We start from the raw sequence: 45010 nt of genomic DNA on the forward strand, positions 1-45010 counted from the left end.
CGGCCACTTCGGGCGATGATTTCGTTGCCCTGTCCGGAAGTGTGGACATTGCGAACAATGCGAGCAGTGCCACGATACCCTTGACTCCGGTGAACGACCCCGATGTGGAGTTGGACGAGATTGTGACGGTGACCTTGGATCCCGGCGCGGGCTACACGGTTGGCACACCGTCGAGCGCCGATGTGACGATAAGCAGCGAGGATGTCCCACCGGACCCTGTTGCGACGATAACCGCGACTGACGGAGCGGCATCGGAAAGCCCGTTGGACACGGGTGAGTTCACGGTCAGCCTTGATGTTCCCAATACTTCAGGCTCCCCTTTGACGATTGTTTACTCTGTATCGGGCACGGCCACTTCGGGCGATGATTTCGTTGCCCTGTCCGGAAGTGTGGACATTGCGAACAATGCGAGCAGTGCCACGATACCCTTGACTCCGGTGAACGACCCCGATGTGGAGTTGGACGAGATTGTGACGGTGACCTTGGATCCCGGCGCGGGCTACACGGTTGGCACACCGTCGAGCGCCGATGTGACGATAAGCAGTGAGGATGCTGCTGTTGCCACCATTACAGCCAATGATGCTACGGCAGCTGAGAGTCCTGTTAATACAGGGCAGTTTACGGTCAACTTGGGCGCAGTCAATGGCACGGGCTCCCCGATTACGGTGAACTATACGGTTGGCGGCACCGCCACTCCGGGCGATGATTATACTACACTTTCAGGCAGTGTTAGCGTACCTAATGGGCAACAGGCAGCCCCAATTACAGTGACCCCTATTGACGATGGATTGACCGAATTGGATGAGACCGTAATCGTAACCCTTGATTCAGGTGCGGGTTACACGTTAGGAACTCCAGACAACGCGACTGTGACCATAGCCAGTGATGATGATGTGCAACCATCCGGATATACGGTCCTTATCAATCAAGATCCTATAAGTGCTGCAAACCAAAACAATATAAGTTTTACTTTTTCTGGAGCGCCAACTTTTTTAACAACATTTGACTATACATTTTCCAGTGATAGCGATGGCGGTGCCACAACGGTTACGGGTACAGGCTTTGTGCTTACCGCAAATAGAACTGTAAACAATATAGATTTGAGTAGTTTGCCTGATGGACTTATTACCCTACGGGTAACGGTCTCCAATGTTTTGGGCACCGAAGGACCGGAAACCACCGATACGGCTGCAAAGCTTACGACCCTTCCTTCAGGCTATTCTGTAACTATTGACCAAGACCCCATAGATCAAACCAATGAAAATAGTGTAAGCTTCACCTTTGCAAATGCGGAGGTCGGAGCAGGCTTCGATTATACTTTCAGCAGCGACGGTGGTGGAACCCCTGTAACAGGAAGTGGAACCATTGCAACTGCGACAGATCAGATAACGGGAATTGATTTGAGTGGACTTTCCAATGGTACTATTACATTAAGTGTTACCTTATCCAATGTCAATGGCGATGGCCCCGATGTTACGGATGAAGTGGAAAAGGAAACCTGCTTTGCAGGCACTACTGCACCTGTGGCCAATAGTACACCCACCGCCTTTTGCGATGTCATCAACCAAGATTTGGATGCCTATACCTCTAGTGTGGTGCCTTCAGGAGCTACATTACGCTGGAGTACCAATGAAGATACTTCAGAAACAGGTGATTTCTTAAGTGGAAATACCGCTACCGCTCCGGGAACTTACTACGCATTTTTCTACGACTCAGTGAATGAATGTGCAAGTCCAACTTTGGAAGTGACTTTAACATTGAATACCACTCCAAATCCAGGAACGGCTATGAATGTGTCCAGATGTAGCAATTCCGGTGATGGGGTTAGCATATTGCTTTTGGATAATACGTTAACAGGAGCTGATCCCGGAACATGGGCGTTGACATCATCACCCGGAGGTGCGCCCGTTACCATTAATGGGGATAATAGTGTCGATTTTGATGGTCTACCCGAAGGCGCTTATGTTTTTACCTATACCACTACGGGAGCCACCGCACCGTGTACCAACCAAAGTGTGGATCTAACGGTCACGGTACAAGATTGTTCCCTTCCCTGCGATGCTGGGGACAGCGCACCAGCCTTGGATACCAGTCAACCTACGGTTTTCTGTGATGAAGTATCGGCAAATCTAGATTTTTATGTGACCAATACCGCACCTCCCGGAAGTGTTTTAACCTGGAGTACCGACCCCGATCCCTTACAAACCGACCAACACCGTAGCAGTATGGTGAATAATCCTGCATCCTATTTTGGGTTCTTTTATGATGCTGTAAATGATTGTGCCAGTCCAGTACTTACGGTTACCTTGGAGCTTTTCCCAACACCCACCATAACCAACACGGTTGGGGACGAGCGTTGTGGGGAAGGCACATTGACCTTGTCGGCAACAGCTAGTAATGGAGTCTTAAATTGGTATGCCACACCCACGGGTGGAACCTCCTTGGCAACAGGAAATACGTTTATCACCCCTTCCATTGCAACGACCACCTCATATTATGTTGAGGCTTCGGCCAGTGGCTGTGCATCTGAACGGGTGGAAGTGGTTGCGGCTATAAAGGACACTCCTTCGGCAGGTACTTCAACCGATACAGAAGCCTGTAATTTAGTCGGCAACGGAGGTCCCAATATCATAGACCTGGATGGTACCTTGACCGGTGCTGATGCAGGAAGCTGGGCCATTATTACGGATCCTTCTGGAGGCACCTTGACCATTGATGGCGAAAACAATGTGGATTTTGATGGCTTGCCTGTCGGGGATTATGTATTTGAATACACGACAACCGGAGCTGTAGCACCCTGTACCAACGATACCGAACAAGTGACCATAACCGTCAATGCCTGCAATGTGGATACGGACGGCGATGGGCTTACCGATGCCGAGGAAAATACCTTGGGCACAAACATCAACAATCCAGATACCGATGGCGATGGGCTGACGGATGGCGAAGAAGTGCTGGTGGTTGATGATCCAAGTACCACTGCGATTCCAGAAAATGCGACAGATCCTCTGGATGCTTGTGATCCTTTCTTGACGCCGGACTGTAACCCAATGGATATTGATTTGGCCATCACTAAGGATGTGGATGAGGATGAACCACTATTGGGAGATCGAATCACTTTTACCATCACTTTGGAAAATGTGGACATGGCCAGGGTCTTGGATATTGTGGTAACGGACCTATTGGATGATGCATTCGAATATGTTTCGCACCAAACTTCCATGGGAACCTATGATCAGGTTTCAGGGGAATGGTTAATTGACGAGTTGACCGCCGTGGACCAAACGGCAACATTGGAAATTACAGTAAATACCACTACGGCCGGATCTGTTCAGAATACAGCAACTATAACCTCTTCTTTTCCAGCGGATGGAGTTGCCTCAAACAATACAGCAACAGTTCCTATCCAAGTGAATCGAAGTGCATGTGAAGACCCAGGCACCATCTGCAACATATTTTCACCAAACGGCGACGGTAAGAATGATAGGTTGATATTGGTGGGTCATGAGCAGTATTCAAATAATAGTTTTGAGGTTTTTGACCGTTATGGAAACAGTGTCTTCCAGATGGGTGGGTATGATAGTTCGTGGGACGGAACAGGAAAAAATGGCGATCTGCCCAAAGGAACCTATTTCTATATTCTGGACCTCAATGGAGACGGTACGGAAGTGGTAAAAGGGTGGATTCAAATTGTAAGGAACAACTAAAATGCCAGAAACAACAGGTTTGTCAAAATACAGAATTGTTCTAGTGGTGCTTCTTGCGGCCATGGGTGTTGCCCATGCGCAAAAAGAACCCCAATACACCCAATACATGTACAACATCGGAAGTTTTAACGCCGCCTATTCCGGCACGGTGGAGAGTCCCGAGATCATCGGTCTATACCGGGCGCAGTGGGTGGATATTGAGGGTGCACCCACAACCATTAGGGGCGGGGCCAACATTCCCTTCAACAATGAAAAAATGGGATTGGGCATCAATATTGTCAGCGATCAACTCGGGCCTTCCACCCAAACCTATTTTGATGTGGCCTATTCCTATCAAATACAACTATCCGAAGAAACTAAATTGTCATTCGGATTGAATGCTGGAGGGTCATCTTTAAATATCGATTATTCTAAAGGTACAGTGAATAACCCCTCCGACCCATCCATTTTGGGTGGGGAATACACCAACTTCTATCCCACCGTAGGTGCGGGACTTTTTATGTACCACGAAGAAGATTGGTATTTGGGTGTTTCAGTGCCCAATTTTTTGACCAACGCCCTGTATAATGATGAAGTGGCCACCATTGTGGAGGACAACATGCAGTTCAATGCCATTGGAGGCTATGTGTTCCAGATTTCGGACCAAACCAAGTTTAAACCGGCCTTTCTGGTGAATTACCTACAGGGTTCCCCGGTAAATGTGAACCTTTCGGCCAATTTCCAGTTTATTGATGCTTTAACCGTTGGAGCTTCATACCGATTTGACAATGCGGTAAGTGGCTTGGCAGGTTTTCAGATTTCCGATGCTATGTTCATTGGCTATTCATACGATTACAATACCAATTTATTGGGAGAATACAGCGGAGGCTCGCACGAGGCTATCTTAAAATTTTATATTGGTCGCGGTGGTTTTGGTTCCGGCGGCTCCAAAACAAGGAACAAGAACAAAAATTCAAACAACAAAGGAAAACAGATAGATTCCCCAAGATTTTTCTAACATGAACAAGGCAAATAAAATACAGCTGGCGCTTTTGGCAACCCTTTTGGGCGTGGTTTTCTGCTTTGGTCAGAAAAAGTCCAAAGGAGACAATTTCTTTTTTCAATACAAATACCAGCAGGCCATAACGGCATATGAATCGCAAATGACGGAGGGCACTTTGTCCGAACAGCAGTTTTTGAACTTGGCGGATTCGTATTTTGAGACCAATAATTTTGAAAAGGCATCAGAAGCTTATTTGGAAATCTTCAAGAAAGATACTTTGATGGGTGGGCACCATTACAACAAAATGTTGCAGAGCATTTCAAAAACATCCGATACGGAAAGAAAGAACGCTTTTCTGGCCACCATGTCCGCCAGTTTCCCAAAAGAACTCATGGAAAATATGGAGTTCAATCAGCAATTGTTGGAAAATAATGCTGCGGAATCCGGTTTGGAGTATCAGATTTTCAACTTAACAGCGAACAGTCCACAGACAGATTTTGCCCCTGCATTCTACAAGGACCAGCTTTTATTTACCAGCGGACGGTTTCAGGAAGATGGGAAAAGGTATGAACCGGGCAACGAAAACTATTTCAATATTTATGGAGCTCGTTTGCAACCCGATGGGCAAATTTTGGATATACAAGCTTTTGGAGAACTCCCAAGCTCCAACTTTCATAAGGCCACACCCTATTTTTCTGAAGATCAAGAGAGTATTTTTTATGTGCTTTCCAATACCCAGGACGGCGAGCTTGCCTTCGACCCAAATGGAAAAAATGCCTTGGCTATAGGCAAGCAGGACATTGGTGGCTCGTTTCAATTATTGCTGAAGGATTTAAGCACCTCTTTTTATTATCCGTTTTATGATGATGAAGCCAGTGGAAAACTTTATTTCTCGGCCAATTTTGAGGATGGTTATGGTGGCACGGATATTTACTACGTGTACACCAATAATGGTCAGGTGATGTCGGCTCCCATTAATTTGGGCCCACGGATCAATTCATCGGGAAATGAGATAGCCCCCTTTATTTTTGAAGGTAGCTTTTACTTTGCTTCGGATGTGTTCTATGGTTTTGGGGGGATGGATGTGTACAAATCCAATATGGAAGGCGAGGACTTCAGCATCCCCATCAATTTGGGAAAGGGCATCAATTCCACGGAAGATGACTTTGGATTGATCATGCGGAATGAAGGTGAAGGCTTGTTGGGCTATTTTACTTCCAATAGACCGGGAGGCAAGGGCAAGGATGACATTTATGGATTTAAAGTGGCCGAGAAACCCGGCTTAAAAACAATCACATTCAAGGGAAAGGTAGTAAAGCCGTATGATGCATCTGAAGTGGTGGACAAAGCTGTTATTCGATTGAAGGATGCAAGCGGAGAGCTCTTGGCGGAGACCTATTCGGATGAAGAGGGTAATTATAGATTGGAAATTCCTTGGGTGGAAGAGGTGGTTTTGGAATCCACCAAAGATCGGTATTCCAAATTCACCAAACGTTTTACCGAAAGTGATTTGGAGGGAAAGGAAAGTTTGGATTTTGATATTGGCATTTCGCTCTACGATGATCTGGTGGAAGAAAAAGAAGGCCAAATGGTCGTGAAAATGAAAAAGTTCCTCTTTGGAAACAACAATACCCAATTGACCCCTGAAATTGAGTCTGAATTGAATAAGGTGGTCGATTTTATAAAAGGATTTCCGTCTGCACAGCTTCGGATAGAGACCTATACCGACAGTAGGGGAGGGAGCTCCACTAACTTTAGGTTGACACAGAGCCGTTCCGATGCCATAAAACAATATTTGATTCAACAGGGAGTTCCTTCCTCCAATATCCTATATTCCGTTGGGTATGGTGAAGATAAAATTTTGAACAACTGTACCAATGGGGTTTTCTGTCTGGAAATGCTCCATCAGCAAAACCAGCGATCTTTGGTGGTGGTACTCAACGATAATATTCTTTTTGAATGATGATTTAGGTTCAGCTCCAGATCATCCAACAATAATACAAGGCAAATAGCGATAGGAAGACCATTCCGCACCAGGTGAGTATCTGTAGCCCTATTTTGGGTTTATGTGCTTGGGGAATATCCTTGCCCATAACCGTTTTCAGGTTCATCCATCCAAGCAAAGGGGCCAATACAAAAGAAACAAAGGTGGCCAAGGCAACGAGGTTGGCCATGTTGGCACCAAAAACCGTGATGACGAGCCAGTTGATCACGGCCATGATGATCACGGTAACTGCAAAAGCATTCTTGCTCTTAAAAACCTCTTTTTTGGGATACAGTTTTTCAAGCACATCAATACTGACCCGTGATACGGCATCGTGGGCGGTCATGCACGTACTGAACATGGTGGCAAAAGCTGCAACGGCGATAAAAAAGTAGGCCCAATCCCCAATGTGCACTGTAAATAAAGTAACCAATTGGTCGGCAAATACCACCGCACTACCGCTGAGCTCGGTTCCAGTGCCGTAGAGGGTCATCCAACCGATGATCAAAAAGAAAACGGCCAAAATCGCTGTTAAAAAATACCCCACATTAAATTCTTGGAGGGCCAATTTTAGGGAGGGTTTTTCCTTCATGGTCTTTAAATTTTCTATGCTCCACATGCTTACCCATCCGGAAGCCTCCACCGCAGTGGGCATCCACCCAATAAGTCCGATTAAAAATAAAATGCCCACCTCATTGAATATCTCTGGCCGTTGATACGACTCGGCATTCGGCACAGGCCCTTTTTGGATCACCAGCACGGTGGTCACCAAAAGCGCCACAAACAATATGGTGATGACCGCTTTTAATGAATTTTCCAAAAAACGGTATTTTCCAATGATGAGCAACAGGCTGATAAAAACAAAAAGGCACAAAGCAATACCACCGGCACCCATACTCGAAATTTGGAACAGGTTCATAAAAAGTCCGGCAGTGACCACATACAGTGCGGCCAAAATGGTGAATGTGGATATTAAAGTAACAAAGGCATAAATCCACAAATAGGTTTTGCCGAGGTTTAAATACCCTTCTATCAGACTTTTCTCCGTTACGGTGGTGTATCGCACCCCAAACTCAAAAAAAGGATATTTTAAGAGATTGGCCAGAATAATGGGGATGATCATGATCCATCCATATTGAGCTCCGGCCTTGGTGGACAATACCAAATGGGAGGTTCCAATGGCCATGCTGGCAAAAAGCAAACCAGGACCAAGGACTTTGAGAAGCGTTTTCAGTTGTGTCATGTAAAGTCAATAGTGCGCGGCTCTAAAATAGTATATTTATGGCAGTCCATAAAAAGCCACTTCTTAGTGTTCAAATGAGAAAACATGTGCATGATCAACAATGATATGGAATTTGGGTCAACGGATAGAACTATTTGTCTTTAAGTCCCAATCCATAGTTGTCATTAGGGCGGAGAATCCCATTCTTCAGATGGAACAATCCTGAAAAAGGGTCGTTTTTAAATTCCAAATGCCCGTCCAGATCGGCATATTTTACATTGGATCGGGACAGGGCAAAATGCAATCCCGCTGAAATACCCAAACTGCATTCATCCAAACAACCCACCATGGCTTCAAGATTGGCCGCCTTGGCCACTGCATTGATGTGCAACCCTTCACGAATTCCCCCAACCTTCATCAATTTAATGTTCACCATGTCAATCCGTTGGTTTTGTGCCAAACGAAAAGTGTCTTTAACGGATTTTAGGCTTTCATCGGCCATTATGGGCAGGTCAAGCGTATTTTTTACCTCACCCAGATGTTTATCAAGTCCCGGTTTTGTGGGTTGTTCCAGAATTTCAATGTTCAAATTTTTTACCTTTTGATCAAAGGTCATGGTTTCTTGGACCGAATATCCTTGATTTCCATCAAACCGAAGCCGTATATTGGGAAATTGCTCATGGATCTTTATCATTTTTTCAACATCGTCTTCCACGGATAATCCCCCTTTTATTTTTAATATGGAAAATCCTTGTTTTACATATTCAGAAGCTATTTGCAGTGTTTCTGCCAAGGGAAGAATTCCAATGGTGATACTGGTGGCTATCTCATGACGATACCCGCCTAAAAATTGATAGAGAGGAACCTGCATTTTCTTGGCGGAAATATCCAAAAGGGCCATGTCCACCATGGCCAAAGCCGATGATTTTTGGGGTAATTGAAGGGAAAGCTCCTCTAAAATCCTTGAAATCAGAAAAGGGTTCTTCCCCTTCAAAATAGGTTTTATGATATTTTCAATGGCATTTTCAACATCCTCCGGGGACTCATGGGTAACGGTAATATCGGGAGCGGCACATCCAAAGCCTACGATATGGCCATCGGTTTCAATTTTAAGGATGAAATTGGTGGCTTTGGAAATTTCCTCATAGGCAATGGTGTACGGAATCAAGAGTTCCAACTCCAGCCGTTCATACCCAATATTGGTGATGATCATGATTTCAACTTTGTTTTGAGCAGCTGGACGAGGTCTTGCGCCCCATGGGCCAAAACATCAAAAGTGGGCAATCCGGTCTCTTCTTGCAATGCCTTGCACGCTGGAAGAATTTCAGAAGGCTCCATATTTTCATGATTGACCGTGATGGCAATCACTTTTTTTCCTGAAATGACCTGAATGGCATTGATCTGCTCCTGAATGGAATGCATTTTGTAGCCTGGAAAGCCATCATATTCCAAACGTTTGGGAGCATGTTGGAGGATGACGTAATCGGGTCGGCCTGCGGCCAAAATCTCAAATCCACCGGGATAGGCGGGATTCATCAAGCTGCCTTGCCCTTCAATGACAATGACATCCGGTTTTTCATTGCGATAGGCACTTACCACGGCATGTTCAATTTCCCCGGAAACAAAATCGTTGATACAGCTGTCCATGATCATGCTGTATTTGGCTCCCTGCATCCAAGCGGTCTGTCCGGTTCCTATCATCTCAGCTTTATAGCCGGCATCCCTGAATCCATGGACCAGAAACCACGAAGTGGTTCGTTTACCCAGAGCAGAATCGGTTCCCAAAACGGCCAATTTTAGGCAATCTACTTTTTCAATATCGCCCGTAAAAAAATGAAGTTTATCCCTATCCGGGGTTTTTCGTACATCGCGAATGGTACTATGGTTTTCTTGGGCCAGTTTTACCAGTTCCGGGTCGTTGGTCAGAAAATCATGGAGCCCACTATCCACGTTCCAACCCAATTTCAATGCTTTTTTGATGGTTTCCTTGGCGGATTCTGGCAACCGTCCCCCATCAGGAGCCAATCCAATGACCAAATAATCTGGGATTTGATTTTTTTTGGACAAAGCTTGAATGGCTGTTTCTATATCGGAAAATAAGGGAATATTATTCGGTTTTCCGTCCAAGACCATTCCTGCATCCTCACCAGCATACCTACTGTCCAAAACGCCGACTATTTCATACCGTTCCGTAAAACGAACAAGTCCGTGGGCTGTTTTTCCATTAGGGGTATTGAATGCACCTTCGCAATACACAAGGGCCTTTCCGTCAATTTTTTTCATAAGCGTTAGTATTTTGCAGTGAGTACCGCAACAAAACGATTGGGTTCAAAGTTCATGGTTTCATTAAGCTCCAAGAGGGCGATCAAACCTGCGGTGGAGGCCGGGAGAATTCGGAGCCCTTCTTTTTTGAGCAGCAAGGTGCTCATGTCCCGCATTTTTTTATCGCTGATGTTAAAGGCCTCACCCTTGGATTGGTTCAAGGCATAAAGTGCCTCATCCCCATCAAAGCTGTGCCAATTGATCAAGGGTTCATTGTATTTGGTTTCCTTGACTTTTTCAGGCTGAAGATCTTGGCAATGGTCCAATCCCTTTTTGAAGGATTGGATAATCGGATTTTTACGGGTTGAGGAGGCCGCGATCATCTTGGGGATTTTTGAGGTCTTTCCCCGTTTGTACAAGCTGGCAAACCCCCGATAGATGCCCGCCAAGAGCGTTCCATTGGAAACCGGTACGGCGCAATATTCCGGTGCATCGCCCAAATCGTCCACAATTTCAGTGGCAATTTGGGCGTAGGAAGCAATTTGTAATGGCGTATTGGCCCCACCGGGGTTGGCATCATACCACTCCTCTTCCATGGCCATTTCACTTACTTTTTTTACCACATCTTCATAGCTTCCATCAAGCCTTATGATGTTGGCCGAAAGCGATTCCATCTCCTTGATGCGCTCGGTATGGTAGGAGGATGGAATGGCAATGATGCACTCCAATCCAGCAAGATCGGCGGCCACGGCCACGGCCACACCATAATTTCCACAAGTGGCAAGGCTGATGGTGCTGAACCCACGTCTAAGGGCATCATACACTTGGGCAAAGGCAATACGGTCCTTTTGGGTGCCCGAAGGGTTGTCCCCTTCATATTTTATAAAGAGTTGCCGAATGTCAAATTCGCGTTCCAAGGATTTGGCACGGGTCATGGAGGTATCGCCCACCTCAATATTGATGATATCCTCAAAACTCTCCAGCCTATCCACCAGAGATTTGCTTTTGTCCTTTACAAAGGCACTGAGTTCCTTGGTTTCGGAAGAGACTTTGAGTTCGGCTGTTTTTACGCCATCTATTAGATTCATGCGATAGTGTTGGAATAGACTAAAGGTATTGTTTTAAAGCATTTTTTGGCAAGGCGAATGGAAAATTTATAGGAAAAGAAAAAGCCCTTATAAAATAAGGGCTTTTGTACTCGAGGCGGGACTTGAACCCGCACGGGCAAAATGCCCACAGGATTTTAAGTCCGGCGTGTCTACCAATTCCACCACTCGAGCTTGTCTGCCGTAGGCATGACAGGACTTAATTTTCAGTATTTTGATTTTTCTGGTTGTGAATCAAATTCTTTAAGAATTCTTTTCCATAGCCAGATTTTAATTTTTTCTCTTCAACCCTGGCCTCTAATCTTGTTTTAAATTCTTTTTTAAAAATTAAAACAAATGGTCTGTATGGCCTTGTCGTTTTATTTTCACCTGAGTTATGTTCTTTTACTCTTCTTTCAATATCAGAAGTTATTCCGACATAAATATAGTTTCTTTCCAAACTATTCAAAGCATATGTATAGAACATAATCCTGTTTTCAAAGTCCGTCTACCAACCTGCCTGCCGGCAGGCAGGTTCCACCACTCGAGCTTGTCTGCCGTAGGCATGACAGGACTTATCACTAAAAAAAACTCCACCCGTGGTGACTGAGCGGAGTCGAAGTCGAGCGAAAAACGGGATTCGAACCCGCGACCTCCACCTTGGCAAGGTGATGCTCTACCAACTGAGCTATTTTCGCGTTTTAAAGAACCACCACTTTTTCAAGTGCTGACCTAGCCTTCCAGCATAGGCAGGTGCAAATTTAAAACATTTCTATAAAATAGAAAGAATTTTTTCAGGAAGTCGCTTTTTTCTTTTTGCTCAGCAACCGTTTGATTTCATTCAACTTCATTAAAGCCTCTACAGGCGTAAGGGTGTCAATATCCAAATGCAATATTTCCTCCTTGATTTCTTCCAGAAGTGGATCATCCAGATTGAAGAAGCTGAGCTGCATTTCGGAGGATTGTAATTTATCGGTCATCTCTTCACTGGAATGTGATTTCTCCAGTTTTTTCAGAATCTTATTGGCCTTTTGGATGACCTGTTGGGGCATTCCCGCCATTTTGGCCACATGGATTCCAAAACTGTGCTCGCTGCCGCCGGGCACCAATTTCCGAAGGAAAAGTACATTATCCTCCAACTCCTTTATCGAAACATTGTAATTTTTGATTCGGGGGAAAGTAGTGGTCATTTCATTGAGTTCGTGGTAATGGGTCGCAAAAAGGGTTTTGGCCTTTGCCGGATGCTCGTGCAGATATTCCGAAATGGCCCAAGCAATGGAAATGCCATCATACGTACTGGTGCCACGGCCAATCTCATCCAACAACACCAAACTCCGTTCAGAGAGGTTGTTGAGAATGGAAGCGGTCTCGTTCATTTCCACCATAAAAGTGGATTCCCCCATGGAAATGTTGTCACTGGCCCCGACCCGGGTAAAAATCTTGTCCACCACACCAATGGTAGCTTCAGAAGCGGGCACAAAACTTCCCATTTGGGCCAAGAGCACAATAAGCGCCGTTTGCCGTAACAAAGCCGATTTACCACTCATGTTTGGCCCTGTGATCATGATGATCTGCTGTTCCTCTCGGTTCAGAAGTACGTCATTCGTCACATAACGTTCCCCCAAGGGCAATTGCTTTTCAATCACGGGATGTCGCCCTTCCTTAATGTCCAGTTGGGTGGATTCATTCACCACGGGTTCCACATATTGGTTCGCTGTGGCGAGCTGGGCAAATCCGCAGAGGCAGTCCAATTGCGCAATAAGGTGGGCATTTTGTTGTACGGGGGCAATGTATTCCTGCATCCACACCAATAATTGCTCAAACAATTGTTGCTCCAACAGGTGAATGCGCTCCTCGGCCCCCAGGATTTTGGCTTCGTACTCCTTGAGCTCTTCCGTGATATAACGTTCCGCGCTCACAAGCGTCTGTTTGCGAATCCAAGTATCGGGCACTTTGTCCTTGTGGGTGTTGCGTACCTCAATATAATACCCGAATACATTATTGGAAGCGATTTTAAGCGAAGTGATCCCCGTATTTTTGGTTTCACGCTCCAACATCTTGTCCAGATAATCCTTCCCGGAAAAGGCGAGGTTACGGAGCTCGTCCAATTCTTCGGAATAGCCTTGCGCAATGGTGTTGCCTTTGGCAAGATTTACAGGAGCTTCTTCATTTAGTGTTTCTTTGATTTTGTTCCGAAGGGCATCACACGCATCCAATCGTTCCCCAATGGATTTGAGCGAAGCATTGGAACTCTCTTGGGCCAATTGCTTGATGGGCACAACCGCTTCCAAGGAATTTTTGAGTTGAATCACCTCTTTGGGATTGATTTTCCCTGTGGCCAGTTTAGAGATGAGTCGCTCCAGATCGCCCATTGGTTTGATCCAGTGCTGGGTCCTTTCCAGTTGCTCGACGTTATCCTTCAAATAGGAAACCACCTGATGGCGTTGCCGAATTTTTTCAATGTTTTTTAGTGGAAGGGCCAACCATCGTTTTAGGAGTCTTCCGCCCATGGGCGACAAGGTATGGTCGATAATGTCCAACAACGTCACCGCATTTTGGTGGGGGGAATGGTAGAGTTCCAAGTTGCGGATGGTAAATCGGTCCATCCAAACATGTTCCTCCTCGGCGATACGCTGAATTGTGTTGATGTGCTGCAATCTGCTGTGCTGTGTCTCGGACAGGTAATGCAAAACCGCACCTGAAGCAATAATGCCATGGTTGAGATGATCAATACCAAAACCCTTTAGGGTTTTTGTCCCAAAATGATTGTTCAGGCTTTCATCGGCATAGTCTTCCTGAAAAATCCAATCATCCAAAAAGAAACTATGGAATTGGTTCCCAAAAAGTTCGGCAAACTCCTTTTTATGGTTTTTGGAGACCAAGACTTCGTTGGGCGCAAAATTCTGGAGCAGCTTGTCCATTTGTTCCACAGAACCTTCGGAGGTCAAAAATTCCCCTGTGGAAATATCCAAAAATGAAATGCCCAATTTGTTCCGCCCAAAATGGACAGCGCACAGAAAATTATTGCTTTTGGCCGAAAGAATATCGTCATTAAGGGCCACTCCGGGCGTAACCAGTTCCGTAACGCCCCGTTTCACAATACTTTTGGTCTGCTTGGGGTCTTCCAATTGGTCGCAAATGGCCACACGTTGCCCTGCCTTTACCAATTTGGGCAGATAGGTGTTCAGGGAGTGGTGTGGAAACCCGGCCAGTTCGGTCTTGTCCCCGCCATTGTTCCTATGGGTAAGGATGATGCCCAAAATTTTGGCCGCCTTAATGGCATCGTCACCAAAAGTTTCATAAAAATCCCCAACACGGAACAGCAACAAGGCATCAGGGTGTTTTACCTTGATGGCATTGTACTGTTGCATTAAGGGAGTGACTTTCTTTGTCTTTTTATTGGCTGCCAAAGTATTTTATTCTTTTACTTTTGTCCTAATTAAGGGTAAACGGAAAATTAGGGTATCGATTTAACTTCAATGTCACATCGAGCTGTCATCCTGAGCGTAGTCGAAGGAGCTGCCGAGATGTTTTTGTCAATCTTTCGACTGCGCTCAAGAAGACAAAAACCGGGTTTCATAACGAGTAAAAGGAAATCGATAGACTTTTTTACGCAAAAACGAATATATCGTTTTCCCCATACACCCAGAACTATTGTTGATATTTTTGGCCCAATGGTTAAAAAAATGAATCGGAAACTGGAAAACAGCGAATTGGAGCGATTGGATGTGGAAACATTCAAGCAAACGGAGAAATCACCCATAATCCTGATTTTGGACAACATTCGGAGTCTCAACAATATCGGTTCCGTGTTCCGAACAGCTGATGCCTTTCTGATCCAGAAAATCTATTTATGCGGTATTACGGCCACCCCGCCCCACAAGGATATTCGGAAAACCGCTTTGGGCGCTACCGAGAGCGTGGATTGGGAATATCGAAAAGACACCTTGGAACTCATTGGGGAATTAAAGCAGGCCGGTATACGGACCGTTGCCGTGGAACAGGCTGAAAATGCAACAATGCTCAATGAGTTTACCGTTAACACCAAGGAAACGATTGCCCTAATTTTTGGCAATGAAGTCAAAGGCGTTTCCCAAGAAGTGGTTTCGGCCAGTGATGCGGTTGTGGAAATTCCGCAATTTGGAACAAAGCATTCCTTGAATATCTCGGTAAGTGCGGGTGTAGTGGTCTGGGATATTTGGAACAAATTTCACCCCAAAAACTAAAAAAGCCCTGTAAAAACAGGGCTGGATATATAGTTTGAGTTAGTTAGTTCCTCGATTAGAGGGCTCTAATAAAATAAAACCATTCGTTATATCCAAACATTTTGTAAAAATTCTCTTAAAAATCTGCCAAAATTATAGTGTCTTCCAACCGCTCCAAAATGGATTCGTAATCGGTTGGATTATGGACAAAATCTAACTCGCTTAAATCCAATATTATACTGTTCTGCTCTGGATGGTCCTTGATAAAATCCAAATAGCCCCGGTTTATTTTCTCTAAATATTCAGGAGGTATTTTCTGTTCGTAATCCCTTCCCCTTTTCTTTATATTTTGCAACAACCGCTCTGTATTTTGATAGAGATAGAGGTAGATTTCAGGTTTTTTTACCTCCTTGTACATGAAATTGAAGACCTTTCGGTACAAATTAAACTCATCGTTCTGCAAAGTGATCTTCGCAAAAATGAGCGATTTAAAAATGTCGTAATCACTCACCATAAAGTTTTTGAACAGGTCAAACTGCGACGTGTCATCCGTAAACTGCTGGTAGCGATCTGCCAAAAATGACATTTCCAACGGGAAGGCATAGCGGGACTGATCTTCATAAAATTTAGGCAGGAAAGGGTTGTCCGCAAAACGCTCCAACACCAATTTGGCATTGAAATCCTCAGCGATCATTTTGGACAAGGTGGTCTTCCCCGCACCAATATTCCCTTCAATGGCAATGAACTGCAATTTTGAGAAAAGCTCGGCCCGATTCCGGAACAGCCTATATTTTGTTTTGTGCATCTTGCTGCGGTCCTTGCATTCCTGAAGCAGGTTTCGGATGTCTTTATTGAATACAGGATGATAAAACTGCGGAGCAATATTGGCCAGGGGTTTTAACACAAAGTTTCGATGCTGCATCTGGGGGTGGGGAATCTTCAGATGAGGTAGGTCTATGATCTCTTTTCCGTAGAAAATAATATCAATGTCCAGTGTTCGGGATTTAAAACCTTCAGTTCCAGAACGATCTCTGCCAAAATGCCTTTCAATTTCAAGTAGCGCATCAAGCAATTCCGTTGGGGAAAGTTTGGTCAAGGCCACTAAGCAGATGTTCAAAAAATCATCCCCCTCAAACCCCACGGCCGGATTCTCATAAACGGTGGAAACGGTCAGAATTTTGCCCACCTTTTTTTCAATTTGAAAAATGGCCTTTTGGAGCGTTGCAAACCGATTGCCCAAATTGCTGCCCAGCGAAAGATATACTTGTTGAGATTGGCCCATAATCAAAAGGACAAAGTAACAAAACAATGCAACAATGGTTATCTTTGGCGCGGAATAAATTTTTGTTGGATGAACTTTTTGAGAAACCTTTTGGCCTCTATCTTGGGGTCTTTGATGGCCTTTGGAATACTGATGGGCATGTTCTTTATCTTCATTGCCCTGGTGAGCAATGCGGATGACGGCGTTGTGGTGAAGCGCAACTCCATCTTGGAGTTTGGTTTTATGGCACCGGTAAAAGATTATACGGGCAAGGATGAGACCGACCCTTTTTTGGGACTTTGGAACAATGAAATTGGATTGGATGAGATTCTGCATGCCATCAAAATTGCCAAAGAGGACCCCAATATTGAGGGCATTAGCTTGACCACCAATTTTTTGCAGGCCGGAATAGCCCAGACACGGGAGATACGGGAAGCTTTGTTGGATTTTAAATCCACGGGCAAATTTGTGTATGCCTATTCCGATTTTTATACCCAAAAGGATTATTATTTGGCCAGTGTGGCCGATGAGGTTTACCTGAACCCCGTTGGAACCTTGGATTTTAAAGGGCTTTCCACAGAGATACTCTACTTTAAGGATTTGCAGGAGAAGACCGGGGTGAAAATGGAGGTAATCCGCCATGGGAAATACAAAAGTGCCGTGGAGCCTTTCCTTTCCAATACCATGAGTGCCGAAAATCGCTTGCAGATACAAGAATTGATTTCCTCCATTTGGAATGTTATTGTTGATGATATTTCCACATCCCGAAGTATAACCCCAGAGAATTTGAATGTTATCGCCGACACCCTTGGCGGTAGAACCCCAAAATATGCCTTGGCATCCGGACTTGTGGACGGAAACCTGCATTTTGATCAGTACGAGGACCTTCTTCGGGAAAAGGTATATTTTGAGAAAGATGAACCCCTCAATTACATTAAGTTTGAAGATTATGCCTTTACGGCCAACAGAAAAAAAGTACATACCGGAACGGACAAAATAGCTGTGATCTATGCCCTAGGTGAAATTTTTTACGGGGAAGGCAGCAAGGATTACATTGGGCAAGGTTTAATTGTGGATGCCCTTCGAAAAGCTAAGGACAATGAAAACATAAAAGCCATTGTGTTGCGCGTGGACTCTCCCGGAGGGAGTGCTTTGGTGTCCGATATCATTTGGCGTGAAATGGAATTGACCAAGGAAGAAAAGCCTGTGGTGGTTTCCTTTGGAAATGTGGCGGCATCCGGAGGCTATTATATTGGTGTCGGCGGGGACAAAATCTTTGCGGAGCCTACCACTATCACGGGGTCGATTGGTGTTTTTGGCACCATTCCCAATGTAAACGAGCTGGCCGGAAACATCGGCATCAATGCAGAGCAGGTGGGTACCAATAAAAATTCTGTGGATTATTCCCTGTTTGAGCCCATGAGCAATACTTTCAGAAATACCATAGAGGAAGGCATTGAGGATACTTACCAAACCTTTTTGGAACGTGTGGCCGCTGGCCGAAATATGAGCATAGAACAAGTGGATGCCCTTGCCCAAGGCAGGGTGTGGAGTGGGGTGGATGCCCAAGCCAATGGTTTGGTGGATGAGTTGGGCAATCTGGATGATGCCATAGCCGCTGCCGCCGAATTGGCCGGTCTGGATTCGTATGGCATTCGGAAATACCCAAAATACAAGTCGGACTTTGAACGGTTTATGGAAGATTTGGGCGGTGTAAAGTCCAAAATAGGGGAAGAGGCCATCAAGGAGCAAATAGGGGCGGAAGCCTATCAATTGCTATCCGAATTCAAACAGTTTTCCAAACAAAAGGGAATTCAGGCCAAGATGCCGTTCAGTCTAAACATTAAATAAGGATGACGCAAAACGACCAAAAAAAGGCGTTTTCCCTCTACCTCTACATGGGAGCCTTGTTCATCACCTCGCTGGTGGTGTCCAATCTCATCTTCCAAAAATTCTTTTATTGGAACCCCTTTGGGGAGGTTACGGTTTTTGGGGCGCCCCTTTTTGAACTTTCGGTGGGGATTTTACCCTATCCCATTACGTTTTTGATCACCGACCTTATTTCGGAAATCTTTGGGAAGAAAAAGGCCAACCAAGTGGTCACGGCAGGGATTTTTGCCTCTTTTTTCTCCATGGGCATCATTTTGATTGGGAATTATGTCCCCGCAATAGTCTCATCACCCGTGGACGATGTTACCTTCACAAAGGTCTTTGGCTTGTCCCCATTGGGCGTGCTCGCCTCCATGCTCGCTTATTTGGCCGCGCAGTATATCGATATTTCCATTTATCACTTTTGGAAACGGGTCACCGAGGGCAGGATGCTATGGCTTCGGAACAATTTTTCCACCTTTTCCTCACAGCTTGTGGACACGCTTACCGTGGTGGGCCTTTTGTGCATATTTGGCGTGCTGCCTTGGGACAAATTCTATGGATTGGTCATCAGCGGTTTTGTTTTTAAAATAATTATAGCGCTCTTGGACACCCCTTTGCTCTATCTTTTCGTATATCTGATACGTAAGCGATTTAACTTAAAAATAGGGGAAGAAATAGCTTTGGATTGACAACTTCTCCTTTAATTTGTTGTAAAACATCTATTTATGAAGAAAAAAGTCCTAAAAATTACTGGAATAACCCTACTTGTACTTATTGCCCTAATTGTTGCCCTGCCCTTGTTCCTTCAAGGTAAGATTGAAGATATCATCAAGAGCAAGGTGAACAACAGCATCAACGCCACCTTGGATTTTGAGGATGCCAATCTCAGCTTGCTCAAAAGTTTTCCCAATGCCAATGTGGAGCTCACGAACCTATCCCTGGTGAACAAGGCCCCTTTTGAGGGCGATACCTTGTTTGCTTCCTCGGGTATTGAACTTGCGATGTCCATTAAAGAGCTTTTTAAATCCGCTGATGAACCTATTGTGATTCAGAGGTTGAACATTGACCGTGCAAAGCTGCACATTTTGGTGGATGAAAATGAAAATGCCAATTATGACATCGCCAAAGCGGATGAAGGAGCCGCCACCGAATCCACCGAAGAATCCAGTGACAATTTTAAACTGAACATGGATTCCTATGCCATTACCAATTCAGAAATCATCTATGATGATAGATCCAGCGGGATGCGTTTTTCACTTTCTGAAATGAACCATTCCGGAACCGGGGACCTTTCCTTGGAAAAGTCGCAATTAAAGACCCTTACCGACGCCTTGGTCTCTTTTGAAATGGACAGCACCAAATATTTGAACAACAACAAGATTTCCTTGGATGCCCTGATTGGCATCGACCTAAAAGAGAGCAAATACACTTTTTTGGAAAACAAGGCCCTGATCAACCAGTTGCCTTTGGTTTTTGATGGATTTGTGAAGGTGAACGAGAATAATCAGGAAGTGGACATTACATTTAAGACCCCTTCTTCGGATTTCAAAAACTTTTTGGCGGTGATTCCTGAAGCCTATTCCAAAAACATTGAAACCGTGCAGACCACCGGAAATTTTGAGGTCAATGGCGAGTTTAAAGGTATTGTGGATGACGAGCATATTCCAACCTTCCGCATTGCGATAAATTCGGAGAATGCTTCCTTCAAATACCCCGATCTGCCCAAGTCGGTGCAAAATGTGTACATCGATACAGAGATCAACAATACCACCGGAATTACCGAAGATACCTATGTGGATATCAAACGACTGTCCTTTACCATTGATCAGGATAAGTTTAATCTTACCTCCAGAATTCGAGATCTGATGGGGAATACCAAAGTGAATGCAGATATGGATGGCCGAATCAATCTGGCCAACATTTCACAAGCGTATCCAGTACCTGACGATTACAATCTTAAGGGAATTTTAAATGCCGATATCACCACGGTCTTTGATATGGAATCCTTGGAGAAAAAACAGTACCAGAACACCAAAACTACGGGTAAGGCATCGGTTTCGGGGTTTGAATATGCTTCGGAAGAGTTGAAGAATCCCGTAGTGATCAATGCGGCAGCTGTTACTTTTAATCCCAACACGGTTACCTTGGATTCGTTTAAAGGAAAAACGGGAAGCACGGATTTTGATGCCAAAGGAACTTTGACGAACCTGCTCGGATTTATGTTCAATGATGAGAATGTGGAAGGGAACTTTACATTGACCTCCAACACCTTTGCATTGAATGATTTTATGATGGAGGAAACAGCGGAAGGCGAAACTGGTGAGACCCAAACTCCAACTTCGGGAGGGGAGGAGCGCATCAAAATTCCGTCTTTTTTGGATTGTACCGTTGAAGCGGCAGCCGCTACGGTTTTGTACGACAACCTAACATTGAAGAACGTAAAAGGAACCCTGACCATAAAGGATGAAACGGCCACAGTGAAAAACTTGACCTCAGACCTTTTTGGAGGAACTTTGGGGCTAACTGGTTCGGTTTCCACCAAAGAGGCAGCCTCCACCTTTGATATGGATTTGGGTATGAGCAATTTTGGCATCAGTGAATCTTTTGCGGCTTTGGACATGTTTCAAGCGTTGGCGCCATTGGCCAATGCATTGCAAGGAAAATTAAATTCCACCGTAAAAATTTCAGGAAATTTGAAGGATGACTTTACGCCAAATCTTGCTACGATTTCTGGGAACCTATTGGCAGAACTCCTCTCTACCAAAGTAACCACGGAAAAAGCACCTTTACTTTCAGCCTTGGACAGCAAGTTGAATTTTTTGGATACCAAGGATATCAATTTGAATGATTTGAAAACTGCATTGAGTTTTGATAATGGTAAGGTAAGTGTGAAACCGTTTACCGTAAACTATAAGGACATCGCCATTAATGTGGATGGTAGCCACACCTTTGACAAACAGATGCAATACAAGGCCACATTGGATGTTCCGGCCAAATATTTGGGCACGGAGGTGAACAAGCTTATTGCCCAAATGAACGATGAAAGCCTTAAAGACCTGACCATTCCGGTAACGGCAAATATTGGGGGCAATTATACCAATCCTACGGTGAGCACGGATTTGACCTCAGGAGTACAAAAATTGACGACCCAGTTGGTTGAGATCCAAAAGCAAAAACTGATGAACCAAGGCAAGGACAAGGCCAAAGATTTGTTGTCCGATGTGTTTAAAAAAGACGAAACGGATTCCACCTCCACAAAATCAGATGGTGTGAAGGAAGCGATTGGTGGGCTGTTGGGCGGAGAAAAGACAACAACAACCGACTCTACCAAGACCACAACAAAGGAGGACCAAGTAAAAAGCGCTGCAAAGTCTGTTTTGGGCGGTCTTTTGGGCAAGAAGAAAAAAGACACGATTAATTAAAAAATGAGAGGTTGTCTGAAAAGTAGAGGAATGCGTCATTCTGAATTCATTTCAGAATCTCATAACATTTAAATCATCTTTTCAGACAGCCTCTTTTTTTATGGCTCCAGCTCGTTGTTGATGGTCTCTAAAATGGAATTTAAGCTCACCATCAACGGATTGTAATGTTCTGTTTCTGTGGATTGACTTGTAATGATGAACAAAAGGAGGTTGTTCTCAAAAGCAACGGATTCCAAAACAGCTAAATTACTGGTCAACTCACTTTGTTCTGGAATTCCCAATTCGGAGGACATTCCCGTATTATCCAGAATAGTACGGATACTGTAGCCTTGGTCCCTAAAAACATTGACGGTATTGGTACGCTCTTCGCTGAGCATTTTTTCCTGGTTGGCAATATCATCAATATTGGATATCCAATTGGTCAGCCGAATCCGTAAGGTGTCGTTTGAAATATCTTTGAGACTGCCTGAGTTGATCATTTCGTTTAAAAGGGAATTGTTGGGGTTAAAAAAAATGTCATAGGCAAAAGCCGTGACGAACAAGTCGGATAGTTTCTTTTCTGAAGTGGTTTCCTCTCCCTTGTCCATCAGACTCACAATCTCGATGGCAGCATTATAACTTTTCCGATTGACCTTAATAAGTTCTTCAAGCTTTGTCTTGCTAATGTCAAATTCTTCTTTTAAACCTTTAAGATAGACCTGCTCTTTTTCCCGTTTGATTCGGTTGTCGTTGGCATTATCAATAGCCAAGGCAATCAAGATACCAATGACCACCAAAAAAATTTCACCAATGGCGTATAGGAGGTAGTTACTGAACTTTTTTTCAGCGATCAGTTGCTTTCTAACTTTTCTAAAGAGCTTTAACATAGGTGGTCTGGTCGTTGGTTTGGCTATGTATTTTTATTGACTAATCTAATGATTTTTCAAGCATCATATTAAATTAGGACTATTGATACCCTATGGCCACGGCTATGACCAAAGCGATGGCCCCGATCAGTAAAATCAGTAATGTGGGTTTAATAGCAAATGTAAACCATTTGTTATATGGAATCTTACAAAGAGCCAAAACCGCCATGAGGGCACCATTGGTGGGTACGATCATATCGGCCATCACCGCACCGTACTGATAGGCCAAAACACAAGTTTGTCTGGATAACCCAATTAAATCGGAAAGTGGAACCAAGATGGGCATGGTCAAAACCGCTTGGCCCGAGTAACTGGGTACTGGAAAGTGCAATAGGGAATGGGAAACCATCATAAATACGGCAGAGACGGAGGGAGAAAGGTATTTTAAAGGTCCAAAAAGACCATATACAATGGTATCCATGATCATACCCTCCTTTAAAATCAATGAAATGCTATTGGCAAGCCCCAAAATGATACTGGCAAAGACCATCTCCTTAAATCCCGCTATATAGGACTCTCCAGTTTTATTTACGCCAAGTTTGCCGATGAGTCCAGCTACAATGCCCAAGGCAAAAAAGGAGGCTGACATCTCATTAAACCCCCAATCCAAGTACAGAAGGCCGTAGATGACCCCGCCAAATGTACCGCAGAGCAACAATAAAATGATTTTGCTTCGGGTGGTCATGGATTCGTGGGCCGAGGGCATTTTTATTTTTTCAATCCTGTTTTTATTGGCATATCGAATGACATAGAGCGTCCAAACTACAAAAGCCACTAATAAGACAACTAGTCGAAACTCACTACCAGAAAGCAAAGGAAGCCCGGCCTCTTTTTGGGCGATCATGACCGCAAAGGGGTTCGATGGGCTAAAAGAACTTCCAATAACCGTGGAACCATAGCTCATGAGTATGATGGTAAATGTGTTATACCCGAGACTTTTTCCAAACAAGAGTAAAATGGGAATCATGGCGATGACCTCTTCCTGCATCCCAATGGATACTCCGGCAGCGGTATAAAGTGCAGAAACTATGATTAAGGCCATGGTTTCCTTTCCCTCCAAAACGTTGACCAGTTTTACCAATCCTTGGTTGAGGGCTCCGGTTTTTTCTATGACATAAAAGCAACCACCAATCAATAAAATAAGAACAATGGCATCTGCCCTTCCAATAAGACCTCTGGGTATGGCCACTATCAGATCTAAGGCTGAAAGATTTTCTGCATCAACGGTTTGATAGGAATTGTCAAGAACTTTTGTTGTTCCAGTTACTTCGTCAACTATCCGTTCATAGCTTCCCTGTGGGATAAAATAGGTAAGAATCCAAGCAAAAATGATGACAGCAATGAGTATGACGAAAGCATTGGGAAATTTTTTCATCCGGTTTGGTTTTGGTTATTTATAAGGTGTCTAAAAGCACCTAAAGTTTGAATTTGTCAGTTCGAGCGCAGTCGAGAACCTAAAATATTGTGATGGTCAAAAGGTTTCGACTTTAGTTCATCTTGAGCGAAGTCGAAGGGCTCAACCTGACAGATAACGAGCTTTTTAAACACCCTCATACTGTCAAAACTGCTTTCGGTCTCAATGGATGTCTATCCCTACATAATACCCCTCACTACCCCGAACGTTAAACACGGTATTATCCTCAAAAATCAAATATTGTCCCTTAATGCCCTTAAGTACACCTTTGTAACTTGGAGTTTTGTCCAGGTTTAGGCTTTTTACCTTATCGGGGTACTGCAAAACGGGGAATTCTAAATTGGTCTCGGAGTTGTCCTCAATAAAATATTGGGCGGCCTCTTCCGGGATATAGGGTTTTAATTTGGCCCGCCAATCTTTTAGGTCCAAATCCTCAACGTCATTTTTTAGCATTTTCTGCCAGCTGGTCTTGTCGCTCACATGGTCTTTCAGGGCAACTTCTGTGATTCCGGCCAAATAGCGGTTGGGCACTTCAACAATTTCAATGGCCTCGTGGGCCCCTTGGTCTATCCAACGGGTAGGCACCTGGGATTTTCGGGTGACTCCCACTTTTACATTGCTGGAATTGGCCAAATAGACAATATGAGGTTGCAACTGCATTTTTTTTTCATATTCAAGATCACGGTCCTCTTTGTCCAGATGGGCGGTGCTCAATTCGGGATTCATGATCCAATCTCCGGCTACCGGGGTTTCATAAAAACAAGTTTTACAAAAGCCTTGTCGATAAATGGGCTTATCTTCCCCACAGTTCAGGCATTGAAATTTGATGAAATCAATCTGGAGTTCTTTGTCCAAGGCCTGGTTCATGTTCAAAAAATCGGTGTCAAAGACTAAAAAATACTGGATAGGATTGCCATTTTCAGTTCGCATCTTGCGGAGGACTCCTTCGTAAAGCATGTTGGAATGAATGTTTTTATGGATTTGAAAATGAATGCAAGAAAACCTATTTTAGCTATTGCACCCAACTAAATTTCTTGGTTAAATATACCTAAAATGCCAATACCATTATTCAACTCCATCGCTTCTTGGCTTTTACGCAAGCGATATCATCAAATAGAACTTTTTCTGAAGTACCCTTTGGACGTTCAGGATGAGGTGTTGCGGCATTTGGTTGATTTTTCCAAGGACACCATGATCGGTAAGCAATATGGCTTTCAGGACAACCCCAAATACGAGGAGTTCCGAAACCGGGTGCCCATTGTAACCTATGAAGATGTTGCGCCTTTGATTGAGCGTACCCGAAGGGGCGAGCAGAATTTGTTCTGGCCTACGACCATAAAATGGTTTGCCAAAAGCAGTGGCACCACCAATGCCAAAAGTAAGTTTATCCCGGTGAGTATGGAGGCCTTGGAAGATTGTCATTACAAATCGAGCAAGGATTTGTTGTGCCTGTATTTGAACAACAACGAAAACTCCCAATTGTTCACGGGTAAGAGCCTGCGTTTGGGCGGGAGCAAGGAGCTTTACGAGGACAATGGTACTTTTTTTGGAGACCTTTCGGCCATTTTGATTGATAATATGCCGCTCTGGGCCGAATATAGCAGCACACCCAGTAACAAAGTGTCCTTGATGAGCGAATGGGAATCCAAGCTGGAAGCCATTATTGAGGAAAGCATACGCGAGAATGTGACCAGTTTGGCGGGTGTTCCCTCTTGGATGTTGGTATTGCTCAACCAAGTGTTGGAAAAGACTGGGAAGAACCATCTTTTTGAAATTTGGGAGAATTTGGAGGTATATTTTCACGGTGGGGTGAGTTTTACACCGTATAAGAATCAATATAAAAAGTTGTTGCCCAGAAAGCGGTTCAATTATTACGAGACCTATAATGCTTCGGAAGGTTTTTTTGGCATCCAGGACAGAAATGATTCCGATGAACTCCTGTTGATGTTGGACTATGGCATTTTTTACGAGTTTATTCCGATGGATTCCAACGGAGATAATAACAATGCCATTCCACTTTGGGAAGTCCAGATTGGAACCAACTATGCCATGGTAATCACCACCAACGCCGGATTGTGGCGGTACAAGATTGGGGACACCATTCGCTTTACCTCAAAAAATCCCTATCGGATTCGTATTACGGGCAGGACCAAGCACCACATCAATGTTTTTGGGGAAGAGTTGATCATTGAAAACGCCGAGGAAGCCTTAAAGCAGATATGCCAAAAGACCGATGCCGAGATTATGGACTACACAGCGGCACCCATTTTTATGAATGGAAGTGAAAAGGGAGGTCACGAGTGGATCATTGAGTTTCGGAAACCACCCGAAGACGTTGCGTATTTTACGGAGTTTTTGGACAATGCCCTAAAATCGCTCAATTCGGATTACGAGGCCAAACGCTATAACAACATCACCTTGAACATGCCCAAGGTGCATGTGGCACGAAGAAACCTTTTTCATGACTGGCTAAAGTCCAAGAACAAATTGGGCGGCCAACACAAGATTCCCAGATTGTCCAATAATCGCGATTATATCGATGAGCTGCTTCAGATGAACTAACCTTAGTTAGTGTATTCTTTACACCTCATAATCAGCCATTTATAAAGGAATACAGGCATCTTGTACAATTAAACAGGAGCTTACGAAAACGTTTTCGTAAATTTGAACGTTTTATCGAACAAACGTTTCTTTTAAACAAAAAAAAATGGCGGTTTTGGCATTAATCGTGAAATTTCCCTTATCAAATCTTTTATATAAACACTAAACCAGTAAAATCATGGCAGAAAGACTAGTTGTTGTCTCAGATATGTGGGGAACCAAGAGAGGCCTTTGGATAGCGTCTTATTTTGGGTACCTACAGCAATATTATGACATCGTTTTTTATGATTGTCAACAGTTGGGGGACATTGATGTTCCCGTTTCCACTGAAGAGAATGTCCATAAAGCTTTTGTGGAAGGGGGAATAGATACCGCAGTTGCCCATTTGCTCAAAAAAGAATCAATACCAAGTCATTACCTTGCTTTCAGTACGGGAGGAACCATTGCTTACAAGGCTGCCTTAAAAGGACTGCCCATGAAATCCTTGACTGCTGTTTCAGCAACTAGGATACGAATGGAGGACCAAAAGCCCAAAACCCCTTTACATTTGATCTATGGGGAGTTGGATGAATTCAAACCAAATGCCAAGTGGGCAAAAAACTTGGGTATAGACCTTACTGTTGTCCCAAATTTTGGTCACCACTTGTATTCCGATGAGAAAATCATCTCCCAAGTTAGTCTGGGGCTATTGGAGCTAGCGACCAAAAAGGCGGTCTAAGTTTAGGATACCACTTTTAATTTTTTAATGGTCTCGTAGGAGAGCTTTTCCTCGGCGTAGGCTTTGGTGACTTTGAATTCATTTTCATCGCTGCTGGGCAATGAAAACATGGCGTCGGTAAAAACAGCCTCACAAAGTGAGCGAAGCCCACGGGCCCCCAATTTATACTCAACAGCCTTTTCAACAATGTAGTTCAGGGCTTGTTCAGTAATGGAAAAGGTAATGTCATCCATGGCAAAAAGCTTTTCATACTGCTTAATGATGGCATTTCTGGGTTCGGTAAGGATGGCTCGCAACGTTTTGGCATCCAAAGGATTCATGTGTGTCAGCACCGGAAGCCTACCGATGATCTCCGGAATCAACCCAAATTCCTTTAAGTCTTTTGGGATAATATATTGGAGGATGTTCTGGTTGTCCAGTTTATCCTCGGCTTTGGAAGCTGCATAGCCCACGGCCTGCATGTTCAAGCGTTTGGTGATGATACGTTCAATACCATCAAAGGCTCCACCGGCCACAAAAAGGATGTTTTCTGTATTGACTTCGATGAATTTTTGGTCGGGGTGCTTGCGCCCTCCTTTTGGTGGGACATTTACCGTGGTTCCTTCCAATAATTTTAGAAGCCCTTGTTGTACACCTTCGCCCGAAACGTCCCGGGTTATGGAAGGATTGTCGCTCTTACGGGCAATCTTGTCTATCTCATCAATAAAAACAATGCCTCTTTCCGCTTTTTCCAGGTTATAATCGGCAGCTTGCAACAATCGGGTCAAAATACTTTCCACATCTTCCCCCACATAACCGGCTTCGGTGAGCACTGTGGCATCCACAATGGCCAAGGGAACATTGAGCATTCGAGCAATGGTCTTGGCAATCAGTGTTTTACCGGTTCCGGTCTGCCCAACCATAATGATGTTGCTTTTTTGGATCTCTACATCGTCTTCCTTGCTCTTGGGCTGCAACAGTCGTTTGTAGTGATTGTATACGGCTACGGACATTACTTTTTTGGTACGTTCCTGTCCTATGACGAAAGTGTCCAGAAAATCCATGATTTCCATGGGTTTCTTAAGTACCAGTTCTGAAGAAAGATCTTGATTTTTAGATTGTTTGGACTCTTCCGCAACAATGCTATGGGCTTGTTCAATACATCTGTCACAGATATGGGCATCAAGGCCTGCAATCAATAAATTGGTCTCTGGCTTCTTTCTTCCACAAAATGAACATTCCAAGTTTTCCTTTGCCATATATCTCTAGCTCATGATTCAACCACTAATAACGTAAAAAAATTGAATTTGTTCTAAATTAAGTAGTTGATATTTAATTAATTGTAATTATTTTATGATTTTTCCCTGACCAAAATCTCGTCGATCATACCATACTTCTTGGCCTCTTCTGCCTTCATCCAGTAGTCACGGTCACTGTCCTCATATACTTTGTCGTAAGACTGACCGGAATGTTTCGAAATGACTTGATATAATTCCTCTTTGATCTTAAGCACCTCTTTTGCAGCAATTTCTATATCACTGGCCTGGCCTTGTGCGCCGGAAAGGGGTTGGTGGATCATTACCCGGGAGTGGGTCAATCCGCTTCTTTTTCCTTCTTGTCCCGCGCAAAGCAATACCGCGGCCATGGATGCTGCAATACCCGTACAGATGGTGGCAACATCGGGCTTAATGAATTGCATGGTGTCATAAATTCCCAAACCAGCGTATACACCTCCGCCCGGGGAGTTAATGTATATCTGGATGTCCTTGGAGGCATCGGCGCTTTCCAAGAAAAGCAATTGTGCCTGCACAATATTGGCCACCTGATCGTTGATGCCCGTTCCCAAAAAGATGATGCGGTCCATCATCAATCTTGAGAAAACGTCCATGGCAATGACATTCAACTGGCGTTCCTCAATAATATTTGGGGTCATGTTCATAGGGTACATGGTACTCATGATCTTATCATAGTACATGCTGTTTATGCCATGGTGCTGGGTAGCATATTTTTTGAATTCTTTTCCGTAATCCATAGGATTTCTCTCAAATTTTCTTAAAAAAAAGGTGCCGAAAAATTAGCTTTTCGGCACCGTAAAGATACTTAATATTTCTTTTAGCCCAAGATTAGCTGTACGCCTCTTTGACAAAGTCATCATAAGTGACCTCTTTTACCTTGAGATTGGCCTTCTCTTTATAAAGATCCAACAGCTTTTGGCTCATCAATTGTTCCGATAGCCTTTTTACTTCATCTTGGTTGCCCAAAACCCGAGTGGCTATGTTCTCCAGCTCCTCTTCCTGAGGGTCCATGTGGCCGTATTGGGCCATTTGGGATTTGATGAAACCTTTGGCAAATTCCTTTAATTCATCAAATTGTACCTGAAGGTTGTTTTCTTTGATGATCTTACCTTCGATCAATTGGTAGCGAAGTCCTTTTTCAGATTTTTCATATTCTTCCTTGGCTTCGTCCTCAGAAAGAACATTCTCACCACTGATCTGGATCCATTTCTTCAAGAACTCGGCAGGAAGCTCAAATTTGGTGTCATCAATGAGTTTTTCAGTGATGTCATTCAACAATTTCTGATCGGATTGCTGCTCAAATTGTTTTTCGGAATCTTCCTTGATTCTATCTTTCAACTCTTTTTCAGAAGTGACCTTGCCTTCACCAAAAAGCTTGTCGAACAGTTCCTGGTCTAGTGCGGCAGGCTCTCTTTCGTTGATTTCCTCTATGGTAAACGTTACATCGATATTCAACTTATCTGCTTTGTCCCTGGCAATTCCCAAAGCACTTGACAAAAGATAATCTTCCTTGAAAAGACCTTTGGTGGAAAGAGTGACAACATCGCCCACTTTTTTCCCAACAAGGGCATCAACCGCTTTTTTGCTTTTGATCTTGTCCATTTCTATGGTGGTCTTGTGGTCAACATCTTCTTCTTCATTGGCAAAGTAGCCGGTAACCTCATCTTTTTTGCCCACCTCTTCTTTTGAAACGAGTTTGCCGTATTGTTTTTGGATACGCTCCACTTGTTCCTCGATCATTTTTTTGTCGGCAACGATTTTGTATTGGGTGACCGCTTTTTTGGTCTTCAGTTGAACATCAAAGTCGGGCGCCAACCCCAATTCAAACTCAAAGTCGAGGTTGTCGTTGTCCCAATCAAAGTTTTCTTGTTGTTTGGGAAGGGGGTTGCCCAGAACGTCCAATTTTTCCTCGGTAAGGTATTTGTTCAGATTGTCCTGCAACAGTTTGTTCACTTCATCCACCAAAACGGCCTTGCCATATTGTTTTTTGATGAGCCCCATGGGGACCTGTCCCTTTCGGAACCCTGGAATATTTGCCTGTTTTCTGTAGTCTTTCAGGATTTTTTCTACTTTGTCCTGATAGTCCTCTTTACTGATGGCGACTTTTACAACTGCATTAAGATCGTCAATCTGCTCTTTAGTAATGTTCATCTCCTACCTAATTTGCTATTCAAAAATGGGTGGCAAAAGTAATGCATTTTTGGTTTGGTAGCAACTTTTTAAAGCGTTGAATGTCAAACTAAAATCCATTCTATACATCTTCCTTTAGAATGGAGTGTAAGATGGACTGTAAAAAGGAGAGCAAAAGGCTAAAAATTAGAGCCCACCAGATGTTCACAACCTGAAAACCGTCAATTACATTGGCAGCAATAAGAATAATAATGGCATTAATGATCAGGAGGAACAGTCCCAGTGTAACAATGGTTATGGGGAGGGTTAAAATAACCAATATGGGTTTTACAATAAAGTTGAGAAGGCTCAGTACCACGGCAACGATGATGGCGGTGACCATGGAATCCACACCAACACCCGGCAAGACATAGGAAAGGATAACAACGGCCAAAGCGTTCAGCAAAAGTCTTAAAATCAGTTTCATAAGATGATGTTTTAGAGTTTTTGGAATAAGAACTCAAGATGAGTTCAAAAAAAAGCACCGTTACAAACGGTGCCTTCAAGATAAGAAATAAAACGTTGTTTAGTTAATGTACAGTCCCGTATAATCCAAGGGGTTTACTCCAGGCAAATTGGAACCGTATTTTTCGTTAATGGCCTCTATAAAGGCATTGGCCAATATGGCATAGCCTCTGGGCGATGGGTGGACACCGTCAAGGGAAAAACCGCCTCCAGTGGCAAAAGTTGCATCCACAATGCTTCCATCCGATTGTTGGAAACCATCTGTCTTTAATTCATTCAAAAGGGCATTGGCATCAACAAAAGCCAGGTCATATGCTGTGGCCAAGCCGGCAATGGTTTGGTTGTATGCAGTTAGTGCATTTTCCACTGTGGTTTGTTCTTCGGGGGTCAAAACCCATTTGTCCGCCAAGGGAACAGCAACCCCGTTGATGGAGGTAGGATCGTTTGGATTGGCCAAGGTGCCAATAAAGGTACGTGATGTCAATACCAATAAATCTTCGTCAGTGGCTTGGCGCATATTGATCAATGCGGGATTGAATCCGGTTAAATCAGTAAGGTCTTCATCAATGATGACCACAGCATTTCCTTCGCCGGCAGAAAAAGTAATGGTTCTTTGTGCCAACTCATCGGCTGTAATGGCCCCCAACCCCTGTAATTGGGCCAATCCTGCATTATAGGCACCGTAGGCACCATTCAACAGCCCAGCTGTGGCCTCATCCAAAGGAACAGGGTTGTGCGGAACCGTTGTAAAATAAGGTACGTCCGTTACGTTGGGTAAATTAGCGATAACGCCATCGGCTCCATTGGCTGTCATAGCCTGAAGAATGGCATCAAGCGACCCAGCAAATACGTTGGGGTCGGTAAGATCGTTTCTGGAATAGGTGCTCGGGTCAAGATTTCCCGTTTGGTCCACCCCTGTACCCCCTCCGGTGGCATAGAGAAGGACGTCGTTTGCTCCTGTCCAAAGTGAGAAAAATGTGGCACCTTGTGCTGCTGCATCACCAACCACCGTTGCGCTCTCTGATGAAGAAAACCGCACAAAATATGGATTTGCAGCTCCTACGGCCAAACCAGCCAAGCTGCCATAACCTGGTGCCAGAAGTTCATAGCTTTTGGAACCTGGCACTCCCATATTGTTAAAGGGACCGGAAAGTTTATTGGTAATCTCGGTGCTTCCCTGGCCGGCTACTGGGACTGGGGCGGGTCCAGCGGCAAAGGATAAAATTAATCGGTTACCTATATCGGGAGAACCGTCCATGTTGGCGTCTGTTTCCCCATTTATGGTGGCACCTCCCAGATTATCCGCCATATAGGGGATTTCAAATGCGCCTCCTCCCACCAGGGCAAAGTTTGCGGCCAGCATATTGGGAAAAGAGGCCTCTTGGCCCGCCCTAAAAAGGGCATTGTCCGAAAAACCTGCCGTTAGGGAGTTTCCTACGGCAACGTATTTTGAGAAATCTGCTGTTCCAGCAGTGTATTCAATGGGGTCTGGTGTGTTGTCAATTGAGGCAGTATCTTCTTCACATGCAATCAAGAATAAGCCTAAAAAGGGAAGTAAGGCATACAACTTTTTCATATCCAAAATCTGTTTGAGTTAGTTTATGTTAAACTTATGGTTAAACCGGGGTTAACCAAAACTAGGTCAAATTTGTTATACAGACAATAAAATGGGCAAAAAAATTATGCATGCATAATAAAAAGGGTCGAATTTTATGAATTTAGGAAGTTGAAGGTCTTTTCAAAAAACTGTTTGGGATTTTCGGCATGCAGCCAATGCCCGGCCTTATCTATGGTTTCAATCTCGGCTTTTGGAAAATGCCGCTTGATCTCTTCAAAGTCGTTGGGCTGGATATATTTCGAGCGATCTCCACGAACGAAAAGGGTAGGGCCTTCATAAACGGCAGTGGGAACTATATTCTCGCCAATCTCGTCCATTCGGTCTTTGAGCACATCAAAATTGAAGCGGAATCCCAATTTTTCTTTTTCAACCCAATAGAGGTTTTTCAATAAAAACTGCCTAATTCCTCTATCCTTGATGTGTTTTGATAGCTCTTCATCGGCTTCCCTTCTATCTGATATTTTATCAAAATCCAAATGGGAGAGACCATCAAATATAAATTGGTGATGCGGGGGATAAAATTTTGGGGCAATATCGGCCACGATCAATTTAGTGACCCTATCCGGATGCGAAGTGGCCATTTGCATGGCGGTTTTTCCTCCCATGGAATGACCCAGTACAAAAGCAGAATCTAGGTTGTGATGGTTCATGTAATGGATGACATCATCACTCAATAATTCATAACTGAAGTCTGTGGAATGGAAACTTTTTCCGTGGTTGCGTTGGTCCACCAAATGTACTTGGAAGCCATTTTCTGAATATTGGGTGCCCAAGGTCTTCCAATTGTCCGACATGCCCAAAAATCCATGTAGGATGATAAATGGCTTTCCTTCTCCCAATATTTTTGAATGTAATACTTCCATAGGTTATTTAAGACGGTGTAGGTACATATTGATTACATTTTCTATCCCCAAATAAATGGACTCGCAGATCAGGGCGTGCCCAATGGATACCTCCAATAAGTTAGGAATATTTTCCTTAAAAAACTTGATGTTGTCCAAACTAAGGTCATGGCCCGCATTGATGCCCAAGCCAACCTCATGTGCCATTTTGGCTGCTTCAGCAAAGGGTGCAATGCCCGTTTTCCCATTTCCTTCGGCATAGGCTTTGGCAAAACTTTCGGTATAGAGTTCAATTCTATCCGTCCCGGTTTCGGCAGCACCTTTCACCATGTCTACATCAGGGTCCACAAAAATGGAGGTGCGTATGCCATTTTCCTTGAAGGTTTTGATGACATCCACCAAAAAATCTTTGTGTTTTAGGGTGTCCCATCCGGCATTGGAGGTAATGGCATCTTCCGCATCGGGCACCAAAGTCACTTGGGTGGGCCTCACTTCCAAGACCAAATCGATAAAATCGGGAATGGGATTGCCCTCAATATTAAATTCCGTAGTGACCACTTTTTTAAGATCTCGGGCATCTTGGTAGCGGATATGGCGCTCATCGGGCCTTGGGTGAACGGTAATGCCCTGCGCCCCAAAAGACTCAATATCCTTGGTGGAAGTTATGAGGTTGGGCACGTTGCCGCCCCTAGAATTTCGTAAAGTTGCCAGTTTATTTATGTTGACACTCAGCTTTGTCATGGAGTTCTTTTTTAGATTGGCAAAAATAAGAATTAGGCATGCCTTTTGCGATTTAAAATTAGTATTTTGCACCTAATAGCGATTCTATGGAGATTCAGAGCCAAATTATAACCACCATTCCTATTTATAAGGTATCGGAGACCTTAAAGGATGTTATTCAATTTTTTGAAGAGACCACCTATTCCCATGTGGCCGTTACAGAAAATGGCACTTATTTGGGATTGTTGTCTGAAAATGACCTGGCCTGTTTTGAGCCGGACAAGAAAATCGAGGAGTTTCGGTTTGAGATGGAAAGCTTTTTTGTGACAAAGGAGACTTCGTGGTTGGATGTTTTGGAGATGTTCTCTAGAAATGAGGCCAATATCTTGCCCATTCTGGATGAGAACCAAGTGATTACGGGCTACTATGATCTGGAAGATATTGTGGGCATGTTCATAGACACCCCATTTTTTAAGGAACCTGGGGCCATTCTTGTAATTTCAATTGGAATAAAGGATTATTCCTTTAGCGAAATCGCCCAAATAGTGGAAAGCAACAATGCCCGCCTGTTGGGTGCCTTTATAACCGGTTCGGAAAACGATATCTTGGAAATTACATTGAAAATCGGCACACAGAATCTTAATGAGGTGGCCCAGACCTTTAGACGATACAACTACACCATTGTCTTTGGAAATAGTGATGACCAGTTTTTGGAGGATTTAAAACAACGGTCAGATTATTTGGAAAAATATCTTAACGTTTAGTTCAGCATGAAGGTCGCTATTTACGGACAAACTTTTCTGGACGAGGACAGAACCTGCATGTTGGAGGTTTTGGATGAACTCCAAAAGATAGACGCTGAGGTTTTTGTTGAAGAAAAATTCAGTCATCTTGTTTCAGACTTTACCAATGGTCATGTAAAAGGTACTTTTTCGCAATCCAAAGGATTGGATTCCACTTTTGATATGTTTGTGAGCTTTGGGGGGGACGGCACCATGTTGCGTGCTGTAACCTATATAAAGGACTATGGCATTCCAATTGTTGGGGTAAACACGGGAAGACTCGGATTTTTGTCCACCTTTAAAAAGGAAAGCGTGCGCAAGCTCGTCACGGAATTTGTGGCCGGGCACTATACCGTTGAGGAGCGTACTTTGGTTGAGGTGGAACTCAATTCGGATTTGGATGAGTTCAATGGTCTCAACTTTGCCTTGAACGAAGTAACCGTTAGTCGAAAGGATACCACCTCCATGATCACTGTTGAAACCTATTTGAATGATGAATACCTAACATCCTACTGGTCTGATGGTCTCATTGTTTCCACCCCAACAGGCTCCACTGGCTATTCATTGAGTTGTGGCGGGCCCGTAATCGCTCCGTCAGCAAAAGCATTGGTGCTCACCCCGATTGCTCCTCATAATCTTAACGCACGGCCTTTGGTCATCTCGGACGATACCGAGATACGGTTACGGGTTTCCGGCAGGGAACAGACCCATTTGGTGTCCCTGGATTCTAGAATTGCAGATATTCCCAATGGCAAGGAAATCAAAATAAAAAAGTCCAATTTTACCATTAAGATGATCGAGTACTCATCAGAAAGCTTCTTAAAAACACTTCGTAACAAATTGCTTTGGGGGGAAGATAGAAGGAATTGAACGGTTCAAAAACAATAAATGGGACTAAAAACTGTTTAACAAAGGAGAACAATCATAACAGTATACTTATTGACCTTCCTTTACTCTTAATACGTGAAATTTTTTGGATAGTATGCGAATAGTTTTGGCTATTTTTTTGTGCTGTATGCTCAAGGTCAGTGCGCAAACCTACGAGATTGGAATCTTTGCAGGGGGCACCAACATGATCGGGGATGTGGGAAGGACCAATTACATTTTGCCATCCGGTCCGGCATTTGGTGGTATCTTTAAATGGAACAAGAGCAAAAGATATGCCTGGCGTGCCAGTGTTTTGTATGGCGATTTTACGGCAGACGACACAAAATCACACATGCAATCCCGTCAGCAAAGGAGATATAGCGTGGATAATTCCATTTTAGAGGCCTCCCTGGGGTTGGAATTTAACTTTGTGGAATATAATCTTCATAAGCTCGGACCTGCCTTCACACCCTATCTTTACACGGGTTTTACCTACTTCAGGTATGATTTTATGTATTTTGATGCCCTTCAAGTGCAGGATATTAACCAAAAAGAAGGTAGTTTTGCAATTCCAATGACGGTTGGGGCAAAGTATCGGTTAAATCAATTTCTGATTCTTGGCGCCGAAATTGGAGCCAGGTATACATTTACGGACAATTTGGACGCAAGTAACCCCGAGGGTTCCAATTTTGAGCAATTTAGATTCGGCAATATATTGAGCGATGACTGGTATGTTTTCACAGGTTTTACACTAACGTATACCTTTGGACGCAAGCCCTGCCAGGATTGTTTTCAATAAAATGCACACGCTAGACGAGGTTAACAAAGAGAAACTGCCAAAGCACATTGCCATCATAATGGACGGTAATGGGAGGTGGGCCAAACAACGGGGCAAGCTCCGTGTCTTTGGGCATGAAAATGGAGTGGAAGCAGTAAGGAATACTGTAGAGAATTGTGCAAAGCTTCAAATTCAGTGCCTGACCCTCTATGCTTTTTCAACAGAAAACTGGAACCGGCCCAAAGTGGAGGTGCAGACCTTGATGAAACTTTTGGTGGCCTCGTTGCGAAAGGAGCTGGAAACACTCAACAAGAACAACATCAAACTAAAGGCCATTGGGAAAATTGACACATTGCCCCAAAAAGCCCAAAAAGAACTTTCCGAAGTCATTTCAAAAACATCAAAAAATACAGGTATGATTCTTACCCTGGCGCTTAGCTATGGCTCTAGGGATGAGATAAAAAGCGCTGTAAAAGAGATAAGTATCAAAGTTAAAAATAATATAATTTCACCCGAAAATATTGATGAAACCGTTATAAATACACATCTTTACACGCATTTCTTGCCAGATGTGGACTTGCTTATCCGTACCAGTGGGGAACATAGGATAAGCAATTTTTTACTTTGGCAAATTGCATATGCCGAATTATATTTTATTGATGTATTTTGGCCTGATTTTAGAGAGCATCATTTGGTAGAGGCAATATTAAGTTACCAAAATAGAGAACGACGATTTGGAAAAACTAGCGAACAACTTACTTAAAGGTATAAAAAACTGCATACAACCATACCTAAAGTTACTCCTTCCCTTATTACTTATCTCCGGCCAGGGCCTTGCCCAGGAAATCCCTTTTGAGGATGGAAAACAATATATTTTGGGAGGACTTACGGTCACCGGTCTGCAAAGTTATAACGAGCAGACGGTAAAGACCTACACCGGTCTGCGTGTGGGCCAGCCCATTACCGTGCCCGGTGATGAAATAAGTGCGGTAATAAAGAAACTGTGGGGTCTGGAGCTGTTCAGCAATGTGGAGATGTACTATACCAATATTGAGGATGACAAGATTTTCTTGGAATTGAACATCACCGAACGCCCAACCTTGGCCAATGTAACCGTATATGGGGTTAAAAAACGTAAGGTTGAGGACATCATCAACGATACGGACCTTAAAAAGGGCAAGAAGATTACCGAAAGTTTGATCGCCAACACCAGGAACTACCTTCAGAACAAGTACAAAAAACAAGGGTTTCTCAATGCTAAGGTAAACATTGCCACTGCCCCAGATACATCGGCCACCAATACCGAGAACATGGTGATCAATGTGAACAAGGGCGATAAGGTAAAGATCCGAAAAATTACTTTTGAGGGCAACGAAAAGCTTTCCAACAAGCGGCTCAGAAAATCCCTGAAAAATACCAAGAAGAAAAAATTCTACCGTTTCTGGAAGAAATCCAAATACATTGCGGAAGACTATGAGGAGGATCTTTCCAATTTGGTGGACACCTATGCCGAAAGAGGATACAGGGATGCCAGGGTTCTCTCGGACACCTTTATTAGGGTCAACGAAAAGAACATCGATTTAAAAATTGAGGTCGAAGAAGGGGACAAATACTATTTTGGCGATATCGATTTTGTAGGGAATACAGTATATACGGACCGGCAACTGAGCCAAGTCCTTGGAATTAGAAAAGGGCAAACCTACAATGGGGTACTGCTCAAAGAACGCGTAGCTGACGAATCCAAACCCGATGCCAATGATTTGACCAATCTGTACCAGAACAACGGGTATCTGTTTTCCAGCATCAACCCGGTTGAGGTATCTGCGGTCAACGACACCATTGATTTTGAAATTCGCATTATTGAAGGAAAGGAAACCTTTTTGGATCATGTAACCGTAACGGGTAACGACAAAACCAATGACCACGTAATTTTTAGGGAACTGAGAACCAGACCCGGCCAAAAATATAGCAAGGAGGATCTTGTGAGGAGTATCAGGGAATTGGGACAATTGGGATTCTTTGATGCCGAGCAGATAAAACCTGATATTCAAAACCCCAATCCAAATGAGGGAACGGTGGACGTAAATTATAGCCTTGTGGAAGCAGGATCCAGCCAAATAGAGCTACAAGGTGGTTTTGGCGGTGGCGGTTTTATCGGAACCCTGGGGCTTTCATTCAGCAACTTCTCGTTGAAGAATATTTTTAACGGAGAAGCCTACAAACCGGTTCCCATGGGTGACGGCCAAACCTTTGCCCTACGTTTGCAGGCCAGTAGGACCTTCCGTGTTTATAGTTTAAATTTTGCAGAACCATGGTTGGGCGGTAAAAAGCCGGTACGGTTCAATCTTTCCCTTTCTCGGACGCAACAATTTGCCACTGATTTCACAAGTAGGGGCAGGATCGATGTGGACAAGAGCAGGGGATTCTCCATTACCGGGGTTTCAGCAGGTTTGGCCAAAAGGGTACAGTGGCCCGATGATTTCTTTACCGTTTCCCATGCCTTGAGCTATCAGTTGTACGATTTCAATGACTTTAATAACGGACTTTTTAATTTTGGTAACGGAAGCTCAAATTCATTGAGCTATACCTTTGGGATTTCGCGAAGCTCGCAAGGGCCAAGTAGGATATTTCCATTGTCAGGATCCAATTTTGAGGTTACGGCCAAATTTACCCCTCCGTATTCGCTTTTCAGTTCAAAGGACTACAAGCAACTTAGAGAGGACATCAAGACAACCACTGAAAGACTTTTGGAAATAGGTTCCAACCCAACCGATATAGACGAACAACTGGAATTTGCCCAATTGAGTGACAATTTGGAGCGAATGGAAGAGGAGCGTTTTAAGCTGTTGGAGTTCTACAAAATAAAGTTTAAGGGAGATTGGTACACCAATTTGGTAGACAAACTGGTATTGCGGACCAACGCAGAATTTGGCTTTTTGGGCAGTTATAACCATGATATTGGTGATGTTCCCTTTGAGCGTTTCTTTGTGGGAGGCGATGGACTTGGGAACTTTACCTTGGATGGCAGGGATGTTGTCCAGCTAAGAGGATATGAGAACAGTTCCTTGACACCTTACAGTACCAACCCAATTACTGGAAACCAACAAAGGGATGGGGGAACCATATACAATAAATTCTCCTTGGAATTGCGTTATCCGCTGACCCTTAAGCCTTCCGCATCCATTTATGCGCTGTCTTTTTTGGAGGCAGGGAACGCTTTCAACAATTTTAGTGAGTTTAATCCGTTTGAATTAAAAAGATCTGCCGGAGTGGGGCTACGTATTTTTATGCCGGCATTCGGTCTCTTGGGAATCGATTTTGGGTATGGCTTCGATACCGATGCGCAACCTGGATCGATAGGGCCAAGTGGCTGGCAAACACACTTCATCATCGGGCAGCAGTTTTAATCAAAGGAAAATAGTGGCTGGACAATTTATAAATAGCTCATTTTAAATTAATTAGTTATTTTGGCACGATATTTTCTATGTAAAAGCGGATAAAGATGAATACCAAAGTTCTTTTGTCATTACTTGTTTTGATGTCATCCTTGTATGGCTTTTCCCAAAGGGGAGTGCGCATAGGTTATGTGGATATGGAATATATCCTTGAAAATGTGGAGGAATATAGGGATGCCACCGAACAGTTGGAGGCCAAGGCGCAAAAGTGGAAGAAAGAAATTGAACTGAAACAAAGCGTCATTGAGCAGATGAAGAAAGATTTAATGGCAGAAAAAGTGCTGCTGACTGATGAACTCATCGCCGAACGTGAGGAGGAGATTCAGATTTTGGAGAAGGAAATGCTGGACTACCAGCAAGACCGTTTTGGACCCCAAGGCGATTTAGTGCTGCAAAAACAGCTCTTGATCCAGCCTATTCAGGACCAAGTGTTCAATGAAGTCCAAAAAATAGGAGGAAATAAAAGATACGATTTTATTTTTGATAAATCAGCAGATGTTGTAATGTTGTACTCCGAAAAAAGGCACGATATCAGTGACTTGGTATTAAGGGAGATAGGGCGCACGAGAAAAATAAGCGCATCCAACAGAAAACAAGAAGAGCAGAACAGGTTGGAGCAATTTATTGAGGACGAAGGCGAAGATGATGAAATCAGTGAAGCGCTAAAAGAAAGACAAGAAAGAACAGATTCCATTCAGCAGGCCAATGCCCAAGCAGTGGAAGATAGAAGAGCCGAACAATTAAGGCTCAGGGAAGAACGAAAAAAAGCCTACGAGGAACGAAGAAAGAAATTATTGGAAGAGCGCGAGGCCAAACGCAAAGCCAGATTGGAAGAGCGGGAAAAAGCGCAAGAACAACAAAAGGATTCAATACAATAAAAATATTGGAGCACTAAATTTAACATCAAAATAGTAACGTAGAATCATGAAAAATGTAAAAAGAATCGCTGTGGCCCTCGTATTGTTTGTGGCGGCTACGGGTTTTGTAAATGCACAGAGCAAGGTTGCGCACGTCAATGTACAGCAATTATTGTCTGAAATGCCGGAGATGAAGGCTGCACAGGCCGAGTTGAAGAAATTACAGGAAACCTACAGGGCAGACATAGAAAGTTCCATGACCGAACTTAAAAATAAGTATACCCAATACTCCAACGAGGCCACTGCTAAGACCAAAGAGGAAAATGAGGAAAGAGCATTGGAGCTCCAAGGTTTCGAAAGGAACATTCAAGAAGCTGAACAGGCTGCTATGCAGGAGTTGCAAAAGAAGCAACAAGAGCTGTTTGCTCCCATTTCTGAAAAAGCAAAGAACGCCATTGAAAAAGTTGCTGCTGCACAAGGTTTTGATTATGTAATCGATGCCAGCCCAGGGTTGAGCCTTATCGTGGCAAAAGGAAAAGACCTATTACCTGCTGTTAAGCAAGAATTGGGCTTCTAAGAACCCTATTTTACAATCTACAAACCGCTTTTTCCAAAGAGAAAGCGGTTTTTTTGTTCCATAACATTTTAAGTATCTATTTTTGGACATGCACAGACCCATCGGCATTTTCGATTCAGGTGTAGGGGGCACCTCCATTTGGAAAGAAATCAAAAAAATGCTCCCCCATGAAGATACCATCTATCTGGCCGATAGTGCCAATGCCCCCTATGGCGAAAAATCCAAGGAGGAGATTCTTCAGCTCAGCATAAAGAACACCGAGTTTTTAGTACAGCAAAATTGTAAGCTCATTGTTGTGGCCTGCAATACCGCCACAACCAATGCCATTGATTATCTGCGCACCCATTACAAAATTCCATTTATCGGCATTGAACCTGCCATTAAACCCGCGGCACTTCACACCAAGACCAAAAAAGTGGGCGTCTTGGCCACTAAGGGAACCTTGTCCAGCAGTTTGTTCCACAATACCTCAAAACTATTTGCAGAAGGCATTACGGTGGTGGAACAGGAAGGAAAAGGTCTTGTGGAACTGATCGAAACCGGACAGACCAATTCCGTGGTCACCCGTGGATTGCTTCTCTCTTTTTTACGACCCATGTTAGATCAAAATATTGACTGTTTGGTCCTGGGCTGTACCCATTATCCCTATCTCATTCCTTTGCTCAAGGATATACTCCCCGAACACATTACTATTATTGATTCCGGTGAGGCTGTGGCACGACAAACCATGGCAGTTTTGGAAAAAAACAAGCTATTGAATCACATGGACCATATCGGGAAGCATCTTTTTTATTCCAATAAGGGTATTGAAGTGTTGAAAAATCTGGTAGATGACGCTACTGCTGAAATCGCTTATCTGGATTTCTAGGACCTATTTTCTCTGATAGGTGAGATACGTAAAACTGTACTGGTGGCGATCATCCTTCGGATGATGCTCTTCTTTCACCAACGTCCATTCATCAGGGTTGATTTTCGGAAAAAAAGTATCCGCATCAAAAATCCCGTGTACCCGGGTGAGCTCTATACTGGTGGCAAGGGGCATGGACTGCTTATAAATTTCACCCCCGCCAATAATAAAAGCGGTTTCCGCATCACCGACCAAATCAATGGCATCTTCAATGGAATGCACTACCGTACAAGGGAATTTTGGCGTGTAACCCCTGTCCCGGGTAATGACAATATGTTCCCGGTTCGGTAAAGGTTTGGGAAAACTTTCCAGCGTCTTTCTGCCCATGATGATCTTGTGTCCCGAGGTAAGGGACTTAAACCGCTTAAAATCATCCGGAAGATGCCAGACCAAATCGTTGTCCTTCCCCAAAGCATTGTTCTCTGCGGCAGCGGCAATGATGATCAGTCGCTTCTTCACGAATCTTTTTTTTTATTGATTTTGGACAGTGGAAAATCCGTATCGATTTCCTTTTGGATTTCAGCAATCCGTTTTTTCTGTTGCTCCACCAAGCGTTCGCGTTGTTTTCGCTCCCAATCCTGTCCCATGAACTTATGGGTAACGTACACATTAAAGGTGTGGAGGGTCAATAGAAATGTCCAAATAATAATGATCCAAATGGACCAATCGTAGGCCTCTCCATATTTCAGGATTTTGTTGGCCAGGACCAAAAACAGGCTCCCGATCAAAAAAATGACCAAATGGGTGTACAACCGCTTCTTCTGTTTAATGCGCTTTTGGGCATTCTCCAGCAGTTCGTGCTGCTCCAAGTCTATTTCTGTTTTTTTCTTTTTACCGAAGGACAACATGGAATGGCTATCTTTAACAACAAAGATAATTGAATTGTACTCAAAATCTCCGCAATGCAAAGTCTAAGAAAAAAATTTCCTGTCCTAAATCAATGTATATATGCCAACACAGCTTCCGCAGGCCTTTTGAGTGAAGATCTAATGGAGTGGCGACAAGGCCATGATTTGGACTTTCTCATTGGCGGTAGCGAGATGAAGGCCAAAGGCTTTGCCCACATGCCCGAGATCAAGAAAACTGTCGGAAAATTTTTTCATTGCAAACCTGAAAATGTGGCTTTGGTCCCCAATTTTAGTCTGGGGCTCAACATGCTTTTGGAAGGACTTTCCAGGGATAAGAAAATCTTGTTGCTCCAAAACGATTATCCTTCCGTGAATTGGCCCTTTGAAACCCGAAATTTCAATCGGGAATATGTGGACATCGATGAACACATGGAAGAAAATATTTATGAAAAGGTAAAATCCGGAAGCATTGACGTGTTGGCCTTGAGTTTGGTGCAATGGGTGAGCGGGGTTCGGATTGATCTTGATTTTGTAAAACAACTAAAAAAGGACTTTCCCAAGCTGTTGATCATTGGTGATGGTACCCAGTTTTGCGGCACGGAGACCTTTAATTTTGAAAAATCTGGGTTCGATGTTTTGGGCACCAGTGCCTACAAATGGCTGTTGGCCGGCTATGGCAACGCCTTTTTTCTGGTGAAGGATACCGCAATGGACCAATTTGAGCTGAAAGGCATTGGCAACGGTTCTGTGGACAATGATCAGTCCAAACGCAACAGTATCCCTTTTTGCAAATTCCTGGAGCCCGGACATTTGGACTCCTTCAACTTTGGCAGCTTTGAATTTGCACTTAACTTTTTGGATGAGATTGGCTTAGAGCATATTCAGGCACATTTACAAAAACTGTCCAATACGGCCAAAACCGCATTTTCGGAGCTGGGACTTCTGGAACAAAGTGTGTTGGAAAGAAAACAACATAGCACCATTTTCAATATAAAGGGAGACGAAAAGCTGTTCAAAAGACTAACGGAGGAAAATGTGGTTGCGTCACCCCGCGGGGGAGGCATCCGGTTGAGCTTTCATTTTTATAACACGGAAGATGAAATTGATGCCATTGCCAAGCTATTGAAGTCTTGAATGACCAAAATCATTTTTTAAAAGAAACTATCCGCTAATTTTGCCAAAGTAATCCTATTGTTAGGAGCATTTTATCA

The 45010-nt window shown here is 43.8% G+C and carries 37 protein-coding genes and 2 tRNA genes; 18 read left to right on the plus strand and 21 right to left on the minus strand.

Going from position 1 to position 45010, the window contains the following annotated elements; translation table 11 throughout:
• The 3 genes from A7D14_RS01320 to A7D14_RS01330 all read left to right on the plus strand — a co-directional run.
• Window positions 1-3707: gliding motility-associated C-terminal domain-containing protein (locus tag A7D14_RS01320; protein WP_067029154.1), on the plus strand; the 3707-nt coding region annotated here is incomplete at its 5' end.
• A 1-nt stretch (window position 3708) separates the two neighbouring features.
• Window positions 3709-4704 carry a type IX secretion system membrane protein PorP/SprF gene (locus A7D14_RS01325; RefSeq protein WP_067029157.1) on the plus strand — a complete coding sequence of 332 codons (996 nt, stop codon included), beginning with the start codon at window positions 3709-3711 and terminating at the stop codon, window positions 4702-4704.
• Between the two features lies 1 nt (window position 4705).
• Window positions 4706-6652, plus strand: coding sequence for an OmpA family protein (locus tag A7D14_RS01330; protein ID WP_067029159.1), 1947 nt, complete (start codon window positions 4706-4708; stop codon window positions 6650-6652).
• 10 nt (window positions 6653-6662) lie between these two features.
• Here A7D14_RS01330 and A7D14_RS01335 read toward each other — a convergent pair whose 3' ends face one another.
• The 8 genes from A7D14_RS01335 to mutS form a co-directional block, all read right to left on the minus strand.
• Window positions 6663-7916 carry an NRAMP family divalent metal transporter gene (locus A7D14_RS01335; protein WP_067029160.1) on the minus strand — a complete coding sequence of 418 codons (1254 nt, stop codon included), beginning with the start codon at window positions 7914-7916 and terminating at the stop codon, window positions 6663-6665.
• Between the two features lie 130 nt (window positions 7917-8046).
• The gene (locus tag A7D14_RS01340) at window positions 8047-9108 is read right to left on the minus strand and encodes a mandelate racemase/muconate lactonizing enzyme family protein (RefSeq protein WP_067029162.1); all 1062 of its coding nucleotides are present in this window, start codon (window positions 9106-9108) and stop codon (window positions 8047-8049) included.
• Window positions 9105-10178 carry a DUF1611 domain-containing protein gene (locus tag A7D14_RS01345; RefSeq protein ID WP_067029164.1) on the minus strand — a complete coding sequence of 358 codons (1074 nt, stop codon included), beginning with the start codon at window positions 10176-10178 and terminating at the stop codon, window positions 9105-9107. Before A7D14_RS01345 ends, A7D14_RS01340 begins: the two co-directional genes overlap by 4 nt.
• Before the next feature lie 5 nt (window positions 10179-10183).
• Window positions 10184-11245, minus strand: a complete 1062-nt coding sequence (locus A7D14_RS01350) for a pyridoxal-phosphate dependent enzyme (protein WP_067029166.1) — start codon at window positions 11243-11245, stop codon at window positions 10184-10186.
• A gap of 107 nt (window positions 11246-11352) precedes the next feature.
• A tRNA-Leu gene (locus tag A7D14_RS01355) sits at window positions 11353-11437 on the minus strand.
• A gap of 25 nt (window positions 11438-11462) precedes the next feature.
• Complete coding sequence (locus A7D14_RS01360; protein WP_067029168.1) at window positions 11463-11729, minus strand: GIY-YIG nuclease family protein; 267 nt, start codon at window positions 11727-11729, stop codon at window positions 11463-11465.
• A 138-nt stretch (window positions 11730-11867) separates the two neighbouring features.
• Window positions 11868-11940, minus strand: a tRNA-Gly gene (locus tag A7D14_RS01365).
• A gap of 96 nt (window positions 11941-12036) precedes the next feature.
• Window positions 12037-14613, minus strand: a complete 2577-nt coding sequence (mutS, locus tag A7D14_RS01370) for a DNA mismatch repair protein MutS (protein ID WP_067029218.1) — start codon at window positions 14611-14613, stop codon at window positions 12037-12039.
• 315 nt (window positions 14614-14928) lie between these two features.
• On the opposite strand from mutS, the gene A7D14_RS01375 reads away from it, so the two are divergent.
• On the plus strand, window positions 14929-15468 hold the full coding sequence (locus A7D14_RS01375) for an RNA methyltransferase (protein WP_067029219.1): 540 nt from the start codon (window positions 14929-14931) through the stop codon (window positions 15466-15468).
• 115 nt (window positions 15469-15583) lie between these two features.
• On the opposite strand, the gene folK is transcribed toward A7D14_RS01375, so the two are convergent.
• On the minus strand, window positions 15584-16729 hold the full coding sequence (folK, locus tag A7D14_RS01380; protein WP_067029171.1) for a 2-amino-4-hydroxy-6-hydroxymethyldihydropteridine diphosphokinase: 1146 nt from the start codon (window positions 16727-16729) through the stop codon (window positions 15584-15586).
• A 69-nt stretch (window positions 16730-16798) separates the two neighbouring features.
• Here folK and sppA point away from each other — a divergent pair, with 69 nt between their 5' ends.
• The 3 genes from sppA to A7D14_RS01395 are packed head-to-tail and all read left to right on the plus strand — an operon-like array spanning window position 16799 to window position 22002.
• On the plus strand, window positions 16799-18559 hold the full coding sequence (sppA, locus tag A7D14_RS01385) for a signal peptide peptidase SppA (RefSeq protein ID WP_067029173.1): 1761 nt from the start codon (window positions 16799-16801) through the stop codon (window positions 18557-18559).
• Between the two features lie 2 nt (window positions 18560-18561).
• The gene (locus A7D14_RS01390; protein ID WP_067029175.1) at window positions 18562-19269 is read left to right on the plus strand and encodes a queuosine precursor transporter; all 708 of its coding nucleotides are present in this window, start codon (window positions 18562-18564) and stop codon (window positions 19267-19269) included.
• A gap of 36 nt (window positions 19270-19305) precedes the next feature.
• Window positions 19306-22002, plus strand: a complete 2697-nt coding sequence (locus A7D14_RS01395; RefSeq protein ID WP_067029177.1) for an AsmA-like C-terminal region-containing protein — start codon at window positions 19306-19308, stop codon at window positions 22000-22002.
• Between the two features lie 98 nt (window positions 22003-22100).
• On the opposite strand, the gene A7D14_RS01400 is transcribed toward A7D14_RS01395, so the two are convergent.
• The 3 genes from A7D14_RS01400 to A7D14_RS01410 all read right to left on the minus strand — a co-directional run bounded on the left by A7D14_RS01400 (window position 22101) and on the right by A7D14_RS01410 (window position 25278).
• Window positions 22101-22868, minus strand: a complete 768-nt coding sequence (locus A7D14_RS01400; RefSeq protein WP_067029179.1) for a DUF6090 family protein — start codon at window positions 22866-22868, stop codon at window positions 22101-22103.
• Window positions 22869-22947: 79 nt separating this feature from the next.
• Window positions 22948-24282 carry a YfcC family protein gene (locus A7D14_RS01405; RefSeq protein WP_067029181.1) on the minus strand — a complete coding sequence of 445 codons (1335 nt, stop codon included), beginning with the start codon at window positions 24280-24282 and terminating at the stop codon, window positions 22948-22950.
• 201 nt (window positions 24283-24483) lie between these two features.
• Window positions 24484-25278, minus strand: coding sequence for a DUF2797 domain-containing protein (locus A7D14_RS01410; protein WP_067029183.1), 795 nt, complete (start codon window positions 25276-25278; stop codon window positions 24484-24486).
• Between the two features lie 96 nt (window positions 25279-25374).
• On the opposite strand from A7D14_RS01410, the gene A7D14_RS01415 reads away from it, so the two are divergent.
• Window positions 25375-26883, plus strand: coding sequence for a GH3 auxin-responsive promoter family protein (locus A7D14_RS01415; protein WP_067029185.1), 1509 nt, complete (start codon window positions 25375-25377; stop codon window positions 26881-26883).
• 217 nt (window positions 26884-27100) lie between these two features.
• A complete protein-coding gene (locus A7D14_RS01420) occupies window positions 27101-27640 on the plus strand; it encodes a hypothetical protein (protein ID WP_067029187.1) in 540 nt (179 codons plus the stop codon).
• 2 nt (window positions 27641-27642) lie between these two features.
• On the opposite strand, the gene clpX is transcribed toward A7D14_RS01420, so the two are convergent.
• The 7 genes from clpX to A7D14_RS01455 form a co-directional block, all read right to left on the minus strand.
• Window positions 27643-28878 (minus strand): ATP-dependent Clp protease ATP-binding subunit ClpX, encoded by a 1236-nt coding sequence (gene clpX, locus A7D14_RS01425; RefSeq protein WP_067029189.1) that lies wholly within the window; start codon window positions 28876-28878, stop codon window positions 27643-27645.
• A 92-nt stretch (window positions 28879-28970) separates the two neighbouring features.
• Window positions 28971-29651, minus strand: coding sequence for an ATP-dependent Clp endopeptidase proteolytic subunit ClpP (gene clpP / locus A7D14_RS01430; RefSeq protein ID WP_067029191.1), 681 nt, complete (start codon window positions 29649-29651; stop codon window positions 28971-28973).
• Window positions 29652-29742: 91 nt separating this feature from the next.
• Entirely contained in the window at window positions 29743-31065 is a 1323-nt protein-coding gene (gene tig, locus A7D14_RS01435; protein ID WP_067029193.1) for a trigger factor, read from the minus strand.
• Window positions 31066-31165: 100 nt separating this feature from the next.
• Complete coding sequence (locus A7D14_RS01440) at window positions 31166-31510, minus strand: phage holin family protein (RefSeq protein WP_067029195.1); 345 nt, start codon at window positions 31508-31510, stop codon at window positions 31166-31168.
• A gap of 99 nt (window positions 31511-31609) precedes the next feature.
• Complete coding sequence (locus A7D14_RS01445; RefSeq protein WP_067029197.1) at window positions 31610-33124, minus strand: G-D-S-L family lipolytic protein; 1515 nt, start codon at window positions 33122-33124, stop codon at window positions 31610-31612.
• Window positions 33125-33258: 134 nt separating this feature from the next.
• Window positions 33259-34029 (minus strand): alpha/beta fold hydrolase, encoded by a 771-nt coding sequence (locus A7D14_RS01450; RefSeq protein ID WP_067029199.1) that lies wholly within the window; start codon window positions 34027-34029, stop codon window positions 33259-33261.
• A 3-nt stretch (window positions 34030-34032) separates the two neighbouring features.
• A complete protein-coding gene (locus tag A7D14_RS01455) occupies window positions 34033-34749 on the minus strand; it encodes a pyridoxine 5'-phosphate synthase (RefSeq protein WP_067029201.1) in 717 nt (238 codons plus the stop codon).
• An 86-nt stretch (window positions 34750-34835) separates the two neighbouring features.
• Here A7D14_RS01455 and A7D14_RS01460 point away from each other — a divergent pair, with 86 nt between their 5' ends.
• From A7D14_RS01460 to murI, 8 genes are all read left to right on the plus strand, one after another.
• A complete protein-coding gene (locus A7D14_RS01460) occupies window positions 34836-35492 on the plus strand; it encodes a CBS domain-containing protein (RefSeq protein WP_067029203.1) in 657 nt (218 codons plus the stop codon).
• A gap of 6 nt (window positions 35493-35498) precedes the next feature.
• Window positions 35499-36380: an NAD kinase gene (locus A7D14_RS01465; RefSeq protein ID WP_067029205.1), complete on the plus strand. Its 882-nt coding sequence runs from the start codon at window positions 35499-35501 to the stop codon at window positions 36378-36380.
• A gap of 112 nt (window positions 36381-36492) precedes the next feature.
• Window positions 36493-37176: a DUF6089 family protein gene (locus A7D14_RS01470; RefSeq protein WP_067029207.1), complete on the plus strand. Its 684-nt coding sequence runs from the start codon at window positions 36493-36495 to the stop codon at window positions 37174-37176.
• A gap of 1 nt (window position 37177) precedes the next feature.
• Complete coding sequence (locus A7D14_RS01475; RefSeq protein WP_067029209.1) at window positions 37178-37918, plus strand: isoprenyl transferase; 741 nt, start codon at window positions 37178-37180, stop codon at window positions 37916-37918.
• Window positions 37890-40562, plus strand: a complete 2673-nt coding sequence (locus A7D14_RS01480; RefSeq protein ID WP_067029211.1) for an outer membrane protein assembly factor — start codon at window positions 37890-37892, stop codon at window positions 40560-40562. The genes A7D14_RS01475 and A7D14_RS01480 overlap by 29 nt, the downstream gene beginning before the upstream one ends.
• Window positions 40563-40657: 95 nt before the next feature.
• Window positions 40658-41488 (plus strand): OmpH family outer membrane protein, encoded by an 831-nt coding sequence (locus A7D14_RS01485; protein ID WP_067029213.1) that lies wholly within the window; start codon window positions 40658-40660, stop codon window positions 41486-41488.
• Between the two features lie 46 nt (window positions 41489-41534).
• Window positions 41535-42044: an OmpH family outer membrane protein gene (locus tag A7D14_RS01490; protein WP_036382606.1), complete on the plus strand. Its 510-nt coding sequence runs from the start codon at window positions 41535-41537 to the stop codon at window positions 42042-42044.
• A gap of 88 nt (window positions 42045-42132) precedes the next feature.
• Entirely contained in the window at window positions 42133-42912 is a 780-nt protein-coding gene (murI, locus tag A7D14_RS01495; protein ID WP_067029215.1) for a glutamate racemase, read from the plus strand.
• Between the two features lie 3 nt (window positions 42913-42915).
• Here murI and A7D14_RS01500 read toward each other — a convergent pair whose 3' ends face one another.
• Together A7D14_RS01500 and A7D14_RS01505 are read right to left on the minus strand one after the other, a co-directional pair.
• Window positions 42916-43410, minus strand: a complete 495-nt coding sequence (locus tag A7D14_RS01500) for a dihydrofolate reductase (protein ID WP_067029216.1) — start codon at window positions 43408-43410, stop codon at window positions 42916-42918.
• Window positions 43407-43799: a 2TM domain-containing protein gene (locus tag A7D14_RS01505; protein WP_067029222.1), complete on the minus strand. Its 393-nt coding sequence runs from the start codon at window positions 43797-43799 to the stop codon at window positions 43407-43409. Before A7D14_RS01505 ends, A7D14_RS01500 begins: the two co-directional genes overlap by 4 nt.
• Window positions 43800-43853: 54 nt before the next feature.
• On the opposite strand from A7D14_RS01505, the gene A7D14_RS01510 reads away from it, so the two are divergent.
• On the plus strand, window positions 43854-44933 hold the full coding sequence (locus tag A7D14_RS01510; protein WP_067029217.1) for an aminotransferase class V-fold PLP-dependent enzyme: 1080 nt from the start codon (window positions 43854-43856) through the stop codon (window positions 44931-44933).
• Window positions 44934-45010 lie beyond the last annotated feature (77 nt).

The organism is Allomuricauda sp. CP2A (assembly GCF_001683915.1).
In the GTDB taxonomy this organism is placed as follows: domain Bacteria; phylum Bacteroidota; class Bacteroidia; order Flavobacteriales; family Flavobacteriaceae; genus Flagellimonas.

Coding starts and splice junctions, on each gene's coding strand:
- A7D14_RS01440 (WP_067029195.1), bottom strand. CDS start 31,510: ATGAAACTGATTTTAAGACTTTTGCTGAACGCTTTGGCCGTTGTTATC.
- A7D14_RS01490 (WP_036382606.1), top strand. CDS start 41,535: ATGAAAAATGTAAAAAGAATCGCTGTGGCCCTCGTATTGTTTGTGGCG.
- A7D14_RS01470 (WP_067029207.1), top strand. CDS start 36,493: ATGCGAATAGTTTTGGCTATTTTTTTGTGCTGTATGCTCAAGGTCAGT.
- A7D14_RS01450 (WP_067029199.1), bottom strand. CDS start 34,029: ATGGAAGTATTACATTCAAAAATATTGGGAGAAGGAAAGCCATTTATC.
- A7D14_RS01505 (WP_067029222.1), bottom strand. CDS start 43,799: ATGTTGTCCTTCGGTAAAAAGAAAAAAACAGAAATAGACTTGGAGCAG.
- A7D14_RS01475 (WP_067029209.1), top strand. CDS start 37,178: ATGCACACGCTAGACGAGGTTAACAAAGAGAAACTGCCAAAGCACATT.
- A7D14_RS01445 (WP_067029197.1), bottom strand. CDS start 33,124: ATGAAAAAGTTGTATGCCTTACTTCCCTTTTTAGGCTTATTCTTGATT.
- A7D14_RS01510 (WP_067029217.1), top strand. CDS start 43,854: ATGCAAAGTCTAAGAAAAAAATTTCCTGTCCTAAATCAATGTATATAT.
- A7D14_RS01460 (WP_067029203.1), top strand. CDS start 34,836: ATGGAGATTCAGAGCCAAATTATAACCACCATTCCTATTTATAAGGTA.
- A7D14_RS01455 (WP_067029201.1), bottom strand. CDS start 34,749: ATGACAAAGCTGAGTGTCAACATAAATAAACTGGCAACTTTACGAAAT.
- A7D14_RS01360 (WP_067029168.1), bottom strand. CDS start 11,729: ATGTTCTATACATATGCTTTGAATAGTTTGGAAAGAAACTATATTTAT.
- sppA (WP_067029173.1), top strand. CDS start 16,799: ATGAACTTTTTGAGAAACCTTTTGGCCTCTATCTTGGGGTCTTTGATG.
- A7D14_RS01485 (WP_067029213.1), top strand. CDS start 40,658: ATGAATACCAAAGTTCTTTTGTCATTACTTGTTTTGATGTCATCCTTG.
- A7D14_RS01335 (WP_067029160.1), bottom strand. CDS start 7,916: ATGACACAACTGAAAACGCTTCTCAAAGTCCTTGGTCCTGGTTTGCTT.
- A7D14_RS01390 (WP_067029175.1), top strand. CDS start 18,562: ATGACGCAAAACGACCAAAAAAAGGCGTTTTCCCTCTACCTCTACATG.
- A7D14_RS01330 (WP_067029159.1), top strand. CDS start 4,706: ATGAACAAGGCAAATAAAATACAGCTGGCGCTTTTGGCAACCCTTTTG.
- A7D14_RS01350 (WP_067029166.1), bottom strand. CDS start 11,245: ATGAATCTAATAGATGGCGTAAAAACAGCCGAACTCAAAGTCTCTTCC.
- tig (WP_067029193.1), bottom strand. CDS start 31,065: ATGAACATTACTAAAGAGCAGATTGACGATCTTAATGCAGTTGTAAAA.
- A7D14_RS01345 (WP_067029164.1), bottom strand. CDS start 10,178: ATGAAAAAAATTGACGGAAAGGCCCTTGTGTATTGCGAAGGTGCATTC.
- A7D14_RS01410 (WP_067029183.1), bottom strand. CDS start 25,278: ATGCTTTACGAAGGAGTCCTCCGCAAGATGCGAACTGAAAATGGCAAT.
- clpX (WP_067029189.1), bottom strand. CDS start 28,878: ATGGCAAAGGAAAACTTGGAATGTTCATTTTGTGGAAGAAAGAAGCCA.
- A7D14_RS01415 (WP_067029185.1), top strand. CDS start 25,375: ATGCCAATACCATTATTCAACTCCATCGCTTCTTGGCTTTTACGCAAG.
- A7D14_RS01420 (WP_067029187.1), top strand. CDS start 27,101: ATGGCAGAAAGACTAGTTGTTGTCTCAGATATGTGGGGAACCAAGAGA.
- A7D14_RS01395 (WP_067029177.1), top strand. CDS start 19,306: ATGAAGAAAAAAGTCCTAAAAATTACTGGAATAACCCTACTTGTACTT.
- A7D14_RS01340 (WP_067029162.1), bottom strand. CDS start 9,108: ATGATCATCACCAATATTGGGTATGAACGGCTGGAGTTGGAACTCTTG.
- mutS (WP_067029218.1), bottom strand. CDS start 14,613: ATGCAACAGTACAATGCCATCAAGGTAAAACACCCTGATGCCTTGTTG.
- murI (WP_067029215.1), top strand. CDS start 42,133: ATGCACAGACCCATCGGCATTTTCGATTCAGGTGTAGGGGGCACCTCC.
- A7D14_RS01325 (WP_067029157.1), top strand. CDS start 3,709: ATGCCAGAAACAACAGGTTTGTCAAAATACAGAATTGTTCTAGTGGTG.
- A7D14_RS01375 (WP_067029219.1), top strand. CDS start 14,929: ATGAATCGGAAACTGGAAAACAGCGAATTGGAGCGATTGGATGTGGAA.
- folK (WP_067029171.1), bottom strand. CDS start 16,729: ATGGGCCAATCTCAACAAGTATATCTTTCGCTGGGCAGCAATTTGGGC.
- A7D14_RS01465 (WP_067029205.1), top strand. CDS start 35,499: ATGAAGGTCGCTATTTACGGACAAACTTTTCTGGACGAGGACAGAACC.
- A7D14_RS01405 (WP_067029181.1), bottom strand. CDS start 24,282: ATGAAAAAATTTCCCAATGCTTTCGTCATACTCATTGCTGTCATCATT.
- A7D14_RS01400 (WP_067029179.1), bottom strand. CDS start 22,868: ATGTTAAAGCTCTTTAGAAAAGTTAGAAAGCAACTGATCGCTGAAAAA.
- clpP (WP_067029191.1), bottom strand. CDS start 29,651: ATGGATTACGGAAAAGAATTCAAAAAATATGCTACCCAGCACCATGGC.